38 protein-coding genes and 1 pseudogene are annotated in these 47,471 nt (G+C 69.6%); 16 read left to right on the plus strand and 23 right to left on the minus strand.

Annotated elements, in window-relative coordinates; all coding sequences use genetic code 11:
• From D7Y11_RS44250 to D7Y11_RS13150, 3 genes and pseudogenes are all read left to right on the plus strand, one after another.
• Positions 1 to 253: pseudogene (locus D7Y11_RS44250) on the plus strand (hypothetical protein); the annotation flags it as partial.
• 335 nt (positions 254 to 588) lie between these two features.
• On the plus strand, positions 589 to 2,376 hold the full coding sequence (locus D7Y11_RS43270; RefSeq protein WP_158624519.1) for a tetratricopeptide repeat protein: 1,788 nt from the start codon (positions 589 to 591) through the stop codon (positions 2,374 to 2,376).
• A 145-nt stretch (positions 2,377 to 2,521) separates the two neighbouring features.
• Positions 2,522 to 3,091, plus strand: a complete 570-nt coding sequence (locus D7Y11_RS13150; RefSeq protein WP_120579843.1) for a hypothetical protein — start codon at positions 2,522 to 2,524, stop codon at positions 3,089 to 3,091.
• Between the two features lie 51 nt (positions 3,092 to 3,142).
• Here the strand turns inward: D7Y11_RS13150 and D7Y11_RS13155 are convergent, their stop codons facing one another.
• Positions 3,143 to 3,733 (minus strand): DUF938 domain-containing protein, encoded by a 591-nt coding sequence (locus D7Y11_RS13155; protein ID WP_126933863.1) that lies wholly within the window; start codon positions 3,731 to 3,733, stop codon positions 3,143 to 3,145.
• 193 nt (positions 3,734 to 3,926) lie between these two features.
• On the opposite strand from D7Y11_RS13155, the gene D7Y11_RS13160 reads away from it, so the two are divergent.
• The gene (locus D7Y11_RS13160) at positions 3,927 to 5,528 is read left to right on the plus strand and encodes a cell wall anchor protein (RefSeq protein ID WP_233607276.1); all 1,602 of its coding nucleotides are present in this window, start codon (positions 3,927 to 3,929) and stop codon (positions 5,526 to 5,528) included.
• Positions 5,529 to 5,669: 141 nt separating this feature from the next.
• Positions 5,670 to 7,619, plus strand: coding sequence for an FG-GAP-like repeat-containing protein (locus D7Y11_RS13165; RefSeq protein WP_126933865.1), 1,950 nt, complete (start codon positions 5,670 to 5,672; stop codon positions 7,617 to 7,619).
• A 33-nt stretch (positions 7,620 to 7,652) separates the two neighbouring features.
• Here the strand turns inward: D7Y11_RS13165 and D7Y11_RS13170 are convergent, their stop codons facing one another.
• Complete coding sequence (locus D7Y11_RS13170) at positions 7,653 to 8,942, minus strand: hypothetical protein (protein ID WP_126933866.1); 1,290 nt, start codon at positions 8,940 to 8,942, stop codon at positions 7,653 to 7,655.
• Between the two features lie 159 nt (positions 8,943 to 9,101).
• Between D7Y11_RS13170 and D7Y11_RS13175 the strand changes: the two genes are divergently transcribed.
• Positions 9,102 to 10,382 (plus strand): amidohydrolase family protein, encoded by a 1,281-nt coding sequence (locus tag D7Y11_RS13175; protein WP_126933867.1) that lies wholly within the window; start codon positions 9,102 to 9,104, stop codon positions 10,380 to 10,382.
• A 9-nt stretch (positions 10,383 to 10,391) separates the two neighbouring features.
• On the opposite strand, the gene D7Y11_RS13180 is transcribed toward D7Y11_RS13175, so the two are convergent.
• The 3 genes from D7Y11_RS13180 to D7Y11_RS13190 are packed head-to-tail and all read right to left on the minus strand — an operon-like array spanning position 10,392 to position 15,010.
• Positions 10,392 to 11,708, minus strand: coding sequence for a pitrilysin family protein (locus D7Y11_RS13180; protein ID WP_126933868.1), 1,317 nt, complete (start codon positions 11,706 to 11,708; stop codon positions 10,392 to 10,394).
• Positions 11,709 to 11,711: 3 nt separating this feature from the next.
• The gene (locus D7Y11_RS13185; RefSeq protein ID WP_126933869.1) at positions 11,712 to 12,998 is read right to left on the minus strand and encodes a pitrilysin family protein; all 1,287 of its coding nucleotides are present in this window, start codon (positions 12,996 to 12,998) and stop codon (positions 11,712 to 11,714) included.
• Positions 12,995 to 15,010, minus strand: a complete 2,016-nt coding sequence (locus tag D7Y11_RS13190) for a toxin-antitoxin system YwqK family antitoxin (protein WP_126933870.1) — start codon at positions 15,008 to 15,010, stop codon at positions 12,995 to 12,997. Before D7Y11_RS13190 ends, D7Y11_RS13185 begins: the two co-directional genes overlap by 4 nt.
• A 314-nt stretch (positions 15,011 to 15,324) precedes the next feature.
• On the opposite strand from D7Y11_RS13190, the gene D7Y11_RS13195 reads away from it, so the two are divergent.
• Positions 15,325 to 15,822, plus strand: coding sequence for a hypothetical protein (locus D7Y11_RS13195; RefSeq protein ID WP_120580446.1), 498 nt, complete (start codon positions 15,325 to 15,327; stop codon positions 15,820 to 15,822).
• Here D7Y11_RS13195 and D7Y11_RS13200 read toward each other — a convergent pair.
• Both D7Y11_RS13200 and D7Y11_RS13205 read right to left on the minus strand, forming a co-directional pair.
• Entirely contained in the window at positions 15,780 to 16,040 is a 261-nt protein-coding gene (locus D7Y11_RS13200) for a hypothetical protein (protein ID WP_120580445.1), read from the minus strand. The two genes, D7Y11_RS13195 and D7Y11_RS13200, sit on opposite strands and share 43 nt — an antisense overlap.
• On the minus strand, positions 16,037 to 17,179 hold the full coding sequence (locus tag D7Y11_RS13205) for a hypothetical protein (RefSeq protein ID WP_126933871.1): 1,143 nt from the start codon (positions 17,177 to 17,179) through the stop codon (positions 16,037 to 16,039). Before D7Y11_RS13205 ends, D7Y11_RS13200 begins: the two co-directional genes overlap by 4 nt.
• Positions 17,180 to 17,330: 151 nt before the next feature.
• Here D7Y11_RS13205 and D7Y11_RS13210 point away from each other — a divergent pair, with 151 nt between their 5' ends.
• On the plus strand, positions 17,331 to 18,353 hold the full coding sequence (locus D7Y11_RS13210) for a hypothetical protein (protein WP_126933872.1): 1,023 nt from the start codon (positions 17,331 to 17,333) through the stop codon (positions 18,351 to 18,353).
• Between the two features lie 42 nt (positions 18,354 to 18,395).
• Positions 18,396 to 19,403 carry a hypothetical protein gene (locus tag D7Y11_RS13215; RefSeq protein ID WP_126933873.1) on the plus strand — a complete coding sequence of 336 codons (1,008 nt, stop codon included), beginning with the start codon at positions 18,396 to 18,398 and terminating at the stop codon, positions 19,401 to 19,403.
• Here the strand turns inward: D7Y11_RS13215 and D7Y11_RS13220 are convergent.
• The 3 genes from D7Y11_RS13220 to D7Y11_RS13230 form a co-directional block, all read right to left on the minus strand.
• Positions 19,397 to 19,810, minus strand: coding sequence for a peptidase inhibitor family I36 protein (locus D7Y11_RS13220; RefSeq protein ID WP_158624545.1), 414 nt, complete (start codon positions 19,808 to 19,810; stop codon positions 19,397 to 19,399). The genes D7Y11_RS13215 and D7Y11_RS13220 overlap by 7 nt on opposite strands.
• Positions 19,811 to 20,031: 221 nt before the next feature.
• Entirely contained in the window at positions 20,032 to 21,288 is a 1,257-nt protein-coding gene (locus D7Y11_RS13225; RefSeq protein WP_199753727.1) for a hypothetical protein, read from the minus strand.
• 205 nt (positions 21,289 to 21,493) lie between these two features.
• Positions 21,494 to 23,464, minus strand: coding sequence for a putative metal-binding motif-containing protein (locus D7Y11_RS13230; protein ID WP_126933874.1), 1,971 nt, complete (start codon positions 23,462 to 23,464; stop codon positions 21,494 to 21,496).
• A gap of 435 nt (positions 23,465 to 23,899) precedes the next feature.
• Here D7Y11_RS13230 and D7Y11_RS13235 point away from each other — a divergent pair, with 435 nt between their 5' ends.
• The 3 genes from D7Y11_RS13235 to D7Y11_RS13245 all read left to right on the plus strand — a co-directional run bounded on the left by D7Y11_RS13235 (position 23,900) and on the right by D7Y11_RS13245 (position 25,515).
• Positions 23,900 to 24,772 (plus strand): DMT family transporter, encoded by an 873-nt coding sequence (locus D7Y11_RS13235; RefSeq protein WP_120580439.1) that lies wholly within the window; start codon positions 23,900 to 23,902, stop codon positions 24,770 to 24,772.
• A 125-nt stretch (positions 24,773 to 24,897) separates the two neighbouring features.
• Positions 24,898 to 25,158, plus strand: coding sequence for a hypothetical protein (locus D7Y11_RS13240; protein WP_120580438.1), 261 nt, complete (start codon positions 24,898 to 24,900; stop codon positions 25,156 to 25,158).
• A gap of 93 nt (positions 25,159 to 25,251) precedes the next feature.
• Complete coding sequence (locus tag D7Y11_RS13245) at positions 25,252 to 25,515, plus strand: hypothetical protein (protein WP_120580437.1); 264 nt, start codon at positions 25,252 to 25,254, stop codon at positions 25,513 to 25,515.
• Positions 25,516 to 25,544: 29 nt separating this feature from the next.
• Here D7Y11_RS13245 and D7Y11_RS13250 read toward each other — a convergent pair whose 3' ends face one another.
• From D7Y11_RS13250 to D7Y11_RS13265, 4 genes are all read right to left on the minus strand, one after another.
• Positions 25,545 to 25,772, minus strand: a complete 228-nt coding sequence (locus D7Y11_RS13250) for a hypothetical protein (protein ID WP_199753728.1) — start codon at positions 25,770 to 25,772, stop codon at positions 25,545 to 25,547.
• The gene (locus D7Y11_RS13255) at positions 25,765 to 27,702 is read right to left on the minus strand and encodes a glycoside hydrolase family 15 protein (RefSeq protein WP_120580435.1); all 1,938 of its coding nucleotides are present in this window, start codon (positions 27,700 to 27,702) and stop codon (positions 25,765 to 25,767) included. Before D7Y11_RS13255 ends, D7Y11_RS13250 begins: the two co-directional genes overlap by 8 nt.
• A 374-nt stretch (positions 27,703 to 28,076) precedes the next feature.
• A complete protein-coding gene (locus D7Y11_RS13260) occupies positions 28,077 to 28,457 on the minus strand; it encodes a hypothetical protein (RefSeq protein ID WP_126933875.1) in 381 nt (126 codons plus the stop codon).
• Positions 28,458 to 28,816: 359 nt separating this feature from the next.
• Positions 28,817 to 30,097 carry a S8 family peptidase gene (locus D7Y11_RS13265; RefSeq protein ID WP_120576793.1) on the minus strand — a complete coding sequence of 427 codons (1,281 nt, stop codon included), beginning with the start codon at positions 30,095 to 30,097 and terminating at the stop codon, positions 28,817 to 28,819.
• A 232-nt stretch (positions 30,098 to 30,329) separates the two neighbouring features.
• Between D7Y11_RS13265 and D7Y11_RS13270 the strand changes: the two genes are divergently transcribed.
• The 3 genes from D7Y11_RS13270 to D7Y11_RS13285 all read left to right on the plus strand — a co-directional run bounded on the left by D7Y11_RS13270 (position 30,330) and on the right by D7Y11_RS13285 (position 35,687).
• A complete protein-coding gene (locus D7Y11_RS13270; RefSeq protein ID WP_158641933.1) occupies positions 30,330 to 32,264 on the plus strand; it encodes a M4 family metallopeptidase in 1,935 nt (644 codons plus the stop codon).
• A gap of 182 nt (positions 32,265 to 32,446) precedes the next feature.
• Positions 32,447 to 34,024, plus strand: coding sequence for a hypothetical protein (locus tag D7Y11_RS13280; RefSeq protein ID WP_158641934.1), 1,578 nt, complete (start codon positions 32,447 to 32,449; stop codon positions 34,022 to 34,024).
• A 25-nt stretch (positions 34,025 to 34,049) separates the two neighbouring features.
• Positions 34,050 to 35,687 (plus strand): hypothetical protein, encoded by a 1,638-nt coding sequence (locus D7Y11_RS13285; protein WP_126933879.1) that lies wholly within the window; start codon positions 34,050 to 34,052, stop codon positions 35,685 to 35,687.
• A 5-nt stretch (positions 35,688 to 35,692) separates the two neighbouring features.
• Here the strand turns inward: D7Y11_RS13285 and D7Y11_RS13290 are convergent, their stop codons facing one another.
• From D7Y11_RS13290 to D7Y11_RS13325, 8 genes are all read right to left on the minus strand, one after another.
• Positions 35,693 to 36,892, minus strand: a complete 1,200-nt coding sequence (locus D7Y11_RS13290) for a cytochrome P450 (RefSeq protein WP_126933880.1) — start codon at positions 36,890 to 36,892, stop codon at positions 35,693 to 35,695.
• Entirely contained in the window at positions 36,889 to 38,403 is a 1,515-nt protein-coding gene (locus tag D7Y11_RS13295) for a condensation domain-containing protein (protein ID WP_126933881.1), read from the minus strand. The genes D7Y11_RS13290 and D7Y11_RS13295 overlap by 4 nt, the downstream gene beginning before the upstream one ends.
• Complete coding sequence (locus tag D7Y11_RS13300; protein ID WP_126933882.1) at positions 38,400 to 43,541, minus strand: non-ribosomal peptide synthetase; 5,142 nt, start codon at positions 43,539 to 43,541, stop codon at positions 38,400 to 38,402. The genes D7Y11_RS13295 and D7Y11_RS13300 overlap by 4 nt, the downstream gene beginning before the upstream one ends.
• 143 nt (positions 43,542 to 43,684) lie before the next feature.
• The gene (locus tag D7Y11_RS13305) at positions 43,685 to 43,996 is read right to left on the minus strand and encodes a hypothetical protein (RefSeq protein WP_120576800.1); all 312 of its coding nucleotides are present in this window, start codon (positions 43,994 to 43,996) and stop codon (positions 43,685 to 43,687) included.
• Positions 43,993 to 44,865 carry a hypothetical protein gene (locus tag D7Y11_RS13310; protein WP_126933883.1) on the minus strand — a complete coding sequence of 291 codons (873 nt, stop codon included), beginning with the start codon at positions 44,863 to 44,865 and terminating at the stop codon, positions 43,993 to 43,995. The genes D7Y11_RS13305 and D7Y11_RS13310 overlap by 4 nt, the downstream gene beginning before the upstream one ends.
• Complete coding sequence (locus D7Y11_RS13315; RefSeq protein WP_121752343.1) at positions 44,862 to 45,428, minus strand: hypothetical protein; 567 nt, start codon at positions 45,426 to 45,428, stop codon at positions 44,862 to 44,864. Before D7Y11_RS13315 ends, D7Y11_RS13310 begins: the two co-directional genes overlap by 4 nt.
• 125 nt (positions 45,429 to 45,553) lie before the next feature.
• On the minus strand, positions 45,554 to 45,982 hold the full coding sequence (locus D7Y11_RS13320; RefSeq protein ID WP_126933884.1) for a DUF4833 domain-containing protein: 429 nt from the start codon (positions 45,980 to 45,982) through the stop codon (positions 45,554 to 45,556).
• 118 nt (positions 45,983 to 46,100) lie between these two features.
• The gene (locus D7Y11_RS13325) at positions 46,101 to 46,673 is read right to left on the minus strand and encodes a hypothetical protein (protein ID WP_120576804.1); all 573 of its coding nucleotides are present in this window, start codon (positions 46,671 to 46,673) and stop codon (positions 46,101 to 46,103) included.
• 209 nt (positions 46,674 to 46,882) lie between these two features.
• On the opposite strand from D7Y11_RS13325, the gene D7Y11_RS13330 reads away from it, so the two are divergent.
• The gene (locus tag D7Y11_RS13330) at positions 46,883 to 47,104 is read left to right on the plus strand and encodes a hypothetical protein (protein ID WP_126933885.1); all 222 of its coding nucleotides are present in this window, start codon (positions 46,883 to 46,885) and stop codon (positions 47,102 to 47,104) included.
• Here the strand turns inward: D7Y11_RS13330 and D7Y11_RS43275 are convergent.
• Positions 47,101 to 47,471 (minus strand): hypothetical protein (locus tag D7Y11_RS43275; protein ID WP_158641935.1); only part of this gene is annotated, 371 nt, incomplete at its 5' end. The genes D7Y11_RS13330 and D7Y11_RS43275 overlap by 4 nt on opposite strands.

Below are 47,471 nucleotides of genomic sequence, written 5' to 3' on the forward strand. Positions count from 1 at the left end.
GGTGGACACCATCCTGGGGCGCAGGAACGCGGAGCGCCCTCCCCCACCGCCCCGGGGCGACACGGCCCGTCCCCCTCCGGGTCCGGACGCGCGTGGCCCTTCGGGTGGACCGGGACAGGACGGCCGGCCCAACGGATCGCGCCCGCCAGGGGACGAGGGCCGCATGCGCTCGCCGTCCCCGAGGACCGACGGAGCACCACCGCCGCCCAATCAGCAGCCTCCCGCGCAGCCCCAACAGCCGCCGCGGCGCTGAAGGCGGGGTCGTCAGCGCAGGAGGGTTCCCGCCTCGAATCTCCAAAACCTGTCCGACTGTCCGACAGGTTTCCGCAGCCCGGATGAAGCGGCGGCCCCCTGCCGCGGTTGTCCAAAACCTGTCCGACTGTCGGACAGGTTTGTCCGGGTCGCCGCCAAGGGGGCGTGTTCCCTCAGGGTTCTCGACTCGCCTCCATCTGGACGGGAGTCATGTCAGAGGACCTGGCGACGCCGTGAGCACGGACTGGGTCGGTGTGCACCGGGCTCTCTCCCCGTGCCGGATGGCGCGGTGCGCTGCCCTCGCACCCGTGCGGGGAATGCGCTACGTCGCGGTGCGTGTGGACGGGCCTGCTGCTCCTGGTGGCGCTCGCGGCCGGGGAGCCGTTGGAGGACGCGCGCGAGTCCTTTGCGGCGGGCCGGTACGCGGAGGCGGAACAGCAGGCGCTCCAGGCCCCACCTTCTGGCGCCTCGCTGTACCTCGTGGGACTGGCCCGCTTCCGCTTGGGCCGTCCCGCGGAAGCGCTGGAGGCCCTGGAGGCCGCGGGGCACGCTTCGGATGCTCCGGAGCCCGACGCCTGGAACTTCAACCGGGGCGCATGCCTCTACGCCCTGGGGCGCTTCGCGGAGGCGGAGGAGGCTTTCGCGCGCGTCCGTGAAGGTGCCCCACTCGCCCGCGTGGCGTGGATCAACGCTGGCTTCGCCGCGTTCGACGCGGGCGCTCCGGACCGTGCCGCGCAATGGGCGGAGCGAGCCTCGCCGGGTGCATCCACGGCGGAGGCGCTGCAGGTAGAGGAGCTGCGCGCCCTGGTCTCGCCCGCCGTGAACGAAGGGGATGAGGCCTACCGTCAGGGACTCGCGTCCTTCGACGCCGGCCGGTTCGACGAGGCCCGTGCGCACTTCCTGCGCGCGGCGGAGCGGCAGCCCGACTCCGGCAGGGCCCGGCTCATGGCGGGTGCGTCGGCCTGGCGCATGGGCTCACGCGCGGAGGCCCGCGAGGACCTCACCGTGGCGCTCGCGCTGACGTTGACCCCGCTGGACCGCGCGACGGCGTATCAGTACCTGGACCTGCTCTCCCACGGACTGCGCTCCAGCGGCCCGGCCCTCTGGGCCTCCGCGACCGTGGGGCCGGGCTTCGACAGCAACGTGCTCCAGGTAGGCGTCGCGGCCCGCGACGTGTCCGGCGCGAACGCGGACGTGGTGACCGCGAGCCCCTTCGCGGAGGCCAGCGTGGGCATCACCGCGCGCTTCCGCCTGTCCGACCGGCTCTTCGCGGCCCTGTCCTACGGCGGCAGCCAGCGCGCCTACTCTGAATCCTCCGTCCGGGACTACTCGCTCCAGCTCCACCGCGCGACGGCGGCCGCGGAGTGGGAGGCCGCGCACCGGGTGCGCGTGGGGTTCCTCGCGGGCGGAGACATCTTCTTCACCGGCCTGGCGGACTTCCGGGGACTCCAGGCCTCCGTGAATGCCACCGCGTGGCTGGCCTGGGACGAAACCGAACACACCAGCACGCGGCTGGACCTGGGCGCCGCCGGCAAGGACGGAATTGGAGAGGAGTTCGCCTACCTCACCGGTCCACGTCTGGACGCGACGCTGTCCCAGGAATGGCGCCTGGGGCCCGCGAGCATCACCGCGTGGTACCGCTACCGGCAGGACCGCATCGGCACGCTGGAGCAATCCTTCACCAGCGAGGATGCATCCCTCGTGTCGCAGACGTATGTCATTCCGTTCGGCTTCACGGGTCACGCCGTGGGCGTGGCCAGCCGGTGGCAACCCCTGCCATGGCTCACCGCCAGCCTGGACGCGGACGTGGAGTGGCGCCGCTACCTGGAGGACAACGCCCTGCGCGTCGTGACGGCCGGAGGAGACACCGAGACGTGGGACGTCCGCCGCCGCCACGACACGCGCTTCGTGCTCATCCCCTCCGTGAGCGCCCGGCTGTCGAGCCACCTGCGGCTCACCGCTCGCTACGAGTTGCTGGTGAACCGCTCCAACATCGACACGCGACTGACGGACGACGACCCCGCCGCGTGCGAAGGCGCGGAGCACCTCTGCCACGCGTATGACGCCACGAACGGCAACTACGAGAAGCACGGGGTGATGCTCCAGCTCGAAGCCGTGTGGTGAGCCGGCCCCGCGTGTCCGCTCCCCGATAGCGCTGTCCATCCACGGGGTGGGGCCTTCAGGCAAGGCAGCGTGGAGGAAGTGTTGCAAGGGCTGGGATGCCTCTCCACCTTGCCGCACGACGAACCCACGACAGAGGAGGCACACCATGCCCATGTCCCGACTGCCGCTGATGCTCGCCGCGACCACGGCGCTTTGTTTCTCCGCGGGTTGTTCCAAGAAGGGGATGCACAAGGAGGAGTCCAAGGAGCCGATGTCCGCCACCGCGATGTCGTCCACGGGAGACCAGCGCTGCCCCATGTCCGTTCCGGGCGCGCAGGTCCAGACGCAGGACACGTCCGACGGCGTGGCGCTCATGTTCACCACGTCCGACCCGTCGCAGGTGTCCGACCTCCAGGCGCGCGCCCGACGGATGCTGAACGAGCAGTCCAAGCGCACCGCCAGCGCGGAGACACCCCTGGACCTGGCGCAGGAGGAGGACCTGGGCGACAGCGCCACGGAGATGCAGGATGGCCGCGACGATAGCGGCACCGGCGGAGGTGGCGCCCAGGGCATGGCCGGGGCGCCCAGCGTCCCCTCCAAGGCCGTGGCAACGGACACGCCGGAGGGCATCACCATCACCTACTCCGCGCAGGACCACATGCAGCAGCGCCAGCTCATCGACGAGGTCCACGAGACCGCCCGCCAGCTGAAGGGCGGCAACTGCCCCGGCATGTAGCCCATGCCCACGCGCCGGGACGGCGTGACGAGCGCCGTCCCGGCGGAAGTCCTACCGGCGGAACACCACCGTGAGGTTGTTGCTCGGCATCTCCACCACGCGCTCGCGCTGGAGCCCGTGGCGCGCCGCCTCCGCGGTCACCGCGCCCAGCTCGCGCACGCCCCAGGACGGGTCGCGCGCGCGGAGCGATTCGTCGAAGGCGAGGTTGCTCGGCGCGGCCTCCTTCCCCTCCACGAAGTAGGGGCCGTACAGCACCAGCCGTCCGCCCGGACGCAATACCCGCGCCGCGCCCCGCATCAATCCCTGGCAGGCCGCCCACGGCGAGATGTGGATCATGTTCACGCAGAGCACGGCGTCCGCGTGCTCCACCGGCCATGCGTCCGAGCTCGCGTCCAGCAAACGCGCGGGCAGGACATTGGCCAACCCTTCCTCCACGCGCCACGCGTCGATGCTCTCCAGCGACGACGGGTCGCCGTCCGTCGGCTGCCAGGTCAGCCCCGGGAACGCCTTCGCGAAGAAGGCCGCGTGCTGGCCGGTGCCGCTCGCCACCTCCAGCAACGTGCCCTCCGTGGGCAGCACCTCCCGGAGGACGGCGAGGAGCGGTTCGCGGTTGCGTTCGGTGGCCGGGGCGTGACGCTTCATGCCCTCCCCTCTTCCACACCCGAGCACGCGAGGAAAGGCCTCTCGCGGAAGATTGCAATCACAGTCAAACCGGCGGGCGCCCGCGCACGGAATCCGCAACACTTTCCGGGACCTGTCGAAAACCTCCTGCCTCGACTCGCCTCATCCCCAGGCAGGAGTGACCTTGACGTTCTTCAACCGGAATGTTTCACACATGCTGTGCTCGGTATCGCTGCTCACGCTCGCGAGTTGCGGGCCGTTGGCGGAAGACGCCTCCTCCCTCCCCGAGCAGGAGGTCGCGACCGCCCGGCAGGCGGTGTCCAACATCGCGTACCGGAGCAGCGCCACGGCGGGCGGCAGCACGCGCACGTCGCTGAGCATCGCGAAGCCCACGGGCACGGCGGTGGGTGACGTGCTGCTGGCGCGCATCATCAACCGCAACAACGTGGCCGCGGTGGCGACGCCTCCCGCGGGCTGGACACTGGTTCGCTCGGACCAGAGCGCGTCGCAGCTCAAGGCGTGGATCTTCTACAAGGTCGCCACCGCGTCCGAGCCGTCCACGTACGCGTTCAACATCGACATCGCCAGCTACATGGCCGGCAGCATCTCCGCGTTCTCCGGCGTGGACACGGCCAACCCCATCGACGCGCAGACGGGCCAGAAGAACGGCCTCACCGCCAGCTTCAACACGCCCGCCCTCTCCACCAGCACGGCCAACGGCGTCGCGGTGTGGTTCGGCTCGCAGCTGTGGACCGGCGCCGCGTGCCCGGCAAGCCCCATCGTCCCGCCCGCGGGCTTCACCGAACCCGAGGACACCTGCCTCGTGTCCTCGTCCACGGGCGTCATCTACAACGTGGCCTACAAGGACCTGGGTGCCGCGGGCGCGCAGGGCTCGTTCAACGGCTCCTCCCCCTACGCGGAGACGAACACCGCGCAGGTGGTGGCGCTGCGCGCGGCCAACGCCTCCACCTCCTGCTCCGTGGGGGACACCTTCTCCACCGCGTACACCACCCAGGGCACCGTGACGGCCACCGCGCTGGTGGAGCCGTCGGGCATCGCCGCCAGCCGCCTCACGCCGGGCGTCCTCTACGCGCACAACGAGGACACCACCGCCATCGTCGCCATCAGCACCGCGGACGCGAGCACGAAGGGCACCTTCACCGTGTCCAACGTGACGCCCGCGGACTGGGAGGACGTCGCCACCGGCCCGTGCCCCGCTGGCCAGTGCATCTACATGGGCGACATCGGCCGCTCGAGCGCCAACTTCCCCACGCCGCCGTCCACCTTCGCCGTCTACCGCATCCCGGAGCCCGACATCGGCGCGGGCCAGACAAGTGGAAACCTCACCGCCGAGGCCTTCCCCTTCCAGTACCCGGACACGCCCAAGGACGCGGAGACCATCATGGTCCACCCCACCACGGGCGACATCTACATCGTCACCAAGTCCTACTCGGGCGCGAGCAAGGTCTACAAGTTCCCCCAGCCGCTCCCCACGCCGGGAACGATGAGCACGCTCGTGTTCGTGGCCAACCTCCCGCTGCCCACCACCACGGACACCAACTACGGCGCCGCCACGTCCGGCGCCATCCACCCGTGCGCCAACCGCTTCCTGCTGCGCACCTACCGCAAGGTGTATGAGTTCCGCGCCGCCACCGGCGCGGCCTTCGAGACCGCGTTCGCCGCCACGCCCGTCTCCCTGACGGACACCGTGGAAGGACAAGGCGAGGCCATCGAGTACGACCCGACCGGCACGGCCTATTACACGATGAGCGAGTCGCCCTCGCCCTTCAAGCTCAAGCGCGTCGTGCGCCAGTAGCCCGCAATCGCAGTCATGCCCAGGCCGCGTCCGGCGCCCCACGCCGGGCGCGGCCTTCGCGCGCCGTGAGACATCCACGGCGCGCCAGCATGCCTGGACGGAATTTATGTTATTTCTCGTTTTCCATATATAATCGCAGCAATGCGATGCTTCCGTCCCCATCTCGCGCGCGCCGCCGCGCTGCTCTCGGTGTTCACTCCGTTGCTGGCCTGTGGGCCGGACGGAGGCGCGCCGCCCTCCCCTGACGCGCTGCCCGGACAGTCACGGGCGTTGGCGACGACGGAGCACAAGGCGTTCCGGGTGATGACGTACAACGTGCGCGGTCCCCTGGACACGGGCGTGCGCGCGTGGCCCAACCGCAAGGCGGCGGTCCTCCAGCGCATCCTCGCGAACAACGCGGACATCGTCGGCGTGCAGGAGGCCCAGGCGCCCTCGGGCGGCCCCAGCATCCCCGCGGACCTCATCGCGGGGCTCACGGGCGCGGACAAGCCCTACGGCGTCTACAACCCGGGCGGCGGCAGCCCGAAGCTCATCTTCTTCAAGAAGAACCGCTTCGAGATTGCCCCCGAGGTCGGCCAGGGCAACGAGGCGCTCGTGAATCCCTACGCCTCCAGCGCCACGTGCTTCAGCCACGCGGAGGGGAAGAAGATTGCCTGGGTGGGCCTGCGCGACCTGACGTCCGGCCAGGTGTACTTCGTGGCCAACACGCACTTCGCCTACGCGGCGGCGTGCTCACTGGGGCGGCTCAAGGAGGCCGAGCAGATGGCGTCGTTCCTGGCCACGAAGCCCGGGGGCCTGCCGGTCATCGCCATGGGGGACTTCAACTCCGACGCGCAGGGCCAGTCCACGCCGGGGGAGACCACCATCGCGGACCTGGAGGGCGGGGCCCGGCTGTTCCGCACCGCGCGCTTCGACGGCGTGACGGGCGAGGCTGACGCCACGTTCAACAACGCGTGGAGCGGCTCCACGTCCACGAAGTACCAGCGGCTGGACTACATCTTCCACAACGGGGGCGCGCTCACCTCGTCCGCGCCCGCCATCGACCGGACGGAGAGCGGCGGCCTCACGCCGTCGGACCACTACCCGGTGCTCGCCACCCTTCGCCCGTCCATCTTCACCGCGGGCTCCACCCTTTCGCCCACGCCCAACGGCACGTCCACCAGCACGCAGCTGTTCTTCGCGGACGTCACCGGAGATGGCTGCGCGGACCGCATCACCTGGAACTACGCGGTGGGCGAAGGCGAGACGTGGGTGGCGAAGTCGAAGTGCGACGGCGGCTTCGCCACGGCGGTGAAGAACACGGGCGCGACGAGCGGTGTCGCCACCACGCGCTTCTTCTTCGCGGACGTCACCGGCGACGGCTGCGCGGACAAGGTCCTCTGGCGGCCCAACCTGGGGGACGGCGAGGTGCGCATCTACCCCGCGAAGTGCGACGGCACCTTCGGCGACCGCGTGGCCGTCACCCAGGCGGCCAGCACCAGCGACGCCACGCGCTTCTTCTTCGCGGACATCACCGGCGACGGGTGCGCGGACCTGGTGCGCTGGAACCCCACGCAGAGGTCCGGCGCGTTCGACACCTTCGTGTCGAAGTGCAACGGCACAGTGTCGTTCGGCGCCGCGGTGACGAGCACGACGGGAGCGAACACGAGCGCTGGCACCCGCGTGTCCTTCGCGGACGTGGACGGCGACGGCAAGGCGGACCGCATCCTCTGGAATCCGGACCAGGAAGGGGGCCGCACGCGCGTGTACCGCTCCACCGGCGCGGGGGCGTTCGTGCTGTTCTTCCTGCACGAGTCAGGCACCAGCGGCGTGGACACGTCCCGCTTCTACTTCGCGGACGTGGACGGCGACGGCAAGGCGGACAAGGTCTTCTGGCGGCCGGGCTTCCGCGAGGGCCGGATGCAAATCTATCCGAGCACCGGCACCAACTTCGCGGGCAGCCCGGTGATGGACAACACGGGCTTCAGCAACTCGGAGAACACCGGCTTCTTCTTCGCGGACATCGACGGCCGGGACGGCGCGGACAAGGTGTACTGGAACCCCGGCAACTACGACGGCGACACCAAGGTGTTCCGCGCGCTGGCGCCGTAGCGGCAAGGCGCCAGCACGCGGAAGGGGCGCGCTTCAGTCCTGGAGGATGAGCTCGCTGTGCGAGAGCGTTTCCCACGCGTCCAGTCCGTTCACGGCAGGGGCCTCCTTGAAGAGGCTTTGGTAGCCGCGGCCCGTCCCCAGGAAGCTCGAGCCCCACACCAGGGTGTGGCGGCCCACGCCCAGTTGCGTCCTGGGTGCGACGCCCTCTGGCAGGGTGAAGAGGGTGAAGCCGTCCCGGGTCGCGGGAGCGGTGATGACCCAGGAGAACCGCTGCTCGTAGTCAACGGGCAACAGGCGCACCATCACGCTGTGAGCGGCAGGGTCAGCGCTCCAGCGCACCGTCAGGCCCGAGCGCTGCGCCGAACCCGGCGCCTCCGCCGTGCCCGGCGTGGGTGAGGTGAGCGTCATGGGCGCGGGCAGGGCCAACCGCGTGACGCCCCGGGGAGCCGGCGAGGCATTCGCCACCACAGTCCCGGGCTGGCCGGGGCTGCCCGCCGCCACGGACAGCCGGACCTCCACGGCGTCGAACGGCGGCGTCCGGGCCAGGACCGGGAGCTCGATGGGCTCGGCACCGGAGGTGGTCCTCGTGAAGAGGACATCCGACCCGAGCAGGAAGGAGGCGGAGACGTTTCCCACCGGCGCATAGGGCTGGACCTCCGGCACCTCGACAGACAGCAGCTGGTCCACCGGGTGGTCCATGGGGAGGACCAGGTCCCCGACCGTCCGCCCCTCCCCCACGGCGATGTCCCGCAACAGCCCCACCTTCTGGGCGTTGAACCGGTCGGTGACGACCAGCGCCACCTTGCCGGGGTTTTCACCCATCACGTCGAGGCGAAAGCTCCCATCCGACTCGGCCAGCGTGTGGCCCGTGAAGCCCTTTCCCACCACGTACACATTCGTCCAGGAGAACCCATTGTTCGTCACGCGTCCGGTGAGGGTGGCCTGCCGGGTGGATGACGGGAGGTCCTCGGGTGAGCCCAGGATGGAGCGGACCCACACCTCCGAGCCCTCCACGCCCAGCGCCGTGCTGACCATCACTTCGTCTCCGAGCTTCACGACGAAGGTGATGTCCTGCGGGCGGGTGGTGGCCGCGCCCTCGAACCGCGCGATGCCGTCACGGCCCAGGGGCTGACGAAAGAGGCTGCCATCCCCCAGCAGGACGGTGACGTCCTCCATTTGGGGGAGGAGCCGGGCGAAGGCCCACCAGTCCGAGTGGACGATGAGGGCGGACGGGCCCGCCGTCCCCGCATCCGGAGACTTCGGGTCGGTCTTGTCGCCACAGGCGACGCACAGCAGCACGGCAAGCGCGAACAGTCGATTCATGGAAGATCCCCCTGAAGAAGGGTGCAGCGTCCGGAAGCCGGCCCCCCCAAGCACGCACCCAACCCACCGGGACTCATACACGAAGATGAGCCCTCCTTGGGCCCTACCCCACCAACCCATGGCCCCGGACGGTGCGACGCGCGCAGACTGCGCCCCCACATGCGCGCCCTGCTCCTAGCCACCGTCCTGTCCGGGGTCCTCGTCTCCGCGTCCGCGCGGGCCCAGGTCCCTGCCCGTTCCTACGTGCTGCGCCCCGCGCGCGTCTTCGACGGCACCGCCGCGAAGCCCCATACGGGCTGGGTGGTGGTCGTCACCGGCGAGCGCATCGTCGCGGTGGGAGCGTCCCAGGGCGTGAAGGCGCCGGAGGGGGCGGAGGTCATCGACCTGCCCGGCGCGACGCTGCTGCCCGGCCTCATCGAAGGCCACTCGCACCTGTTCCTGCATCCGTACAACGAGGCGACCTGGAACGACCAGGTGCTCAAGGAGTCCCTGGCGCTGCGCGTGGCGCGGGCCACCAACCACGCGAAGGCGACGCTGATGGCGGGCTTCACCACCACGCGTGACCTGGGCACGGAGGGCGCGGCGGACGCGGACGTGGGCCTCAAGCAGGCCATCGACCAGGGCATCATCCCGGGCCCGCGCATGGTCGTCACCACGCGCGCGCTGGTGGCCACCGGCAGCTACGGCCCCAAGGGCTTCGCGTCCGAATGGACCGTGCCCCAGGGCGCGGAGGAGGCGGACGGCGTGGACGGCCTCACGCGCGCGGTGCGCGGGCAGATGGGGCTCGGCGCGGATTGGATCAAGGTCTACGGCGACTACCGCTGGGGCCCTCGCGGCGAGGCGCTCCCCACCTTCTCCCAGGAGGAGATGCGCCTCATCGTGGAGACGGCGAGGAGCGGCGGGCGCCCGGTGGCCGTGCACGCCAGCACGCCGGAGGGCATGAAGCGCGCGGTGCTCGCCGGCGCGGAGAGCATCGAGCACGGCGACGCCGGTACGCCGGAGGTCTGGAAGCTGATGGCCCAACGGGGCGTGTTCCTGTGCCCCACGCTGGCGGCGGGCGACGCCATGCTCCAGTACCGCGGCTGGAAGCGCGGCGTGGACCCGGAGCCCGAGTCCTCGAAGAAGAAGCGCGAGGGCCTCAAGGCCGCGCTGGCGGCGGGCGTGCCCCTGTGCGTGGGTGGGGACTCGGGCGTCTTCACGCACGGGGAGAACGCGCGCGAACTGGAGCTGCTGGTGGCCAGCGGCGTGACGCCCGCGCAGGCGCTCCAGGCGGCCACCTCCGGCAACGCGCGCATGCTGCATTGGGAGGACCGCGTCGGGCAGGTGAAGGCCGGGCTCTTCGCGGACCTGGTCGCCGTGGAGGGAGACCCCACGCAGGACATCAGCGCCGTGCGACAGGTGCGGCTGGTGATGAAGGGCGGCACGCTGTACCGGCGCTGAAAGCCAGGCTCAGAGCGGCGTGCTCACGATGCGCACGGAGCGCTCCTCCACGAAGTACCGGCGAACGAAGTCCTTGATTCCCGCGGGCGTGAGCGGAGGCGGCGGCTGGAGGAAGCCCAGGTCCGTGCCGCCCTCCCGGCGCGGCTCCGAGGCCTCCGCCGCCAGGGCATCCGCCAACGCCGGGCCCGCGCTCGACAGCCCGTCCACCTCGCGCCGTCCCCGCTGGGCCAGCAGCTTCTGCTCGACGGCGGAGGGCGGACGCTTCGCCAACGACTCGAAGGTCTCCTGCATCCGCGACGGCAGGAGGGAGCCGTCCAGGGAGCGCGTGTACGCGAACGCCAGGAGCAGGTCGTTGCCGCGCAGCGTGAGGCACCGCACGTCCACGCCGGAGACGATGGGCTCCTTGACGTGCACCGCGAGCAGCAGCCGCAGCTCGAGCAGCGCCGCCACCGCTCGGCACGTCGCCCTCGCCTCCTTGGGGAGCGCATAGCCCAGCGTCACGAAGGTGTTGTCCGCCCGTGTCTCCTGCTCCACCGGGAAGAGGGCCTCCTCCAGCGCGGGCGCCACCTGCTCCTCCGCCAGGGCCGGCGCCAGCCGGTAGCCCTCGTCCACCAGGCGGCGCGCGTCGTCTCCGCCCACGGCGCCCGTGAAGACAAGCGAGACGTTGGAGGTGAGGTACTCCGAAGCGTAGAACCTCAGCACGTCCTCGCGCGTGATGCGGCCGCGCGAGTCCCGCGAACCGATGAGCGCGTAGGCGGCGGACACGCTGGAGAAGAGGGCCCCTTCAATCTGGCTGCCCAGCAGCGAGTCCTTGAAGTGGTACGTGCTCTCCGTCTGGATGATGCCCAGCTCGCGCTCCAGCCGCTTGCCGCCGGGGAGCATGGGACTGGTCACCATGCGCAGCATGTCCCGGGCCAACGGGACGAACGCGCTCGCGGGAGCATCCAGCATGTACACGGTGGCGTTCGACAGGGTGTGGGCATTCAGCACGCCGCCGGCCGCCTCCACGCGCGCGCGCAGCTCCGGGCCCGCCAGGTCCTGGCTGCCGTGGAACACCAGGTGCTCCACCAGGTGCGCCAGGCCCTCCTTGCCCGGCGGATCATGCGAGGCGCCGGAGCGCACCACCACGCGCAGCGACGCGGTGTCCGACGCGGGCTGGGGCACCAGCAGCAGCTCCGTCCCATCCAACAGCGTCTCGGAGGTGATGGCCGGCGCGGCGGCGGCGGGCTGGGACGCGGTCTGCTTGCGTGAAGCCGCGCCCACCGGGGACGCGGCGAGCAGCACCCACCCGAGCAGCGCGGGCATCCAGGAGAAAGGGCGAGGCATGGGTTATCTCCGCCGCATCCGTGCGCCCGCCGTGGAGCGGAGCGGAACGACGCTGGGTGTGAACAGCAGATGGACGCGGCGGTCCTCTCCCAACCAGCCCTGCACGGACTGAGTGAGGGACTCCGGCGTGAGCGACGTCAGCGCGGCCTCCAGCTCCGGCGCGTACCAGGCCGGCGCGTGCACGCTCGCCGCGAGCGCGAGCCCCACCTCCGTGGGACTCCGGTCGTCCGTCCGCAGCCGCGCGAGCACCTGGGCCCGGGCCTGCGCGAACTCCTCCGCGCTCACGCGCCCCTCGCGCACCGCCCCCACCTCCTCCAGCATGAAGGGCCCCAGGTCCAGCGCGGACGGGTCCCGCGCGGGCAGCGTCAGCACCAGCTGATCCATCCACGGCGTCAGCACCACGGATGCGTCCTGCGCGTAGCCCACGCCCAGGCGGCGGAAGCGCTGCTCCAGCCGCTGTCCCAGGAGCACGCCCACCACCCGCGCCGCCGCGGCCTGCCGCGCGTCCTTCAATTCAATGGGATAGGCCAGCACGTTGATGTCGCTCACCGCCGGAAGCTTGAGCGTCACCGGAAGCTGGGGAGACAGCCGCGTCACCGCCGACGGCGTCCCTCCCTTGTAACGGGCCACGGTGCGCTTCAGCGCCTCCACGTCGAAGTCCCCGGCGGCGATGACCACCGCGTTGCGAGGGCTCAACGGCCCGGAGAGGTAGGCGGAGATGTCGCGGTCGGAGAAGGACTGCACCGACTGCGCGTTCGGCGGCACGGGGGCCCTGAAGCGCGGCTCCGTGGAGAGCACCAGGGCCAGCACCGACTCCAGGAAGTCGTCCGCGAAGGTGAGCGACGGGTCCTGCCCGGCGCGCTCCAGCGCTGCCTCCAGCCGCGCGTCATCCACCTGGGGCGAGAGCACCTGCGTCAGCAAGCGCTCCGCGAGCGCATCGAAGTCCTGCCGGGGGGCGCTCAGCGTGAAGCTGCTCTGGCGCAGCCCTGTCGACAGCGTCAGGGTCGCGTTCGCGCCGAACAGCTCGCGCACCAGGTCCTCGTAGCGCCCGCGCCGGTTGGCCTCCAGCATGACGTGCTGGGACACCCGCGTGAGCCCCGCCTGGCCTCCCTCGTCGAAGCGCCCCACGGTGAAGACCACGTGCAGCGTGGCGCGCTCCGCCCCGGTCCGTGGCGCGAGCACCAGGCGCGCGTGCTCCGGCGACTCCCGCGAGCGTTGAACCTCGAAGGGCGCGGCCGACGCCGCGCTCCAGGCCCAGAGCAGCAGCCCTCCCCAGACCCACGCCTTCATGGTGCCTCCTGGCTTGCCTGCGCACCGGTGCCCGTCGCGGGGACCGCCACGGCCGTCCCCACCTTCACGCTGGGGCCCGCCACCGACTCCTCCACCCGCAGGCCGTTGAGCCCCGCCCGCCGCACGGTGAGCGCGTAGCGCGCGGCGCCGTCCGCCGTGTCACGCCGGGGCCAGGCGAGCCGCAGCCGCTGGCCCCACCACTCCAGCGGATGTCCGCCGTACAGCGCCTCCTCCACCACGGGCGAGGAAGACCCCTGGGCCGCCAGCGCTCGCTTCACCCTCACCATGTCCGCCGCGGACTCCCAGCGCGCCTCCCGCTCCTCCTCGTCCTCCGGCCGCGCGTCCTTCTGGGCCAGGGCCCGCGCGCCGCCGTGCACCCGCGAAGGCCGTCCCGCCAGCCACCAGGACAGCTCCAGGCGGTTGCCCCGGGCGTCGTAGGTGCTCCACTCCCCGTCCCGCAGGCCGCGCGCGTAGAGGCCCTCCACGTGCGTGATGCCGCCCGCGAAGAAGTGGGTGTAGGGGCCGTGGAGCTTGCCGGCCGCGTACGTCCTGAGCTCCAGCACGCGCCCGTCCGGAGACAGGTCCTCCACCACGCCCTCCAGCTGCCCCCCGGCGAAGTGGGCGCGGGCCACCACCGCATCCGGTGAGGCCTCGTCGCGGATGCGCCATTCGCCCACTGGCAGCCCCTTCGCGTATTCACCGTCCGCGAGCAGCCGTCCCTCCCGGTCCCAGCGGGACCAGGGCCCGTGGCGCAGCCCCTTCACGAACGCCTCCCGGAAGAGCAACTGTCCCCGCGCGGTCCGCAGCCACGAGGGCCCCTCCGGCGTGTCCAGCGCCGTCACGCAGCGGGACAGCGCGTGCCCCGCTGGCGAGGACGCGCGCCACAAGGTGGTCCCGGAGGGGCAGGCGTCCAGGTTCCAGCGCGGCGCCACGAACAAGCCCGCGGCGATCCCCAGCAGCGCCAGCGCTCCCGCCCCGGACCAGGAGGACGGCAGCGGGGCCGCGGGGCTCGGCGGCGCGGCCCGGGAGACCCGGGGCAGGCCATGCTGTCCCTGGCTCAACTGGTGGAGGACGCCCTCGCGCATCCACAGCGTCCCGCAGGAGGCGCACGGCACCACCGCGACGCCCTGGAACACCACCGTCGCGCACGCGCCCCCGCAGGAGGCGCACTTCGCCGGCCGGCCCCCGGGCTCCTCCAGCAGCCGGCGCAGCGACTCCGCGCGCAGGCCGCGCTCGGTGAAGACCTGGTCCTGCTCACGGGCGGTCAGCAGGTCTCCGCCGCAGCCATCGCAGTGGGACCCCAGCCGCCCCTCGCTCCGCCACAGCGGGGTCGCCGCCGGACAGTCCGGGCAGTCGTAGCCCGCCTCCTGCCGCGCCGACTCCGGTGCCGGAGCGGCCACGGCAGGCGCCGCCTCCGCGCCAGCTGCCTCCACATCGCGCCACGTCCACCACACGGCCCGCAGGAAGCCCAGTTGCAAGCCCAGGAGCACCGCGTCCGCGCAGAGCACGGCCAGGCCCCAGCGGGGCGAGCGCGTGAGGAACTCCTGGGTGAGCAGCAACGGCACACAACCCTGAAGCAGCACGATGCCGGAGGCACAGGCCTTCAGCATCCGAGCGCGGGCGTGCGGCAGCGCGGCCAGGACCCACGCGAGCCGGGGCAACCCCACCAGCAGCAGGCCCGCCACCAGCCCCGCCGCCACCGACGCGAGCCGGGCCGGGGGAAGGGCGCCGCGCCCCCGAAGGCCGTGCACCGCCACCGCCAGGAACAGGGCCCACGCAATCCAGGGCACCAGAGACACCGCGAGCGCCCAGGGCCGGGGCGGCACGCTCCACAGCCACGGCCCCAGCAGCCAGGCCTCCAGGAACCGGGGCATCGCCTCCGGCGAAGCCAGTTGCCCGAGCCGCGCCATCCCGAACACGCCCATGAACAGCAGGGCCAGCCTCGCGGCGTTGCGCGCATTCCTTCCGCCGGCCCCTCCGGCCGCTTCCCCCTCATTGACTTGTGAAGACATTTCCCCTCGGGATGAGACGGCGCGCAGTCTAATCACATCCCGTCGTCACACGGAAAACCCTCTCCGCGAAACGCGCCCTCAGGGCAGGGATTGACCCGGACAACCCGCCTTGCCTATACGTCCGCACTCGGAGGGGGACGGGTCATGGGAGCCCGCGCCCTGATGTCTTTCAGGCCTGTCTTTGATTCCAGGGAAAATCCATGTCATTGCTCAGCAACGTTCGGCCGTGGGTCCTGGGTGGCATTTGCCTCATGTCGGCGACAGGGGCCCATGCCCAGGGACGAAATGGTTCACGTGCGTCCCATTGGAAGGCATTGCCCGGTTCCAGCGTGAAGGTGGGGGACTCCACGAGTGCGGGCTCCGGGAACGTGCTGCCGGACAAGCAGGCCTTCTGCCAGGACGTGAAGGCGGTGGTGCGCACGGTGGGCAAGGGCTTCAAGCCGCTCCGGGGGCAGGCCCAGCGGGGCAACACGGAGGAGCTCTCCATCTGGGAGTCCACGAAGAACATCCAGGACCTGCGCTGCTCCGTCTACCAGACACGGGTCCTGGGGGATTACGTGTACTGCGTCCAGACGAACCTGGAGTGCTCGCCGGCGCAGGACCGCTTCCACCTGCTCTCCAGCTATCTGATGAACACGTGCTACCCGGGCTGGAGCTGGCGGGACTCCCGGCTGGACTCGTGGGACACCTATTCACAGCGCCGGAGTGTGCTGGCCACCAACGACGAGGGGCTGCGCATCTCGCTGGAGATGAGCCGGGCGAAGGACTCCTATTCCCGCTGTGACGTGACGCTCACCTTCGAGCTGCTCTGAAGCGCGGCGTCCACCAGCCCCGCCAGCAGCAGCACCGGCGCCACCAGCACCATGCCGAACCAGGCCAGCGCGTAGAGGACTCCAAAGCCCATGCTCCACGGGCCGCCCACGACGGTCCCGGACAGCACGCCCACGGACTCGCGACCTCCGCCCAGGTGCAGCGACAGGAAGAGCGCGCCGATGCCCAGCGCGGCCATGACGAACGGGTGTCGCATCATCGGTGCGCCTCCAGGTGCGGCGCCCGCGCGAGGCGCCAGAGGGGTCCTTCGACGAGCGCGTACAGCAGCACCGCGTCCGCGAGCGGATTGCCCGCCGCGAAGCGCAAGCCGGTGTCGTCGTGCACCGGGAACGCCGCGAAGTGGAGGCTGGTGAGCAGCCCATCCAGCGCCTCTTCGTCGTCGAACGCCGCCGCGCCCACGAGCGCCAGCCCGCTGGAGCCCGCGTTCGCGTTCACCCACGGAATCGTGGGCCCGGAGTCGATGTCCTGCACCGCGGCCTCCTCCGCTGGCCACTCCCCCGCCCACGCGAAGCCCAACGCCTGCCCCAGGAGCGCGGCGCGGGCCCGCTGGTATTGGTCGCTCGCGAAGTCCGCGTCCACCAACTGGAGCATGTGCGCGGCGAGCCACAGCGTGGAGCCCTCCGGCCCGTCCTTCGTCACGCCGTCGTAGGTGAAGCTGGACACGAGCAAGCCTGTCCGACTGTCGGACAGGTTCTTCCGCGCGGAGGCCACCCACCGGCGCAGGAGCGCGCCATGGTCCCGCCCGTCCACCCTGTCCGACAGGCGCAGCGCCGCGAGCGCCAACGTGTTGCAGAAGGTCCAGCCCTCGTCCGGGTAGCTCTCCGCCGCGAGCACCGGCGCGCGCTCCAGCTGTCCGGCGATGAGGTCCACGCGCTCGCGCAAGAGCGGCGCGTAATCCGCGCGCTTCTCCACCATCTGGCGCGCGGCGAGCATCAATGCCAGCTCACCGTCCACGAAGAGGCTGCGCCCGGCCGGGTCCTTGAAGGGGCCCGCGTGCACGTAGGGCAGGAAGAAGGCCTCATGCGCCCGCCGTTCGTCTCGCAGCGTCCGGGCGATGAGCACGTCCACCACGGCCAGGTGCTCCGCCTTTCGCGCGGGCTCCGACAGCGCGAGGTTCGCGAACGACAGCACGGAGAAGGTGCGCACCATCAGGTCCCACTCCGGGTTCGTGCGGTGGAGCACGTCGCGCTCCGCGCTCGATTCCTGGAGCGAGAACGTGCGTTGGCGAAGGGCCAGCGCCGCTGTCAGCGCTTCCCGGTCGCGGGGCCGGAACAGGAGGTGGAGCGCCGGCAGCCACACCGCCACGGCCAGCACCAGCAGCATGAGTTTGCGTCGCATGCCCGGCAGTATGGGCCGAGGACAGGGCCGCATCCTGGACCCGCGGGCCGGACGGTCGGCCCCGCTCGCTGAACGGTCGCGGTCCTGCCTGAACCGGCACATCCAGGGAACGTCATGTCCCAATCCGCCGGGCCCGCGTGTCTCAAGGGCCATGAAGACACCTGGCTGGACGGCACTGACGATTGGAGTGTTCCTGGGAGGCTTTGGCCTGCTGAAGCCCCCTTCAGCGGAGGCGTGCGGACGCCCCCTGTGCACCGTGGAGGACAGCCGCGTTCCCCTGCCCCCGGACGCGGTCGTCCCGGCGAACGTGCCCGCCCTGGTGGTGGTGCCTCCCGCCTATGAGTGGGTAGAGGAGCAGAGCCTGCGCTTGCGAACGGAGGCAGGCGTGGATGTGGAGGCACGTCTCATCAAGGGCCCCGGAAACAGCGGCGTCCTCGCCCCAACCGCCCCGCTCGTTGCCGGAACGCGCTACCACCTGGAGGGGACCGTCCCTTGCAGTGGCGGCGGCGGTGGGCATCCGTTCGTCGCGATGGCGGACTTCACCGCGGGCCCGGAGGCCGCGCTGCCCACGACGACCGGCGTGCTGCAGGCGGGAGACGGACAGCTTGGGCAGATCAAGGTCTGGGACGGCAGCGCGTCGTGCGCGTCGGGCTACATCGGTGGCTGGGCAACGCTGGAGTTCACCCCCGCCCCCGAACTGGTGCCCTTCCTTCCGTGGGTGCGCTGGACGCTGGAGGTGGATGGACAGACGTGGGCCACGGCCCCGCACGGCGCGGTGGATGCCAGCGGCGGTGTCATCCCCGCGGATGGATTCAGGACGATGCGGGACCTGCTGACCGTCTACACGCTCTGTGGCTACGAGTCCCCCGGGATGCCGCCCTCGGCCGAGGGCATCGTGCCCGGAGTACATACGGCCACGCTGCGTCCGGTGCTCGAACAGTCGGGGACGGCGCTGCCCGCGCTGGAGACCTCCTTCGAGGTGAACTGTCCTCACTTTGGCTCCGACGGCGGCTACACCGAGCCCATCCCCGACGCCGGCACCGGCACCGACCCGGATGACAACCTCGCGCCGAAGGCCAAGGGATGCTCGCAGGCCGGAGGCGGTCTGTCGGTGCTGGGCGTGTTGGCAGCCCTCCGGCTCTGGCGACGCGGGCCGCGCACGAATCATCCCTGAGGCATGTCCCACGTTCCCGGACTCCCGTGTCTGATGAAGCAAATGCACGGACACACCTGGACATGGGGCGCGGTGGGGATGTTCCTCCTGGGGCTGGGGGCGCTCGCGCCGCCTTCCGCGGAGGCATGCGCCGCGCCCAACTGCATGGTGGATGTCCGCTTCCCGCTCCCCGAGGACGGCGGAGCGGTTCCCGCGAACGTCCCCGGGCTCGTGGTGGTACCGCCGCTCCTGGAGAACACGAACGTCTCCACCCTCCGGCTGCTCCAGTCGGATGGCACGCCGGTGCCTTTCACGCTGGCGAATGGCGGCCGTAGGACGCACGTCGTGGTCCCGAAGGCGCCGCTCGTGCCGGGCACGCAGTACCGCATCGAGGCGAAGGGCCTCTGCCAGTACCAGGAGACGCAGACGCAGTCCGCGACCTTCACCGCGGGCCCGGAGCTGCCCCTGCCCACGACCCTGGGCACGCTGAGCGTGGACACGCCGAGCCGGGGGGCGTTCCCGGTGTTCGGGGACTCGAACTGCGGAAGCCCGCAGGAAGGCGACGCCACCACGCTGCGCTTCACCCCATCGCCAGAGCTGGTGCCGTTCCTGCCCTGGGTGCACTGGGCGGTGGAGGTGGACGGGCAGCCCTGGTCGTTCGCCAATCACCACGGGTTGACCTCGACGGGCGAGGACAACCCGGACAGCCACAAGTACGAATACAACCGGCAGCTGCTGTTCCTCTACACGGTCTGCACGACGTACAACCCGCCGCCGCCCGGCCTGGGCCTCACGCCCGGAAGCCATCGGGCCACGCTGAGGGGAACGCTGGAGCACGCGGACATCGCGCTGCCGCCGCTGAGCGTGGACTTCGAGCTCCGCTGCGCCACGCCCTGCATGTCCGGTGGCTGCGCCGACGGGGGCACCGACGTGGTCGAAGACCCCGAGGACGAGGAGCCCATCAAGAACCCATCCAAGAGCGGCTGCACCCAGGCGGGAGGAGGCCTGACGGTGCTGGGCCTCCTCGCCACGCTGCGGCTCTGGCGCGGCCGCAAGGCCGGTGCTCAGTAGACCCAGACGCTCTTGGGCGCGAAGGTCAGGGGGCTGACCCACTCGCCGGGGCCAATGGGATGGGGGCCGCCAACGCAGTCCTCATTGAGGAACAGCGACGCGGTGTAGGGGCCGTTGTTGATGGCGGAAACGGCCCGGTCCTCCCAGCCGTGCTCGGGAAGGTTCACACAGGTCCCCGCGCCGCCAGGCGGCCAGGCCATGACGTTCCACACCGCACCGGTGAAGTCAGGCCCGTCGAACAGGCAGAGGACACCGGAGAAGGGACACGGATTGTCTTCCTCGGCCGCCGCGTCCGCGGGCGCCAGCACGGCCGCCGCGGAGAGCGCGAGCGTCACCGCGGCCCCCAGGCCCCAAAGGGTGGAACGCTTGATGCCGCCATTCTGCCGCCGGAATGCCTGCCAATTCATTTCAATGGCTCCCTTGCCCGGATGAACGTGCACTGCCCCGCGAGGGTAGGGCATGGCATTGAATCACCAGACGTGTAAATCCGGAAAACCATCACGTTCATTGTGTAGTGAACGCAAGGAGGAAGAAGCGCTCCAGGGGCAGGGCTCGAACCTGCGTCCAGCCGGATGAGAGCCGACCGCTCTACCCCTGGCGTGCGAAGGCGGCAGCCTTCGGACCGGACCTACTTGGACGGTGTCTGGGTCGCGGGAGCTTCCCCGGTCACCCGCAGGGCGAGCGCGGCGAAGGTGGCGATGACCGGCCAGTAGAGGAAGCGGAAGTCACAGCCGATGCTGATGACCAGGTAGCTCAGTCCGTAGCCCAGGCCCGACAGCGCGGTGAAGAACGCGAGCGGCCGGCGTCTCACGTCGAAGAGCGAGAGCAGGGCCAGCGCGGTGAGCGCGCCCAGCCAGGCCCAGCCCCGGAACAGCGGGGAGTTGCTCACGAGGTCCGCGCCCCTCCGCAGCCACCGGTGCAGCAGGCCCTGATCCGGCAGCTGAAACCCCCAGGGGTTGGGATCGATGCGTGCCTGGAAGGGGAAGAACACCGGCCCCTCGAAGGCACCGATGAGGCGCCGGAAGGTCTCCCAGCGGTGGTGCGCGTACGCGACGGGCTGCGCTCGGACGACACGGGTCCATTCGCGCACCAGCACGTCGCGCCGGCCGGGAAGGCTTTCAAGGCGGACCGGCCGCGCATCCGGAGCGCCCGCCAGGAGGAACCCGACGTGGAAGGGCGAGTAGCTGCGCGCCAGCTCCGGGGCGGAGGTGTCCTGCTCCAGGGTGGAGCCCGGGAACAGCTCAGGGTGCGTGACGTAGATGCCCGCGAGGTCGAAGACAAAGAGCTGGCCCGCGGCCCAGGCCTTGCTGGCGCCCAACGCGCGGTTGATCAGGGACGGAGTGAGGACAAGTCCGGCCACGAGGCCCGCGAGCACCAGGGCCCGCAGTGGCCAGCGCCACCTCGGGCGCGACAGCTGGAACATCACGGGAATGGCCAGGGGCAGGGCCGCGACGAGCGCGTTGTGACGAAACGCCGTGCCCGCCATCAGCAGCACCAGCGCCAGGAGAGGACGGCGGCACTTGAGGGCGGCCACCGCGCCGAGCAGCACCGCGGCGGCCATCACGTCCTTCCAGAGGGTGACCGCGAGCGCCCAGACGGTCGGCACGACCAGGAAGACCCCGAGGATGAACAGACCCCTGCGTTGCAGACGCCCATCGGGTGAACGCACCAGCAGCGCCATGCTCCCCGCCAGCAGGAGGAGCTGACCCACGAGGATCAGCCACGGAGAGCCCACCAGCCTCCCGCTGAGGCCCAGCAGCAACGAGCCCAGGGGCGGGTGGACGTCATCGAAGACGCCGCGGAGGCCCTGCGCGTACTGGTCGATGGTGTCGACCGACATCAGCCCCGGCTGGAAGGCCGCGTACAGCACGACCACCCAGAGCACGACGCCGAAGCGAAGCGCCTTGTTCCTCCACGCCGCCGTCGGTGGGACGGCGTCCCGCGATGGGACGTGAGCCGGTGATGAGGAGCGATCCGAGGGGTGGGACAAGAGCGTGGACCTGCCAGTGCGGGAGCGTCCCAGTACCATGAGCCCCGGGGAAAAGCGCGCCGATGGATTCGGCGCGCTGTTCCAGCCGGTTTCGGATGGCTCAGGGAGGCGTGGGCGCCGTGAAGTTCACAATGGTGCTGCCGTCGCCCGCTGCGGCAAACCGGGTAGGCCTGGGTCCGTCCAGCGACCTCAATGTCTGCGCTGCGGTGTGCTCGGTGCTCCAGGTGCTGCCATTGAAGAACGCAATCGTATTCGCGGTCGTCACCGCGTAAATGCCATTCTTGCTGAAGGAGAGCACGTCCAGGATATCAGGGACAGCCGTCCCACCGTTGGGAATCGGGAGCTGTTGCAGGGAATGCCAGCCTGCTCCGTCGGTCCACTCGTAGACCCGCCCCTTGTCGCCCGCTGCGTATGCGTAATGACCGTTCAGGACATGCACCGCGCGCACGAAGCCTGTATCCGGAGCATCCAGAGATTCAGCTGCCCATGCGGCGCCTGTCGAGTTGGCACGATAGGCATGTGCCTTGAGGTCCGCGTTCGCATTGCCTACCGCCAGGAGCGAATCCACTGACTTCAAGCCCCCAATCGCACGGAGGTTCGCGGGGACCTGCGCGATCTCAACCAGGTCGCTTCCGTTAATATAGGGCGGAGCCCAGCGGTAGATCTTTCCGTTGCTCGCGACCGCGAAGACCGTGGCACCGAGCGCGTCATCAATCCCAAAGACGCCATTGAAGTCCGTTTCGTTCTTGTCGGTCGTCACCTGAGGCGTGAAACACTTTTCATTCTCTTCGACGAGCTTCCGAGTCGACAGCCACCCGTCCTCTCCGACAACGAAGACTCGACCATCCTGGGCGGCCCAGGCCGCATTCCAGGACTTCCGACAAGAACCATCCGTGAATTCCTTAATGCCAGGGCTCGCACTGTCCAGATGAGCGAGCCTGTTCGGGCCCGCGATCCATGCCTTCTGCCCCTGGTCGTAAAGGGCAATGGACCTCAGAACATCCGGAGGTCCGACAACTCCCGCGTCCGTCGCCCAGGTGAGCGGGGCACACCCCTCGTCCACGACACCGGAGCAATTGTTGTCCAGCCGGTCGCAGTCCTCCGCCCCTCCATCCCGGACGTAGACAGAACTCTCATCGCAATCCTCGGATTGAGAAACACCACCGTCCACGGGCGACTCACAGCCCATCCCCGCGGCCTGGCCCTTGAAGCCATCATTATCGCCGTCCACGTACCAGACCACCGGATTGACCCCATCGAGCCGCTTACATGCCGACTGGCTCAGGCCGGAACACGCGAACTTGCCGTCGCACTTGAGATCATCCTTGCACTCAATGCCGACGTCGAAATCCTCGTCGTTCATGCCATTGCAGTTGTCATCCTTGCCATCGCAGAGGAACTCCTCCCGATTCGGCCGGACCTGCGCGTCGTTGTCGTTGCAGTCGCCGCTAACCGTCACGGTCCTAGGCGGCTGGATACAGGCCTCCACCGGGGTGCTTCCGAAGCCGTCCCCATCCTCATCCTTGAACCAGGTCTTCAGGTCGATCGCGTCCGACTCATCGCCGGAGCAGTTGTCATCCGTTCCATTGCACATCTCCGTGACCCCGGGCTTCACGTTAGGGTCCCCATCCTTGCAGTCCGAGCCTGTGACGACGCCTTCAGCATCGTCGCTGCTGAAGTATCCGTCCCCATCCGCATCGTTGGCCCGCACGACGAAGGCCACGTCCAGCGAGCCTTCCACGGGGACCTCCGCCTTCTTCTCCTGCGGGTCGCCCAACGCAGGGGTCGAACAGTCGACCTCATGAAGCTGCGTCGTCACGCTCAGCACGCGGCCCCAGTCCTTCTTCCGGTACACCGCCACCGACACGCTGCCCGGCGTATTGCCGGGGATCGCCACGTTGAGGCTGTTCGTGTTCGCCGCGTTGTCCACGTCCGTGGCGGTCACCGTGACGCATCCGCGCGCGAAGCCGCTGTAGGCGAGGGTGACGTTCAGCGCTCCGGCCTTCGAGTCGTCCTTCTTGCACCCCGCCAACACGGAGGCACACAGCACTGCCATCAGGATTAAACGCATGGGGCGGCATTTTCGGGCGCCCCCCTGACTCGGGCAAGACGCATCGCAGAGAAAACACACCTACACGCACCCCAACGTGCGGAGGAGTGCTTCAAGCCCGCCGCCACAAGATGTTTCCACCCTGCCCGGCGGCGGCATGCCCTTCACTGCCGACGGGCGCCATCTTCCCGTCACCCAAGAAGTCGAGGCGCGCCGGGTGCTCGAAGGGCCGAGGAAGGGTGCAGGCAAGCAGCGGCTCGCGCGTGAGTGGGGGGCCTGCCGCCGCTGCACTTCGGCATGGCGGCGTACTCCCTCGTGAGTCCCACCGGGGCCGAGGCGAAGCGCGGGTGACGAACGTGCAGGAGGGCAGCGTGGGTTGACAGAAACACTTCAGCCGGAAGGTGATGCCCGGGGAGACATGACGCGCGTCACGCGGCCCGCTATGTCCGATGCCGCGTGAGCACTCCCCTCCTCACCCTGCTTGCCCTCCTGGGCTTCGCCGCGAACTCGCTGCTGTGCCGCGCTGCCCTCTCGGGTGGCGCGGCGCGCAGCATCGACGCGGGTTCGTTCACGCTGGTGCGGCTTGCGTCGGGAGCGCTGGTGCTCGCGGTGCTGCTGCGGCTCCGACGGGGCGGCGGCAAGGCGACGGAGCACGGGAGCTGGGCCTCTGCGCTCGCGCTCTTCGTGTATGCGGCCGGCTTCAGCTTCGCGTACGTGCGTATCGGGGCGGGCGTGGGCGCCATGCTGCTCTTCGGCTGCGTGCAGCTCACCATGCTCGCGGCGGGGCTCGCGCGCGGTGAGCGGCCGCGCGCGCTCGAGTGGGCGGGGCTCGCGGTGGCACTCGCAGGGCTCGCGGGGCTCACGCTTCCTGGAGCGAGCGCGCCGGATGCGCTCGGCGCGGGGCTCATGGCCGCGGCGGGCGTGGCGTGGGGCATCTACAGCCTGCGGGGGCGAGGGAGCACGGACCCTCTCGCGGCAACGGCCGGCAACTTCGTGCGCGGCGTGCCCCTGGCCCTGGCGCTCGTGCTGCTCGCCCGCGCTCTGGACGCGGCCCCACACCCGTCGCCGAAGGGGCTGCTGCTCGCGGTCACGTCAGGCGCGCTCGCCTCGGGCGTGGGCTACAGCCTCTGGTACGCAGCGCTGCCCCACCTGAGCAGCGCGCGCGCAGCGGTGGTGCAACTGTGCGTCCCGGTCATCGCGGCAGTGGGCGCGGTGCTGCTGCTCGGAGAGCCCCTCACCCAGCGGCTGCTCCTGGGTGGCACCGCGCTGCTCGCGGGCGTTCTGCTGAGCCTGCGTGCGAAGCAGCGTCCTATCGCAGCCAAACACTGACGGGCACTCCGCGGAGACCGCTCCTTGCGTAGCTTTTCAGTGTCATCGCGGCTTTCCATGTAAACCTTGACCAACCCTTTTGTCCGCTGTTGCATCAGCACCTCACCAGCGAAAAGGAGCGTCACATGTTGCTTCGTGGATTCGCGATGTTCGCCGTCGTCTCCATCTTCGGAATGGGCTGTGGTGGCGCGGAAGTAACGGACGGTGCCGAGAGCGATATGCAGGCCGGTCAGGTTTCCGCCGAGCTCGCCAACAGCTGTGAGACGCTCCAGACCCGCCGCTGTAATCCGGGGGCGGAGACGGGCTGTCAGTGGGCCAATGGCACCTTTGGCGAGTGCTTCTGCCAGGAGATCCCCTTCAACAAGTGGGTCTGCTTGAGCAACTGAAGTTCCCGCGGCAACCGCCTCTGGCCGGGAATGCCCTGTCAGAGGCGGCGCGTCGCCTGCATCCACAATTCATCAGCGAAAGGGAGTGGCATCATGTTTCTTCGTGGGCTCGCGATGGCCGCTGTCGTCTCTGTCTTTGGAATGGGCTGTGGTGGCACGGAAGTGACGGAGGGCACCGAGAGCGGAGAGTCGCTCGGTCAAGACTCCGCGGCGCTTGCCGACAGCTGTGAGACGCTCCAGACCCGCCCCTGTGTCTATGACACGTCGAACTTCTGTCAGTGGTCCAATGGCGCTCCGGGGGAGTGCTACTGCCAGGATGTCCCCTTCAACAAGTGGTTCTGCTGGGTCAACGACTGAGGTAGCGCCGCCCGTGGCGCGAGCCGGGCTCACTCCATCAGCCGGTTCAGGCTCAAGTCGAGCTGGCTGTTCACCAACCCCAGCAGGCTGTCCAGCGCGGCGTCGTCTGGCTTCAGCCGTCCGGCCAGCTCCGCGCGCAGGAGCTTGAGCAGCCGCTCGCGGGATTGGAGGACCCGGCGCGCCACGCCGGAGCGGGATTCGCCATACGCGGTGGGACCCGAACCGGTCTGGTATCGAGGAAGAACCGGGTCACTCAATGGGCGGCGGCTCGGGCTCCAGGAGGTGAGGGGGCTCTGACTGCCCTTCGTCACGGAGCCTGAGCGCTCGGTCGATGCGCGCGGCGGCGCTGATGAGGCCCAGGTGGCTGAAGGCCTGTGGGAAGTTCCCCAACTGCTCGCGCGTCAGCGGGTGGATCTCCTCCGCCAGCAGTCCCAGGTGGTTCGACGCCTCCGCGTGCGCGACGAAGACGGCCTCGGCCTCTTGGATGCGATTGGCCAGCACCAGCGCCTCCGCCAGCCAGAAGCCGCAGAGGATGAAGCCTCCCTCCGGCCCCCCTACCCCGTCATCCATCCGGTACCGGCGCAAGAACGGGCCCGCCCCCAGCTCCGCGCGAAGCCAGTCGAGCGTCCTCAGGATGAACGGATCCGTCCCCCGGAAGCAGCCCACGATGGGCAGCTGCAGCAGCGCGGCGTCCGGCTCGTTCCCTCCGTAGACTCCGACGAAGTGCTTGCGCGCCGGATCCACGCCATTGCGCAGGATGTCCGCCCGGATGACGTCCGCCAGGGCGGCACTGGACTGCTCCAGCGCCGTCTCTCCGAAGAGCCGAGCCAGGTGCTGCCCCCGGCGCAGGGCCAGCCACCCCATGAGCTTCGAGTGGACGTTGTGCCGCATCTCCCGGCGCGGCTCCCAGATGCCGTGGTCGGGCTCGCACCAGCGGCGGGCGGTGGCCTGGATGACTGAACGGAGCAGCCTCCAGGTGCGCAGCGGCAGCCGCCCGCCGGAGCGCTCGTAGAGGTACGCCGCGTCGAGCAGCGCGCCCGCGGTGTCGAACTGGAATTGGTCCCTCGCGTCGTTCCCCAGCCGCACCGGCCGCGAGCCCTGGAAGCCGCCCAGGAGGTCCAGCTCCCGCTCCGGCGGCACGGAGGCGCCGTCCAGCGTGTACATCACCTGAAGCGTGTCACCGCGCTGCAACGTGTCGCGCACGAAGTAGAAGAATTCGCGCGACTCACTCTGGAAGCCGAGGAGGTTGGTGGCGCGCACCGCCATCGCGGAGTCGCGGACCCAGCTGAAGCGGTAGTCCCAGTTGCGAGGCCCTCCAATCCACTCGGGGAGCGAAGTGGTGGGCGCGGCCACCATCGCGCCCGTGGGGCCGTACATCAGCAGCTTCAGCGCCAGCGCGGAGCGCAGCACGTGGTGCCGCCACGGCCCTTCGTAGTGGAGCTGTTGCGCCCACTCGCGCCAGGCCTGGCGCGTATCCCGCAGGTGGTCGAAGGGCCGGTACGCGGCCAGCGGCTCCGGCCGGTCGGAATCCCACGACAAAATCATCCAGCGCCGCTCGCCCGGCTTCATCCGGATGCGCGCCTGGAGGCCCGTGTCTCCCCGGCAGGGTGAGCCGCGCAGCGCCTCGCAGGGCCGCCACTCCGCCTCCCCGCTGAGCACGGCGACCAGCCGCTCCCCTCCCGACCCGCGGGCGACCAGGCCGTGCTCCTCCCGCTCCACCCGCGTCCGCGACGCCCCGTAACCGAAGCGCGGGTCGAAGACGATGTTCAGCTCCACCGGGCCTTCCAGGCACTCGATGCTCCGGTGCACCTCGTGGACGTTGGAGCGCGGGTCGTTGGTCCACGGCATGTAGTCGATGATGCGGATGGCCCCCTTGCGCTCGAAGCGGAACAGCGTCTCCAGGACGTTGGTGTCCGGGTCGTAGCGCTGCAGGCTCTCGAAGGGCCACACGACGGGGGTGATGCCGGTGATGCCCCCCTTCTCGTCATCGAGGATGCCGGCGAAGACGCTCGGGCTGTCGAAGCGGGGGAAGCAGAGCCAGTCGATGACGCCGTCCGGCCGGACAAGCGCGCAGGAGCATCCATCGCCAATCACCCCGCGGCCCGCCAGGGGGACCTCCCGGTAGGACGCCGGGTTGGTGAAGCGGAAGGGGCGGGCCATCCGCCTGGCGGCGCTGTAGAGGTCCATGAGCAGGCGTGTCGCGGGGCAGGAGCGCGACCTCCCGCCCTCAAAGTAGCGACCCCCGCGACGGCCGCACCCGGCAACCACCCACGCAGGGGGGCCCCCCTCTGTCCCGCCCCGTGGACCCATCCTGGAATCAACGGAGGGAATGACCGCTCCCTGCCGCAGCGGTCCCTTCCGCCTGCACCTTCACGGTGGCGGGGGTCTCGAGCGAGCGCAGTTTCTGCCTGCCCACGTCCGCCAGCGCCCCCACGGAGTCCTGGACGAGCTCTTCCTTGATGACCAGGGAGAGCTTGCGGTTGGCATCGAACTCGATGCGCGCCGAGACCTGAGCAGGGGGACGCGGACGGCCGCTGACAGGGGTCGTCCGCGTTGGTGCGTCACAGCGCGCTGCAGGCCCAGACGCCCAGGGGCGTACAGAAGCAATTGGGATTGGGGTGGCCCGGCAGGCAGCAACTCCGCGACCCGCCAACGGGCGAACACGGGGTCCCCGCGAGCTTGCTGCAGCGATTGTTCAGCCCACAGATGGGAGTGGAAGGGATGCAGATGTTGTAGAAGCCATCGCACTCGACGGAGTCCGCCTGCACCGAACAGGTGTTCCCCTCACAGGACACCGTCGATCCATTCGGACAGGTTTGTGAGCACGTGACGAGGGCGCTCGACTGCTGCTCCAGCTCCGGCGCCTCGACAGGTTCCAATCCACCACAGGCCGCCAGCACCGGGACGACAAGCACCGTCAGCACACCCAGGAAGCTCTTCATGGCGTGTCTCTCCTTGAGGGATTGAGCGGCATCGAACCACAACACGCCCTCCCGCACCCCTGTCTTCCATTCTCGAAGTTCCAGGTGTTCAGCGCCAACGGTGTCGTGACAGGCTTCGAGATGTTCGACGACGAGCTACCGCCAGCGCGGCACCATCGGGCCAGGCCCCGAGGCAAGGGAGCTCAGGACCAGGTCAAGAAGTCGGATACGTTCAGCGTGATGCTGGCGACTCCGGCGGGGCTCGACACGCTGGAGCCCAAGGACGGCATCCTCCTGCGAAGGGGCCACCTGGGAGGAGTGTGTCGACAAACTTCGAGTTCACTTCCATTGGGAGTTCGAGGGCATGAAGTGACCCGCGCCTACTCCCCGCCGTTCTGGACGGTGGGGGCCCGCAGGGGTTCGATGAAGCCCGAGTAGGCCATCCGGTTCGGTGAGCAGCGCCCGGGGTTGGTCACCTTGTCCGGCGTGGCGTTGCCCGTCATGGCGGTGCTGACCTCCTGCGGCGCGGAGCCGGGATGGGCCTCCAGGAAGAGCGCGACGATGCCGGTGACATGCGGGGTGGCCATGGACGTGCCGCTCAGCGTTCGGGTCGCCGTGTCATCGCTGGTCCAGGCCGAGAGGATTCCCTCGCCGGGCGCGAAGACGTCCACGCAGTCACCATGGTTGGAGAAGGACGCCCGCCGGTCCACGCTGTTGGTGGCCCCCACGGTGATGGCCTCGGCGGTGCGCGCGGGAGAGCGCTTGCACGCGTCCTGGTTCTCGTTGCCCGCCGCCAGCACATACGTCACGCCCAACGCGATGGAGCGGCGCACGGCATCGTCGAGCACCGCGTCCTCCCCGCCGCCCAGGCTCATGTTGGCCACCGCCGGGGACTGGTGGTGTTCGGTCACCCAGTCCACGCCCGCCACCACGCCCGCTGTCGTCCCGGAGCCCTCGCAGTCCAGCACGCGCACGGCGTGCAGCGACGCGCTCTTGGCAATGCCATACACATTTCCGCCCACCGTGGCGGACACGTGGGTGCCATGGCCGTTGCAGTCCACGCCGTCGCGACCGTCGCCGACGGCATCGAAGGCGATGTCCGCCCGCCCGGCGAACTCCTGGTGCGTGGGGCGCAGGCCCGTGTCGAGGACGTACACGTGCACGCCCCGGCCCTGCGTCTGGTACAGGTAGACCTGATTGAGCGGCAGGTCGCGCTGGTCGATGCGGTCAATCCCCCACGTCGCGCCGGACTGGCTCTCATCCAGCGTCACCACGGCATTCTGCTGCACGTACTCCACCTCGGGCGCGGCGGACATGGCACGGGCCTGCTTCTCGTTCATGCGCGCGGCGAAGCCCCGCAGCGCGTGCGCGTACACGTGGAAGGCCTTGCCGCCGAAGCGCTCGGTAAGGCTCCCCGCGACCACCACCGGCGCGGGCGCGGCGTCCCCTTCCCGGGGCTCCTTGAGCACGACGACGTACTCACCGGGGACCGGCTTCGCGACCCGGAGGAACTTCTCGCGCACGGGTGCCTGCACGGACGCGGTGCCACGGCACGGTGTGTCACCGGGCGGCGGTATGGGATTGCCCGTGCTCTGGCACGCCGACAGCAGGAACAGCACGCAGGCGGACGCGACCGTCCGCGACAGGAGCTTCAGCGACATGGGTCCCCCCCGGGGGTGGCACTTCCAGCTAGTGAAGTAACGCCTTCTGACCCGAAAAAGTGGTTCCTGCCCTCCGGGGCCGCGAAACGTCCGTCACGGGAACTTCAGGTTGGCGCCACCTACAAGCAGGTTGTGGTGCGTCATGCTCTGCCCGCTGCGGCACATCGCGCTCTTTGAGTTCAATGTTTTTCCTTGATTAACGGGTGAGCTGGTTTGAAGCATGGAGCTCACCATGATGACCGCGCATCGACTTCGGGGTCTCACGACCCTTGGACTCCTGGTTGGCCTTTCGGCCTGCCAGGGAACGGAAGAACACGAGAAGCGCACCGGCGCCGAGCCGGACGCATCCCTGGGCGTCACCATTTCCGAGCTCCAGGTGGTGGGCGCTGACGAGGGCCATGTGCCCACGTTCGCGAATGGGAACTTCGGCCAGCTCCGGCTCGGCGGGAAGGAGCGGACCGAGGAGGCAGAAGTCAGTGCGCTGCGCCCTTCCCTCCTGGCGGTGAGCAAGGTGTTCCACGCGGACCCCACGGAGCTCGCCTTCCAGCGAGTCGTCACGGATGGCATGGGCGAACGGCACTTCGTCTATGCGCAGCGCAAGCATGGCCGCGAGGTCCTGGGCGCCGCGCTCGTCCTCCACACGAGGAATGACGCCGTCTACGCGGTCCACGGCAACGCTCGCGCGGATCTCGATGCGCCGCGAGACGCGCGGCTCAGCCCCGAGGACGCCATCGCGGTGGCCAGGCAGGACTCCGCGCGGCTCGACCGGGTCGAGGTCGAGGCGAATCCCCGGATGGCCTACTGGCCGGCGGGTGAAAAGCTGGACCTCGTGTACCGCGTGAACGTGATGGGACGGAGCCAGGACGGAATGGCGGTGGATGATGACGTCATCATCAACGCCGTGAGCGGGTCGGTCGTGCAGCGGCTGCCGAACATCTACACGCTCAAGAACCGGGCGGTGTACGACGTCAACCACGGCGGCTCCGCGAACCTCCCGGGAACCCTCGTCCGTGCGGAGGGCGGCGCGGCGGTCGCGGACCCCACGGTCAACACCAACTACGACCTGCTCGGGACGACCTACGACTGTTACAAGAATCTCTTCAACCGCGACTCCTATGACGGCGCGGGCTCCAGGCTCGTCAGCTCGGTCCACTACGGCTACAGCTACGCCAACGCGGCGTGGAGCGGCTCGAAGAATCAGATGCTTTACGGGGACGGCGACGGCGTGACGTTCGGCAGCATGGTCAACGCGCTGGACGTGACGGCGCATGAGGTGACCCATGGGCTCACGATCTCCACCTCCAACCTGTTGTACTTCGCCGAGCCCGGTGCCCTGAACGAGTCGATGTCCGACATCATGGGCAGTGTCTGCGAGTGGTACCGGAACGGTCAGGTGGTGAATGCCAACACCTGGAAGTGCGCGGAGGAAATCTATACCCCCTCCACGTCTGGCGATGCCCTCCGCTACATGAACGACCCGCGGATGGATGGGCAGTCGTTGGACTACTTCGACCAGACCTTCAGCCCGTTCACCGACGTCCACTACAGCTCGGGCATCCCCAACCTGGCGTTCTACCTGCTGTCCCAAGGCGGCCAGCACCCACGGGGCCGCTCCTCCATCGCCGTGCGCGGAATCGGCATCGCCAAGGCGGCCCAGGTCTTCCACCGGGCCAACACGGTGCTGCTGCTTGGCAAGACGATGGCCACGTTCGCCGACGCGAAGCTGGCCACGGAGCAGGCCGCCGCGCAGCTCGGGTACAGCGCGGCCGACATCGCCTCCGTGACCGCCGCCTGGCAGGCCGTGGGCGTGGGGACGCACATCCTCGTCGCTGGCCAGAGCCTCTCGTTGGGACAGTCGATGTCGTCGAACGACCGGCGGTTCTCGCTCGTCCTGCAGAGCGACGGGAACCTGGTCCTCTGGTTCGGGACGAGCGCCCTGTGGACGGCGAACACCGGAGGCCAGGGCGCGCTGTCAGCCCACATGCAGGACGATGGCAACTTCGTGGTCTACCGCACGAGCACCCCGACAGTCGGCCAGTCTGTCTGGTCCAGCGTGAGCTGGGGACATCCGGGCGCCTATCTGATCCTCCAGAACGACGGCAACCTCGTCATCTATGACAAGGACGGCGTCACCCCGCTCTGGAACTCAGAGACCTGGGGGCACTGAAGCAAGGGCCCGGCGGCGCACTCAACCCTCGCGCGCCGCCGGCCTGCCGTCTTGAATTCGGACACGGTGGCCGTGGCAACCCCAGGCGCTCTTCGGCTAGGGTGCTCCCCGTCCCGGGAGCCCAAGAGATGTCTTTGAAACCACGTTCGCTGTCTGCCTTTTTCGTTTCTTGGTGTCTGCTCATGGGCTCGGGGTGCGAGTCCACTCCGAATGAGCAGCCTCCCCTGTCGGACGCGGGCCCGAGCGTGGATGCGGGAGGCGACGCGGGTCTGGATGCCGGTGTGGACGCGGGGTCGGGTGCGGACGCGGGCCTGGATGCCGGTGTGGACGCGGGGGCCGATGCGGGCCCGGACGACGGGCCCGAGGAGCCCCCGCCGCCGGGCGTTCCGGAGGGCCACACGTTCCTGCGCCCGTCCGCGACGCGCGTTCGCACCGTGGCGTGGACGGACCCCCAGGTCACTCTCCGCTTCGCCTTCCTGGGACAGGTCGGGCGCCACTACGACTTCCTCATCGAGGAGTACCAGCGGTGGATCATCATGACGTTGAAGGACCCGTCCGGAGCCGTCCTCGAACGCCGGGAAGGCTTCTCCGGGGCTCTCCCCGTGACCACGCACTGGTCGGGGTTCACCCAGGAGGGCTTCTACACGCTGGAGGTCTCGACGGAGCCGTTCGAGTTCCCCCGGAACCTTGTCTTCCGCTTCGTGGATCAGGGGCCGGACGCTCACGGTGACCTGCTCACCACGGCATACCCCTGGCTCCCCTCGGAGCAGCCCCTGATGGGGCAGGGGGAGCACCCGGGGGAGCGCGACGTGTTCTCGTTCTCCACCGTGGCGGGCCACGTCTATTCGATGGACTGCGACTTCGCGCACCAGGGCTGGTGGCTGTCCTTCTTTGATCCGGTCCTGAGCTACGCCGTCAGCGAGGTGATCGGCGCGAACTTCACGGAGCTGCAGGCCTCCACGGCCTTCAAGGCCCCAGCGGAGCGGTTCCTCGCCATGGTCCGGGCCAACAACTCCCTGGTGGCCCCGTCCCCTTCCGCCTACCAGTGCCGGCTGAAGGACGAAGGAGCGGAGGACCACGGTGAGCGCATGGAGACCGCGACCGCGCTCGCCGAGGGGACGACCTCCGTCGCGGGGCGGCTCGACTTCCGTACGGACTTCGACGTCTTCGCCCTGAGCGTCCAGCCCGGACACCACTACCGCGCGACCTGCGAACCCAGCGCCACGCCGCCCGACTGTCGGGTCCTCGCGGCGGCGCCGGGCGAGGATTTCGACGGGTTCGACGACATCGTCCTGGCCTTCAAGCCGGCCGGGACCTCCCACTACGTGGGCGTGCAGGGGGACCGGGTCCTGCGGGCGCGGTGGACGTCCGCCCCCTACACGCTCCGGTTCGAGGACCTGGGCCTGGACGACCACGGCGACACGCGGCAGACCGCGACGCCGCTGACCGGACCGTCGCAGACCGTCACCGTGCACATCTCTGATTTCATCGACGCGGACTACCTCTCCTTCCAGGCCGTCGCCAACGGGCGCTATCGCCTCAGCGGCGACTGGAGGGACACGTCGACCGGGGAGCAGCTGTTCTCAACGCTCTACGATGCGCAGGGGCGCTCCATCCGGGCACCCGGGCAGCACGTCGGCTCGCGCTGGGTGAAGGAGTTCACCCTGCCCACGGCGGGGACCTACTACTTCGCGATGACCGCCTATCTGCGAGAGAACCTCGTCGACCACACGGTCCTCTTCGAGGTCCTGGACCCCTGACATGCCCATTCCAGGAGCCCCTGTCATGAACGTGAAGCAGCGGTGGCGGTCCATCTTCCTCCTGTCCGGCGGGCTCATCCTCGGTGCGGGATGCAATTCCACGCCGGAGCCTCCGCCGCTCGTGCTCGACGCCGGCACGGACGCGGGGGCGGATGCGGGCGTGGACGCCGGTCCGGACGCGGGGAGTGAGCCGGAGCCGGACGCGGGGAACGTCGCCTGCGCGGACGACGGGCCGGTCGGGGACCCGGGGGACGCGGGCGTGCCGGATGGCGCCACGCTGCTGACGCCCTCGGACGAAGTGCACACCATCACCTGGCCGCCCGGAGGGGGCGTGCCGGTGCACTTCGCCTTCGTCGCCCGGGGATGTCGGCACTACGACCTCACGGTGGAGCCGGGGAGCCTGGGCTACTCGGTGGTCCTGCGGGATGCCGCGGGCACGCGGCTCGACTCCGCCGACCAGTACAGCGACAGCACCAGCTATCCCCCCAGCCCGCGGCATTGGTCCGGGCTGGAGCGCGGCGCCATGCACACGTTCTATCTGCTCCCGCTCAACAGCCACCCCCGCGTGCCGTTCCAGTTCCGCCTGGTGGACCGCGGGGCGGACGACCACGGGGACCTGCTCCTCCGGGCGACGCCTTGGACGCCGTCGGAGAAGCCCTTCACGGGCTACGGCGAGCACTGGCGCGAGAGGGATCTGCTGTCGTTCGAGACCACCGTGGACCACGTCTACGCGCTCGGCTGCGCCTTCCCGAACACCTCCTGGGAGCTGCGGTTCCTCAACGGCCAGGAGAAGTCCCAAGGCGTCGCGTATGACGTCAACGACCGGGAGACCGAAGGCGAAGCCCGCATCAAATCCCTGGGGGGCACCTACTATGCCTCCATCCAGGCCAACTCCGTCTTCGAGCCGTCCCGCTCCTACACCTGCGTGCTGAACGACCTGGGACGGGAGGACCACGGGGACACTCCGGAAGCGGCCACCCCGGTCCCGGCGGGCACCGCGTCCGTGCAGGGGAAGATCGAGGTGCTCGGAGACCGGGACGTCTTCGCCCTCTCCGTCCAGCCCGGGCACCACTACCGGGTGTCCTCCGCCCTCAGGGGACAGAGCCAGGGCAGGATCCAGGACGCGGCGCCGGGGGGCCCTTTCGGCACCCATCCCGCTTCCGCGGGCATCCCCGCCTCGACGTCCTTCAAGGCGTCCCAGGAGATGCACTACGTGGAGATGACGGGCACGCCCGCGCTTGAAGCGAAGTACGTGACGGGGAACTACACGCTCCAAGTGGAAGACCAGGGCCTGGACGACCACGGGGATACCCTGGACACGGCGACGCCCATCCCGGACGGTCCCCAGACGCTGTCCTTCCGGATCGCCAACGTCATCGACCACGACGTCTACACGTTCCAAGCCATCGCCGGACGTCGCTACCAGCTCGACTGCCCGTGGAAGGTGTCGGGCGCGAAGCACCGGCCGGATGTGGTCTTCCTCGACGCGGAGGGGGCGGTCCAGGCGTCCACCCTGGAGGATCGGGAGGAGGTGCGCTGGCGGGCTGTCTTCACCGCGCCCCAGAGCGCCACCTACGCGCTCAAGTTCTGGACGTACTTCATCACGTCGCCGGGGACGGTGCTGGGCGACATGGACTGTCGCTTCGAGGCCCTGGACCCCTGATGCGCCTACCAGGTGACGGGCAGTTCGTGCACGCCGAGCAGGTTCTCATCCTTCTTGAAGCGGATCTCCTCCGGTGGCACGGCCAGCCGCAGCGTGGGGATGCGGTGAAAGAGCGTCTTGAAGACCACCTCGAACTCGATGAGCGACAGCGCCCGTCCCGTGCACAGGTGGATGCCATGGCCGAAGGCGAAGTGACGGTGCACCTCGCGTTGGAGGTCCAGCCGGTCCGGATCCTCGAAGACCGTCTCGTCGCGGTTGGCTGAATCCGGCTGGGCGAGGATGCCTTCACCGGCGCGGATGAGCTGGCCTCCAATGGTGACGTCCACCGTGGCCACGCGTTGCCGGCCCAGGTGCGAGACGTTGACGAAGCGCAGGAGTTCCTGGACGGCCGCGGTGATGGCCGCCGGGTCCTCCATCGCGCGGAACCTGGCCAGCTGCTCCGAGTCGAGCAGCAGCGCCAGCGTGCCCAGGCCGAACATGTACGCGGGCGGCCCGTGGCCCGCGTAGAACAGCGCATGGAACATGGCGGCGGCATCCGGGGCGCTCAGCTTGCCCGTCGCCACCTGCTCGGACACGACGCGACCGATGAGCGTGTCCGTGGGCTCACGCAGGTTCGCCTCCACCAGCGCCAGGAAGACCTCATCCAGTCCGGCCAGCGCCGCCGTCGCCTCCTCGCGTGACGAGGCCCGGGAGCCGATGGTCCGACTGAGGACGTGCAGGCGCTCCGCGCCGTCATGGGGCACCCCGAGCAGGTCGCAGATGACGCGGATGGCGACGGGCAGCGCGAACGCGGCCATCAGGTCCACCGGATGCGGGCCCGCCAGCATCGCGTCGAGCGCCTCATCCACGGTGCGCTGGATTCGCGGCCGCAGGGCCTCCATCCGCCGGGGCAGGAACTCCTGCACGAGCATGGCCCGCTGCACCCGGTACTCCGCGTCCGGGCGAAAGAAGAAAGGCAGGGTCCGCTCCTGCCGGGCCGCCGAGGAGGCGGAGATGTGCGGGAACCCTGGCAGCGTGGAGTCCAGGACCATCCGGGTATCGCTCAGGACCGCGAGCACGTCCTGATAGCGACTGATCAACCATGCCGTGTTGCCGTTGAACAGCCGGACCGGACACACCGGGGCCTCCTGCCTCAACCGCTTGTAGTCGGCGGGAGGCTCCAACGGATGCTGCCAGTCCTTGGGAAACGGATAGGAATTGCTCATCGGGAAGCTCCTGTTCGTGTCAGCAGGGCTGCGGCGCCCGCCACGGTGGGATGCTGATACAGCTCACGCAATCCCAGGTCCCGGTCCAGCTCGGTCCGGACCCGGGCCGCGATTTCAATCAGCTGAAGGGAATGGCCGCCGAGCCGGAAGAAGTCGTCGTACGGGTCGACCGAAGCGACCTTCAGCACGTCGGCGAAGATGCGGGCCAGGTGTGCCTCCGTCGCGCTCCGGGGCGGACGCAGGCTCGTCACGCGTGCGTCGGGGCTCAAGGTCCGCAGGACCTCTTCGTAGGCCTCCAGCAGACCTTCGATGAACGCGAGGTCGAAAAGACTCTCATCGAATTCGGCCCACACCGTGCACAGGCCATCGGAGCGCTCCTCGACCCGCAGGGTGAGCTCGAACTTCGCGGAGGGGAGGTCCAACAGCAGCTCCGTCACCTCGCAGCCGTGCAGGGCCAGCGCTCCCGCCGTGTGGGGCGGATGGTAGGCGAAGTTCACCTGGACCACCGGAGACCGCGTGGGGTCCCTGGGAGGCGACAGGTCCTCCACGAGCTGCTCGAAGGGCAGGTCCTTGTGTGCGTATGCGTCCGCGCTGGAAGCGGCCACCCTCGTGAGCAGCTGGCGGAAGTCGGGGTCGCCGCGCAGGTCCACTTCCAGCACGACGGTGTTGACGAAGAACCCGAGCACGCGCTCGACCTCGGGCAGGTCCCGGTTGGCCACGGCCAGCCCCAGCAACACCCGCTCACGTCCCGCACGCTGACCGAGCACGAGGCCACACGCGGCGGCCAGCACCGTGAACACCGTCTGTCGTTCAGCGCTCGCAAGGGCGTGCACGGACCGGGCAATGGCGGCGGGCAGCACGCGATGCGCACGGCGTCCCTGGCCCAGCGCGGGCCGCGGGGAGACGAGGTCCAGGAAGAGGGGGACGCCGGACAGCCGCTCACGCCACCAGCGCGACAGGGACTCGCGCCGTGAAGCGGTGAGCTGCTCGCGCTGCCACGCGGACCAGTCCACGTACTGCACGGGCAGCTCGGACAGGCCCGTGGGTTCGCCCAGGACCGCCGCGCGGTAGGCGAGGGCCAGTTCCTCGGAGAAGACCTGAAGCGACCCGCCGTCCGCCACGAGCAGGTGCAGCGCGAAGACCAGGAAGTGCGTCCGAGGCTCCAGCCGGAGCACGGTGAGCCGCAGCAGCGGTCCGTGCTCCACGTCGAACGGACGGGCCGCCTCTGCTTGCGCGTGGCTCAGGGCCTCGGCTTCGGTCGCCACGTCCACGACGTGGAGAGGTGCCTGCCCAGCCGGAGAGAGGTGCTGCCGCGTTCCCAGGGGGAAGACGGTCCGCAGTGGTTCGTGCCGGGCCACCAGCACGTCCAGGGCCTCCCGCAGGGCTCGCAGGTCCAGCGGCCCCACCACATGATGGCAGCGGACCGTGGCGTGGGCCGCGCCGGTGGGGTCCATCCGGTGCAGGAAGCACAACCGCTGCTGGGCGAAGGACATCGGAAACGCGGTCGTCATGCGCGCGGCAATCGCTTGATGGTGGTGGAGGCGACCGGCGCCACGGTGAGTGCGTCGGCCAGTTGCGCGACGGTGGGTCCCATGAGGATGGTCGCGAGCCCGACCTCGCGCCCCATCATCCGACTCAACCGCGAGGCCAGCCGCATCGCCTGCAAGGAATGCATGCCCAACGCGAGCAGGCTCTCGTGGACATCCACCCGGATCACACCCAGCAACTCCGCGACCACCGCCGCGATGCGGACCTCGGTTTCGGTCCTGGGCGCCGTGAAGGGCGCTTCAAAATTCCGTGGGGTCGAGGTGGGCAGCCGGGAGCGGTCCACCTTTCCGTGCGGGGTCAACGGCCACGCCTCCAGGACCACGACCTCCGAGGGCACGAGGTGTCCCGGCAGCCTGCGCGCCAGGTCCTCGCGCACGGCCTGCGCGGCCACCGCGACTCCCGGCTCGGCCACCACGTAGCCCACGAGGCGGGGCTCCTCCGCGCGCGAGTCGATGACCGCGAGGGTGTCCGCCACGCCGGGATGTTCGGCCAGGGCTGCGCGCACCTCCGCCGGCTCCACCCGGAAGCCCCGGACCTTCACCTGCTCATCGCGGCGGCCCAGGAACTCGATGATGCCTCCCGGAAGCCACCGGCCCAGGTCTCCGCTGCGGTAGAGCCGCCCGCCAGGATGCGTCGCGAGCGGATCCGGCACGAACCGCTCCGCGGTGAGCTCCGGCCTGCCCCGGTACCCCCGCGCGAGACCATCCCCTCCGATGCAGATCTCCCCCACGGCGCCCGGCGGCGCCACCTGCCCGGCCGCGTCGAGCACGACGACGTGGGCATTGAACAGCGCCCGGCCGATGGGCACGTTCGTGGCCTCCGGATCATGCCCTTCGTCGAGCTTGTAGGCGCTGGCCATGACGGTGGCCTCCGTGGGGCCATAGGCGTTCGTCAGCTTCGTGAAGCCCGCTCGCTGAAGCGTGCGGAACGCCTCCGGGGGAAAGGCCTCCCCGCCCACCATCACCCGGTCCAGCGCGGCGAAGGACTCCGGGGACTCCGCCGCCAACCGGGGCAACACCACGGGGGGAATCACCGCATGCGTGATGCGCTCCTCGATGAGGCACCGGGCCAGCGTGGGCACGTCCCAGACCGGCGGCAGGAAGTGGACCGCGGCGCCGTTCAACAGCGCACCCCAGACCTCCAGCACCGAGACATCGAAGGAGACCGACGCCATCGCCAGCATCGTCTTGCCCGGTCCCAGGTCCTCGGCCAGGGCCGTGCGGTGCAGGAGCGACACGACCGAGCGGTGTTCGATTTGAACGCCCTTGGGCTTGCCCGTCGAACCGGAGGTGTAGAGGACGTAGGCCAGGTCCGACGGACTTCCCGAGGGCAACGGCGGACCGGACTTCGGGGGAAGGTCGTCCAGCACGATGGTGGGGAGGCAGGTGAGCCGGTCCGTCAGCACCGCCGTGGTGACCAGGGCGTGGGCCCCGGCATCCTGGACGAGCGACTCCAGGTAGGCCGGTGGCGCCTTCGGATCCAACGAGAGGAAGGCCGCCCCCGCCATGAGGCTTCCCAGCTGGGCCACGACCAGCTCCGCCGAGCGGTGGATGCACACCGCCACCAGCGACCCTTGGCGGACGCCCTGGCCTCGCAGGTGGTGCGCCAGGGTTTCCGCCCGGCGCGTCAGGGCTTCGTACGTCAGCACGGAAGCGCCCGCCTTCACCGCCGGAGCGTCGGGCGAGAGCCGGGTCCAGTGCGCCAGCAGCTCATGCACCCGATACGAGGGAGCCTCCGTCCTGGCGCCCACGCTGACGAGCGCGCGCTGTTGCGCTTCGTTCATCAAGGCCAGCCGGGACACGCGGGTATCCGGCGCGGCGGTGATGGAGCGCAGCAGCTGCTGGTACGCGGACAGCATCCCGGTGATGAAGAAGTCCTCGAAGAGGTCGGAGTCGAACTCCCACGAGAGCAGGATGCCGCTCAGGGAGGACCGGGGACTGGAGCGCACGGTGCTGTCGGAGCGGGGAATGGTTACCAGGTCCCCGGCGAACCGGCTGATGTGTCCCGGTTCGGCGTAGAGGGGCACCGCGACGACGGACAGCTCGAACTTGGCGGAACCATTGCTCAGTCCCTCGACGATGGTGACGTCGAGCGGGGACGCTTCGAGCGAGCCCACTGACGAGTCATGGAAGTTGAACATCGTCTGGATCAACGGATTGAGCCCGCCCTGAAGCCGCGCGGGTGACTCCGCGAAGATGTGCTCGTACGGCAGCTCCTGGTGGTCGAAGACCTCCAGCGCGTTGCGCCGCACCCGCGCCAGGAACTCCGTGAAGGAGGGGTCCTCGTGCAGCTGTCCGCGCAGCACCACCGTGTTGACGAGCATGCCCAGCAGGCTCTCCGTGTCTTGCCAGCGCCGGTTCGCGACCGCGGTTCCGACGAGGAGGTCCCGCGAACCGGTGTAGCGGTGCAACAGGACGAAGAACGCCGCGAGGAGCGTCGTGAAGAGGGACGTGTGGTTGCGGTCCGCCAGGTCCTGCAACCGGCGCGCGAGCTCCGCGTCCAGCTCCATCCGAGGCGCCACCCCACGGAAGCGCCGGGTCCCGGACAACGCGCGGCGCGGGAGCTGGAGCTGCGTCTGCGCGCCCTCCAGGGACTTGCGCCAGAAGCGGCGCTGCACATTCGCGGCCTCCGTGCCCACCCACTCCCGCTGCCAGCGAGCGTAGTCGTAGTACTGCACGGACAGCGGAGGGCGGCGCACCTGTCCGTGGCGCACGTGGTCGGCGTAGCCGTTGAGCAGCTCGCGGACGAAGACGTTGAACGACCAGCCGTCATGCACGACGTGGTGCTCGACGTGCACGAAGAGGTGCTCCTCTTCGCCCACCTTCAGGAGCCGCCAGCGGAACGGCCGGCCCTCCGCCAACACGAAGTGCGTCTGGACCGCCTCGCGAACCGCCTCGCCCACCCGCGCTTCCAGCACGTCCTCGCCCACGCCACTGAAGTCCTGGAGGGGCACCTCCACCGCCCAGGGCGGCTCCAGTTCGCAGCGCAGCTCCCCATCCACCTCCGGGAAGCGGGTGCGCATCACGTCGTGGCGGCGGACGATGTCCGTGAGGCTCGCGTGCAGCGCGGCGATGTCCAGGGCCCCCGCCAGCCGGAAGACGGCTTGCGTGTGGTAGGCCCGCGCGTCCGGGTTGAGCTTGTGCATCAACCACACGCGCTCCTGGCCAAACGACGGAGCGATGGCGGCCCCCGCCTCGCCTCCGCGAGGGCCCAGGTCCACCCCACCCTGCCCCTGCTTCAAGCCGGTCGCGAGCTGGGCGACCGTGGGCGACTGGAGCACCGCGCTCAACTCCAGCTGCGCGCCCAGGACGCGGCGCACCCGGGCGACGAGCTGGGTCGCGAACAGCGAGTGCCCGCCCAGTTCGAACAGGTCGTCATGCCGCCCCACCCGCTCCATCCCGAGCAGCGCCGCCGCGATGGCCGCCAGGGCCTCTTCGGCGGGGGATTCCGGCGGCTGGTAGCCGGTCCGCTCCATCCGCTGGGGACGGGGCAGCCGGGCCCGGTCCACCTTGCCGCTCGTGTTCAGCGGCCACGCGTCCACCACCACCATCACGTCCGGCACCAGATAGCCGGGCAGCCGGCGGCGCAGCTCCGCGCGCACCGCGTCGCCCGACAGCACCGCACCGGCGACCGGCATCACGTAGCCCAGCAGCCGCTCCCTCGTGCCATCGACGAGCGCCACCGCGTCCCGCACGTCCGGCAGCGCGGCCAGGGCTGCCTCCACCTGACCCAGTTCGATTCGCGCGCCGCGGATCTTCACCTGGTCATCGCGGCGGCCCAGGAACTCCAGCGTGCCGTCCGGCAGCCACCGGCCCAGGTCGCCACTGCGGTACAGCCGTCCTCCCGGCAGCGGGCCGAACGCATCCGGAATGAACCGCTCGGCGGTGAGGCCCGGCAGGCCCAGGTAACCGCGTCCGACCCCGTCGCCTCCGAAGCACAGCTCACCCGGGACTCCGTCCGGGACGGGGTGCAGGTGCTCATCGAGCAGGACCACGTGGTAGTTCGAGATGGGACGGCCAATGGGCACGCGCTCGCCGTCCACGGAGCGCACGGCCTGGAGCGTGCTGGCCACCGTCACCTCCGTGGGGCCATAGCCGTTGATGAAGCGGTGCTGCGAGCCCCACTGCCGGACGGTCTCCGGCAAGCACACGTCACCCACGCTCATCAGCATCTGGAGGTCGGGGAAGCCCCCCGGTCGCAGCGTGCGCAGGACCGTCGCGGGCAGCACCGCGTGGGTGATGCGCCGGCGCACCAGCACCTGGGCCAGCGGCTCGCCGGAGAGCTGTGCCGCATCCAGGGTCTCCAGCCGCCCGCCGTTGGGCAGCGCCAGCAGGACGTCGAACAGGGACGCGTCGAACGACGGGTGGAAGTACTGGAGCGCGCGCGTGTCCGGCCCCAACGCGCCCAGGAAGTCCCGCTGGGCGTGCAGCAGGTTGGCGACCCCGCGATGCTCGCTCATCACCAGCTTGGGCTCACCCGTCGAACCGGACGTGCAGATGATGTACGCGAGGTCCTCCGGAACAAGCACCGCGTCGTCCTCCCGCGACGCGACGGAGCCCGCTTCGGCCCCTGCATCCAGGAAGGCGACCCCTGGCACCGCGCTGTCCGGCGAGAAGCCCACCACGAGCGCCGCACCGACCTTGCGAACGATGTCCTCCCGCCAGGCCTGCGGATGCGATGGCGACAGCGGAAGGTAGGCCGCGCCCACCTTCCAGACCGCGAGCGCGAGCTCAACGAAGGAGGGGCCCCGGTCCAGCACGAGCGTGACCACGTCACCCCGTCCGATACCGCGGGCTCGCAGGTGCGAGGCCAGGGCTCGGGTGCGCGCGTCCAGCCGCGCATAGGTTGTTTCAGTGGTCCCGTCCGAGAGCGCCACGCGGTCCGCGTGCAGCCGGCATTGCTCCTCGATGACCTCCACCACCGAGCGCCATGGACCGTGGTCGACCCGGGAGTCCGGGACGCGCGCGACCACGTCCCCGCCCTCCCGCGCCACCGCTGTGTTCCGGCCTTCCAGCGCCCAGGGGCTCTTGCGCCGCAGGCTGGCCAGCAGGCGTTCGTACTCGGTTCCGGTGACCCGGGAGGAAGGGGGCGTGGAGGTCATGAGAGGGCTCCTGATGCAATGACTTGCACCTGGGCTCTCCGCGCGGAGGCTCGCCGCCCGGCAGCCCGGTATCCCGGACCTCTAGCACGCGAAAAAACACCGCGGTGCCCTCATTCGGAAACATCCCAAGCGGGCCCGCTGCTTCAGAGCACGTCGTTCTCCACCAGCGTGGCGAAGATGCCCAGACCCAGGAAGGCCACGCCCAGCACGATGTAGAGCACTGCCATCCCGAGGGCCCGGCCCCCCGTCGCCTCCATGTGGGGCGAAGGGTAGGGATCCAACGGGTTCTTCGGCAGCTGCGAATGCATGGCCTTGCCGAGCAGGCCCGGCCAAGCCCCGGAATGGGCGGGGTTCACGACCGTCATCCGCTTGCGCACCAGGGCCCGCACACCGGACACGAGGAAGAACAGGCTGAAGCCCCCGGTGATGATGAGCACGGCTGGATTGAATTTCATGGAACGGGAGCTTCCTCGGAGCCGGCTCCAGCGTGCAAGCCACGGCCGTATGCCGCGACTCGCTGGCCGCGCACCTGGAGCCAGAGTGGCACCTCCATCGTCTTCGCGTGCCACGTCCCGTGCTCCCACAGCCCGTCCTCACCCCAGCAATCCCCATGGTCCGCCGTGACGAGGATGGTCGCCTCGCTGAAGGCATCGAGCAGCGGCGCGAGCCGGGCGTCGATGAACTCCAGGCAGGAGCGCTGTCGCGACTCGCAGAGCGCACGGCTGTTGGTCTGGCCATAGGGAACGCAGGGGTTCTCCCCAGGGCTCCAGGAGGCCCCTTCATGCCAGTAGGGCACATGCGTCTCGCCGGCATTGAGGAAGCAGAAGGCGGGAGCGTCGCCGGTGGCAAGTTCCTTGGACAGCCACGCCAACTGGCTGCCCAGCGCGGAGGGTTCTCGCGGGTAGAAGAAGCGCTGGAAGTCCTGGCAGAGCCAAGCCCCGGTGGGTGTGCCGGGGTCGAACCAATCGACAGCGCCCGTGCCCACCGTGCGGTAACCGAGCTGGCCGAACCCGTCGATGATGCTGCGCCCCGGCAACAGGAAGCCGTCCCGGGGCGTGGCGCGGACCTTTCCATTCACCAGCCGGAAGAGGCGTCCCCACTTCGGGTCGAGGAAGGGCTGCTTCAGGCCCGGAACGCCCGGCGTGGTGCCCACCCACATGGCCGCGTGCGAGGCGAACGTGAAGTGGGCCGGTGCCATGGCCCGGATGGGCAGGCCCAGCCGGGACAGCGAGGAGCAGGTGGCCCGCACGGCCGTGTCATAGCGAAGCGAGTCCAGCGTCACGAGCAGCACGCTCTCCGGCGGCAGCTTGCGAAGCTCCGTCATGGGCAGCCTCGGGAGGCGGGCTCCTGCACCAACTCCATGAAGCGCTGGTGCAGGATTTCAAATGAGGCCACTGCCTCCAGCCGCTCGGCACGCCAGCCCGGCGGGCCCTCCCAGAAGCCCTGCGCCTGGTCCTGCTCAAGCATCCTCCTGCCGTCCTCGTCGATGACATTGGAGGAAACCGGCGGATTCCAGTCCGGCCACGGAGTGTCCGGCTTCTGGCGTGCGGCAAGCCGCTCGAGCCTGCGCGCATGCGGCATGGCCAGCCAGACGGTGAGCAGCGGGATGGCGCGCTCCTGAAACGCCTGCCGGACGGCGGCCCGGTGGATGCCGGAGCCGGAGAACTCGAAGATGCCCCGGGGCGTGCGCGAGCAGGCGCGGAGAAACCAGGCCCTGGCGAAGTATTCCCCTGCGACAGTGCCGTCACCGTGCTCGCGGCGGAAGCCGTCGATGTGGACGTGGGGTAACTCCCAGCGGGAGCACAGGGCCTGCGCAAGCGTGGACTTCCCCACTCCAGAGAGCCCAATGAGGAGGATGCGCGGCGGCACGGCGACTGATCCGGACATTTCCAAATTCCTCCCCACGGCGGCAGGCACATCATCCTAGCCTCACCCCGCGCTCATCCGGGTCTTGCAGTCCCTTGTCCGCTGCTCGCCTGTGTCCATGACACGTCGAACAGCTGTCAGCCGTCTCACTGGCGGATCAGCTCATGGACGGGCTGCCCATCCGGTCCCACGCCATCCAGCCGCACGAAGTCGACCGTGAAGGGCCAGGACGTCTTCACGAAGACGTGCTCCAGTCGGGAGACGCTGTTGCCCAGCTTCGTCCACGCCTGGACCTGGCATTTGCCATCGACCCGCGCGGTGGTGATGTCGATGGGGCGCGAGGGAAAGGCCTTCAGGCTCACCCGGACGCGCCAGCCCTCCGCGGTGGCTTCGACCGTCTGCGAGTCCTCCAACCCATACACGGGTTGCTCGACCCCCAGCAGCTCCTCCACCTCCGAGGGCCCGCGCTCCAGCATCCGCCAGTACACGTGCACGGGGCGCGTCCCCACGGGGCGGCAAGCCTCGTCCAGGCTCAGGGCGTAGTGGACCTGGTTCCGGTTCTCGCTACGGGACAGGAAGAAGGCGGACTGCGATGGGAGGGGCGCCCCGGCCGCGGAGGCAGGGTCGCGACGGTCGCCAGCGCAACGGCAGTGAGAGTGCCGAGCCTGGCTTCAGGAAACATGGGGGTTCCCCCTACTCCTTGACGACGCGGACGGCGGTGAACGCGCGGCGGACATCGCAGTCGTAGTCCTCGTACTCCGAAAACGAGTTCCCGCTGTCCTTCACCCTGTACGTGCCCGTCAGGGTCAGGGGCATGGTGGTGGTCTCCGGAACGGCGTCGAGGGTGCCCTCCAGCTCGAACTCGTGGATGACGCCGAACGTGTTCGTGTGGTGATTGCCACTGGCCTCCACCTTCCGGCCACCATTGCCTTTGAAGAAGCCCGTCAGCCACCGCTGGCCAATGTCGATGTTGAACCAGTCGTTGGAGGAGTCGTACTGGTGCCTGATGACCATGGGTTCCGTGGGCAGGGTGGCTTCCAGGCGCCGGCAGCCTTCCGGCAACTCCGAAGTGTCCTCGAAGGTCAGGGTGTACGTGCCGGAGATTTCACAGCCGCTCGTACAGTCCGGCTTTGATGGCCCGCCGCTACCACAGCCGCCGGCGCCCATGCCGCTGCCCATCGTCATCATCGCCGTGGCCAGGAGGACGGGGAGTCGCAGGTAGGTGACGACCTTCGAGGAACGGCGCTGGGAGGAAGACGTCTGCATGGGAGGCTCCGGTGTTGGGGGTTGAAGGGCTGCGGACAATAGCCAGTCAGCCACGGGTCCCCAAACGGGGTCCCCCGCACCCCGTGCCCGGCCGGCGTCCCGAGGTACGCTGGCAACGCACGAGGGCGCCCCGGTGCCCTCATCCTCCCAGGGAGAACGCATGAGCCCTCGTGGAGCCGAGGTTTGCCTTCTGCACGTACGCGAGAGGCATGAACCCCATGCGCCTGCGGGACGGGGAGTCCGTCGGCCCCACCGGGGCCCGAATCACGCTGAAGGTGAAGCCGCTCGAAGTGCTCCTGGGCCCGCGGACGAAGGCCGCGGATCAGCAGCTCAAGTCCTATTACTGCCTCCAGCGCGCCGTCGGAAACATCCCCCCGGAAGCAGTCACCGTCCATGCCGCGTTCTTCGAATGGCTGGACTGTGGCCCCTAGGCCTGCTCAACCGGCCGACCTTTTGCGAGGGCCTCCTCCACCTGTTTTCGACACTCCTCGGCCGGAGCCTCGTATTTGTAGTCCGCCAGCGCTTCCGCCCGGGCGGGGTAGAAGAACCGGAGGCTCGCCCACCCATGCCTCCGCCGGTCCCCTGACTCGGACCGCAGCAGTTGGAGGATGGGCTCCTCGTACTTCGCCAGGTCCTCGCCGCGCTGTGCCAGCTCCGCCAGAATCAGATGGGAGATGAAGTACTCCGCCTCCAGGCGCTGGCTCAGTGACGCAGGGTCCGCTCGACGCAGGTCGTTGTTCAGGAACCTCGCGACGAAGAAGAACGGAAGTCCTCCGACCCCGTAGCCCACCACCCATC

Source organism: Corallococcus sp. AB018 (assembly GCF_003986945.1).
Taxonomy (GTDB): Bacteria; Myxococcota; Myxococcia; order Myxococcales; family Myxococcaceae; genus Corallococcus; species Corallococcus exiguus.

Bases quoted from the DNA above. Each gene is read 5' to 3' on its own strand.
- D7Y11_RS13150 (WP_120579843.1), top strand. From the start codon at position 2,522: ATGCCCATGTCCCGACTGCCGCTGATGCTCGCCGCGACCACGGCGCTT.
- D7Y11_RS13155 (WP_126933863.1), bottom strand. From the start codon at position 3,733: ATGAAGCGTCACGCCCCGGCCACCGAACGCAACCGCGAACCGCTCCTC.
- D7Y11_RS13160 (WP_233607276.1), top strand. From the start codon at position 3,927: ATGCTGTGCTCGGTATCGCTGCTCACGCTCGCGAGTTGCGGGCCGTTG.
- D7Y11_RS13165 (WP_126933865.1), top strand. From the start codon at position 5,670: ATGCGATGCTTCCGTCCCCATCTCGCGCGCGCCGCCGCGCTGCTCTCG.
- D7Y11_RS13170 (WP_126933866.1), bottom strand. From the start codon at position 8,942: ATGAATCGACTGTTCGCGCTTGCCGTGCTGCTGTGCGTCGCCTGTGGC.
- D7Y11_RS13175 (WP_126933867.1), top strand. From the start codon at position 9,102: ATGCGCGCCCTGCTCCTAGCCACCGTCCTGTCCGGGGTCCTCGTCTCC.
- D7Y11_RS13180 (WP_126933868.1), bottom strand. From the start codon at position 11,708: ATGCCTCGCCCTTTCTCCTGGATGCCCGCGCTGCTCGGGTGGGTGCTG.
- D7Y11_RS13185 (WP_126933869.1), bottom strand. From the start codon at position 12,998: ATGAAGGCGTGGGTCTGGGGAGGGCTGCTGCTCTGGGCCTGGAGCGCG.
- D7Y11_RS13190 (WP_126933870.1), bottom strand. From the start codon at position 15,010: ATGTCTTCACAAGTCAATGAGGGGGAAGCGGCCGGAGGGGCCGGCGGA.
- D7Y11_RS13200 (WP_120580445.1), bottom strand. From the start codon at position 16,040: ATGATGCGACACCCGTTCGTCATGGCCGCGCTGGGCATCGGCGCGCTC.
- D7Y11_RS13205 (WP_126933871.1), bottom strand. From the start codon at position 17,179: ATGCGACGCAAACTCATGCTGCTGGTGCTGGCCGTGGCGGTGTGGCTG.
- D7Y11_RS13210 (WP_126933872.1), top strand. From the start codon at position 17,331: ATGAAGACACCTGGCTGGACGGCACTGACGATTGGAGTGTTCCTGGGA.
- D7Y11_RS13215 (WP_126933873.1), top strand. From the start codon at position 18,396: ATGCACGGACACACCTGGACATGGGGCGCGGTGGGGATGTTCCTCCTG.
- D7Y11_RS13220 (WP_158624545.1), bottom strand. From the start codon at position 19,810: ATGAATTGGCAGGCATTCCGGCGGCAGAATGGCGGCATCAAGCGTTCC.
- D7Y11_RS13230 (WP_126933874.1), bottom strand. From the start codon at position 23,464: ATGCGTTTAATCCTGATGGCAGTGCTGTGTGCCTCCGTGTTGGCGGGG.
- D7Y11_RS13240 (WP_120580438.1), top strand. From the start codon at position 24,898: ATGTTGCTTCGTGGATTCGCGATGTTCGCCGTCGTCTCCATCTTCGGA.
- D7Y11_RS13245 (WP_120580437.1), top strand. From the start codon at position 25,252: ATGTTTCTTCGTGGGCTCGCGATGGCCGCTGTCGTCTCTGTCTTTGGA.
- D7Y11_RS13255 (WP_120580435.1), bottom strand. From the start codon at position 27,702: ATGGACCTCTACAGCGCCGCCAGGCGGATGGCCCGCCCCTTCCGCTTC.
- D7Y11_RS13260 (WP_126933875.1), bottom strand. From the start codon at position 28,457: ATGAAGAGCTTCCTGGGTGTGCTGACGGTGCTTGTCGTCCCGGTGCTG.
- D7Y11_RS13265 (WP_120576793.1), bottom strand. From the start codon at position 30,097: ATGTCGCTGAAGCTCCTGTCGCGGACGGTCGCGTCCGCCTGCGTGCTG.
- D7Y11_RS13270 (WP_158641933.1), top strand. From the start codon at position 30,330: ATGATGACCGCGCATCGACTTCGGGGTCTCACGACCCTTGGACTCCTG.
- D7Y11_RS13280 (WP_158641934.1), top strand. From the start codon at position 32,447: ATGGGCTCGGGGTGCGAGTCCACTCCGAATGAGCAGCCTCCCCTGTCG.
- D7Y11_RS13285 (WP_126933879.1), top strand. From the start codon at position 34,050: ATGAACGTGAAGCAGCGGTGGCGGTCCATCTTCCTCCTGTCCGGCGGG.
- D7Y11_RS13290 (WP_126933880.1), bottom strand. From the start codon at position 36,892: ATGAGCAATTCCTATCCGTTTCCCAAGGACTGGCAGCATCCGTTGGAG.
- D7Y11_RS13295 (WP_126933881.1), bottom strand. From the start codon at position 38,403: ATGACGACCGCGTTTCCGATGTCCTTCGCCCAGCAGCGGTTGTGCTTC.
- D7Y11_RS13300 (WP_126933882.1), bottom strand. From the start codon at position 43,541: ATGACCTCCACGCCCCCTTCCTCCCGGGTCACCGGAACCGAGTACGAA.
- D7Y11_RS13305 (WP_120576800.1), bottom strand. From the start codon at position 43,996: ATGAAATTCAATCCAGCCGTGCTCATCATCACCGGGGGCTTCAGCCTG.
- D7Y11_RS13310 (WP_126933883.1), bottom strand. From the start codon at position 44,865: ATGACGGAGCTTCGCAAGCTGCCGCCGGAGAGCGTGCTGCTCGTGACG.
- D7Y11_RS13315 (WP_121752343.1), bottom strand. From the start codon at position 45,428: ATGTCCGGATCAGTCGCCGTGCCGCCGCGCATCCTCCTCATTGGGCTC.
- D7Y11_RS13325 (WP_120576804.1), bottom strand. From the start codon at position 46,673: ATGCAGACGTCTTCCTCCCAGCGCCGTTCCTCGAAGGTCGTCACCTAC.
- D7Y11_RS13330 (WP_126933885.1), top strand. From the start codon at position 46,883: ATGAACCCCATGCGCCTGCGGGACGGGGAGTCCGTCGGCCCCACCGGG.